This window comes from Clostridium grantii DSM 8605, from assembly GCF_900129965.1.
GTDB classification, from domain to species: domain Bacteria; phylum Bacillota; class Clostridia; order Clostridiales; family Clostridiaceae; genus Clostridium_AF; species Clostridium_AF grantii.
This window is the reverse complement of the sequence record NZ_FQXM01000021.1, coordinates 1-57671: the sequence shown is the minus strand read 5'-3', so window position 1 is coordinate 57671 and position 57671 is coordinate 1. Positions and strand designations below refer to the sequence as shown.

53 protein-coding genes and 7 pseudogenes (1 of these 60 running past the window's edge) are annotated in these 57671 nt (G+C 30.4%); 15 read left to right on the top strand and 45 right to left on the bottom strand.

Going from position 1 to position 57671, the window contains the following annotated elements; all coding sequences use genetic code 11:
* From BUB83_RS15730 to BUB83_RS15720, 3 genes and pseudogenes are all read right to left on the bottom strand, one after another.
* Nucleotides 1-797 (bottom strand): annotated as a pseudogene (locus BUB83_RS15730) (TOTE conflict system archaeo-eukaryotic primase domain-containing protein) (it extends 349 nt beyond the left edge of the window).
* Between the two features lie 210 nt (nucleotides 798-1007).
* Nucleotides 1008-1904: a hypothetical protein gene (locus tag BUB83_RS15725; RefSeq protein ID WP_073339543.1), complete on the bottom strand. Its 897-nt coding sequence runs from the start codon at nucleotides 1902-1904 to the stop codon at nucleotides 1008-1010.
* A 155-nt stretch (nucleotides 1905-2059) separates the two neighbouring features.
* Nucleotides 2060-2248, bottom strand: a complete 189-nt coding sequence (locus BUB83_RS15720; RefSeq protein WP_143160566.1) for a hypothetical protein — start codon at nucleotides 2246-2248, stop codon at nucleotides 2060-2062.
* Between the two features lie 266 nt (nucleotides 2249-2514).
* On the opposite strand from BUB83_RS15720, the gene BUB83_RS15715 reads away from it, so the two are divergent.
* The 4 genes from BUB83_RS15715 to BUB83_RS15700 are packed head-to-tail and all read left to right on the top strand — an operon-like array spanning nucleotide 2515 to nucleotide 5457.
* Nucleotides 2515-3036 (top strand): RNA polymerase sigma factor, encoded by a 522-nt coding sequence (locus BUB83_RS15715; RefSeq protein WP_073339539.1) that lies wholly within the window; start codon nucleotides 2515-2517, stop codon nucleotides 3034-3036.
* 13 nt (nucleotides 3037-3049) lie between these two features.
* Nucleotides 3050-3319 (top strand): hypothetical protein, encoded by a 270-nt coding sequence (locus tag BUB83_RS15710; protein ID WP_073339538.1) that lies wholly within the window; start codon nucleotides 3050-3052, stop codon nucleotides 3317-3319.
* Nucleotides 3316-4248, top strand: a complete 933-nt coding sequence (locus tag BUB83_RS15705; RefSeq protein WP_073339536.1) for a zinc ribbon domain-containing protein — start codon at nucleotides 3316-3318, stop codon at nucleotides 4246-4248. Before BUB83_RS15710 ends, BUB83_RS15705 begins: the two co-directional genes overlap by 4 nt.
* A 30-nt stretch (nucleotides 4249-4278) precedes the next feature.
* Nucleotides 4279-5457: a COG4705 family protein gene (locus BUB83_RS15700; protein WP_073339535.1), complete on the top strand. Its 1179-nt coding sequence runs from the start codon at nucleotides 4279-4281 to the stop codon at nucleotides 5455-5457.
* Nucleotides 5458-5515: 58 nt separating this feature from the next.
* Here BUB83_RS15700 and BUB83_RS15695 read toward each other — a convergent pair whose 3' ends face one another.
* A complete protein-coding gene (locus tag BUB83_RS15695; protein ID WP_073339533.1) occupies nucleotides 5516-6799 on the bottom strand; it encodes a bifunctional DedA family/phosphatase PAP2 family protein in 1284 nt (427 codons plus the stop codon).
* A 257-nt stretch (nucleotides 6800-7056) separates the two neighbouring features.
* On the opposite strand from BUB83_RS15695, the gene BUB83_RS15690 reads away from it, so the two are divergent.
* From BUB83_RS15690 to BUB83_RS15670, 5 genes are read left to right on the top strand one after another with little or no spacing between them, the layout of a single operon-like run.
* The gene (locus tag BUB83_RS15690) at nucleotides 7057-8007 is read left to right on the top strand and encodes an ABC transporter ATP-binding protein (protein ID WP_073339532.1); all 951 of its coding nucleotides are present in this window, start codon (nucleotides 7057-7059) and stop codon (nucleotides 8005-8007) included.
* Nucleotides 8007-8765: an ABC transporter permease subunit gene (locus BUB83_RS15685; protein WP_073339530.1), complete on the top strand. Its 759-nt coding sequence runs from the start codon at nucleotides 8007-8009 to the stop codon at nucleotides 8763-8765. The genes BUB83_RS15690 and BUB83_RS15685 overlap by 1 nt, the downstream gene beginning before the upstream one ends.
* A gap of 2 nt (nucleotides 8766-8767) precedes the next feature.
* Complete coding sequence (locus BUB83_RS15680) at nucleotides 8768-9313, top strand: hypothetical protein (protein WP_073339529.1); 546 nt, start codon at nucleotides 8768-8770, stop codon at nucleotides 9311-9313.
* Between the two features lie 46 nt (nucleotides 9314-9359).
* On the top strand, nucleotides 9360-10058 hold the full coding sequence (locus BUB83_RS15675) for a response regulator transcription factor (RefSeq protein WP_073339527.1): 699 nt from the start codon (nucleotides 9360-9362) through the stop codon (nucleotides 10056-10058).
* On the top strand, nucleotides 10045-11421 hold the full coding sequence (locus BUB83_RS15670) for a sensor histidine kinase (RefSeq protein ID WP_073339526.1): 1377 nt from the start codon (nucleotides 10045-10047) through the stop codon (nucleotides 11419-11421). Before BUB83_RS15675 ends, BUB83_RS15670 begins: the two co-directional genes overlap by 14 nt.
* A 134-nt stretch (nucleotides 11422-11555) precedes the next feature.
* Here the strand turns inward: BUB83_RS15670 and BUB83_RS15665 are convergent.
* The 4 genes and pseudogenes from BUB83_RS15665 to BUB83_RS21340 form a co-directional block, all read right to left on the bottom strand.
* A pseudogene (locus tag BUB83_RS15665) lies at nucleotides 11556-12287 on the bottom strand (IS256 family transposase); the annotation flags it as partial.
* A gap of 249 nt (nucleotides 12288-12536) precedes the next feature.
* Nucleotides 12537-13052, bottom strand: a complete 516-nt coding sequence (locus BUB83_RS15660) for a phage replisome organizer N-terminal domain-containing protein (protein WP_073339524.1) — start codon at nucleotides 13050-13052, stop codon at nucleotides 12537-12539.
* A 241-nt stretch (nucleotides 13053-13293) separates the two neighbouring features.
* Nucleotides 13294-14571: an FAD-dependent oxidoreductase gene (locus BUB83_RS15655; protein WP_073339523.1), complete on the bottom strand. Its 1278-nt coding sequence runs from the start codon at nucleotides 14569-14571 to the stop codon at nucleotides 13294-13296.
* A pseudogene (locus BUB83_RS21340) lies at nucleotides 14568-15550 on the bottom strand (sulfide/dihydroorotate dehydrogenase-like FAD/NAD-binding protein). The gene BUB83_RS15655 and the pseudogene BUB83_RS21340 overlap by 4 nt, the downstream one beginning before the upstream one ends.
* Before the next feature lie 206 nt (nucleotides 15551-15756).
* On the opposite strand from BUB83_RS21340, the gene BUB83_RS15645 reads away from it, so the two are divergent.
* The 3 genes from BUB83_RS15645 (at nucleotide 15757) to BUB83_RS15635 (ending at nucleotide 20004) form a co-directional block, all read left to right on the top strand.
* Nucleotides 15757-17610: a HAMP domain-containing histidine kinase gene (locus BUB83_RS15645; protein WP_073339521.1), complete on the top strand. Its 1854-nt coding sequence runs from the start codon at nucleotides 15757-15759 to the stop codon at nucleotides 17608-17610.
* A gap of 236 nt (nucleotides 17611-17846) precedes the next feature.
* Nucleotides 17847-18164: a pyrimidine/purine nucleoside phosphorylase gene (gene ppnP, locus BUB83_RS15640; RefSeq protein ID WP_073339519.1), complete on the top strand. Its 318-nt coding sequence runs from the start codon at nucleotides 17847-17849 to the stop codon at nucleotides 18162-18164.
* A 52-nt stretch (nucleotides 18165-18216) separates the two neighbouring features.
* Nucleotides 18217-20004, top strand: a complete 1788-nt coding sequence (locus tag BUB83_RS15635; RefSeq protein ID WP_073339518.1) for a bifunctional homocysteine S-methyltransferase/methylenetetrahydrofolate reductase — start codon at nucleotides 18217-18219, stop codon at nucleotides 20002-20004.
* Nucleotides 20005-20232: 228 nt separating this feature from the next.
* On the opposite strand, the gene BUB83_RS15630 is transcribed toward BUB83_RS15635, so the two are convergent.
* The 11 genes from BUB83_RS15630 to BUB83_RS15580 form a co-directional block, all read right to left on the bottom strand.
* Complete coding sequence (locus BUB83_RS15630) at nucleotides 20233-21288, bottom strand: Ger(x)C family spore germination protein (RefSeq protein ID WP_084133612.1); 1056 nt, start codon at nucleotides 21286-21288, stop codon at nucleotides 20233-20235.
* A gap of 19 nt (nucleotides 21289-21307) precedes the next feature.
* Nucleotides 21308-22384, bottom strand: coding sequence for a GerAB/ArcD/ProY family transporter (locus BUB83_RS15625; RefSeq protein ID WP_073339516.1), 1077 nt, complete (start codon nucleotides 22382-22384; stop codon nucleotides 21308-21310).
* Nucleotides 22377-23861 (bottom strand): spore germination protein, encoded by a 1485-nt coding sequence (locus BUB83_RS15620; RefSeq protein WP_073339515.1) that lies wholly within the window; start codon nucleotides 23859-23861, stop codon nucleotides 22377-22379. Before BUB83_RS15620 ends, BUB83_RS15625 begins: the two co-directional genes overlap by 8 nt.
* A 357-nt stretch (nucleotides 23862-24218) precedes the next feature.
* Nucleotides 24219-25091 (bottom strand): amidohydrolase family protein, encoded by an 873-nt coding sequence (locus tag BUB83_RS15615; protein WP_073339513.1) that lies wholly within the window; start codon nucleotides 25089-25091, stop codon nucleotides 24219-24221.
* A 25-nt stretch (nucleotides 25092-25116) separates the two neighbouring features.
* Entirely contained in the window at nucleotides 25117-25872 is a 756-nt protein-coding gene (locus BUB83_RS15610; RefSeq protein WP_159434104.1) for an ABC transporter ATP-binding protein, read from the bottom strand.
* On the bottom strand, nucleotides 25869-26873 hold the full coding sequence (locus BUB83_RS15605) for a FecCD family ABC transporter permease (protein ID WP_073339510.1): 1005 nt from the start codon (nucleotides 26871-26873) through the stop codon (nucleotides 25869-25871). Before BUB83_RS15605 ends, BUB83_RS15610 begins: the two co-directional genes overlap by 4 nt.
* A gap of 39 nt (nucleotides 26874-26912) precedes the next feature.
* Nucleotides 26913-27260: an ABC transporter substrate-binding protein gene (locus tag BUB83_RS22760; RefSeq protein ID WP_073339509.1), complete on the bottom strand. Its 348-nt coding sequence runs from the start codon at nucleotides 27258-27260 to the stop codon at nucleotides 26913-26915.
* A 2-nt stretch (nucleotides 27261-27262) separates the two neighbouring features.
* Entirely contained in the window at nucleotides 27263-27721 is a 459-nt protein-coding gene (locus BUB83_RS22755) for an ABC transporter substrate-binding protein (protein ID WP_084133611.1), read from the bottom strand.
* 23 nt (nucleotides 27722-27744) lie between these two features.
* On the bottom strand, nucleotides 27745-27933 hold the full coding sequence (locus tag BUB83_RS15590) for a hypothetical protein (RefSeq protein ID WP_073339506.1): 189 nt from the start codon (nucleotides 27931-27933) through the stop codon (nucleotides 27745-27747).
* Nucleotides 27934-28182: 249 nt separating this feature from the next.
* Complete coding sequence (locus tag BUB83_RS15585) at nucleotides 28183-28527, bottom strand: metal-sensing transcriptional repressor (RefSeq protein WP_073339504.1); 345 nt, start codon at nucleotides 28525-28527, stop codon at nucleotides 28183-28185.
* A 596-nt stretch (nucleotides 28528-29123) separates the two neighbouring features.
* The gene (locus BUB83_RS15580; protein WP_073339503.1) at nucleotides 29124-29675 is read right to left on the bottom strand and encodes an AAA family ATPase; all 552 of its coding nucleotides are present in this window, start codon (nucleotides 29673-29675) and stop codon (nucleotides 29124-29126) included.
* A gap of 394 nt (nucleotides 29676-30069) precedes the next feature.
* On the opposite strand from BUB83_RS15580, the gene thpR reads away from it, so the two are divergent.
* Entirely contained in the window at nucleotides 30070-30612 is a 543-nt protein-coding gene (gene thpR / locus BUB83_RS15575) for an RNA 2',3'-cyclic phosphodiesterase (RefSeq protein WP_073339502.1), read from the top strand.
* Nucleotides 30613-30920: 308 nt separating this feature from the next.
* On the opposite strand, the pseudogene BUB83_RS21695 reads toward thpR, so the two are convergent.
* From BUB83_RS21695 to BUB83_RS22030, 10 genes and pseudogenes are all read right to left on the bottom strand, one after another.
* Nucleotides 30921-31019: pseudogene (locus BUB83_RS21695) on the bottom strand (transposase); the annotation flags it as partial.
* A gap of 355 nt (nucleotides 31020-31374) precedes the next feature.
* Nucleotides 31375-31776 (bottom strand): hypothetical protein, encoded by a 402-nt coding sequence (locus tag BUB83_RS15570; RefSeq protein ID WP_073339500.1) that lies wholly within the window; start codon nucleotides 31774-31776, stop codon nucleotides 31375-31377.
* 83 nt (nucleotides 31777-31859) lie between these two features.
* Complete coding sequence (locus BUB83_RS15565; protein ID WP_073339499.1) at nucleotides 31860-33197, bottom strand: NADase-type glycan-binding domain-containing protein; 1338 nt, start codon at nucleotides 33195-33197, stop codon at nucleotides 31860-31862.
* 226 nt (nucleotides 33198-33423) lie between these two features.
* Nucleotides 33424-34245, bottom strand: coding sequence for a GRAM domain-containing protein (locus BUB83_RS15560; RefSeq protein WP_073339497.1), 822 nt, complete (start codon nucleotides 34243-34245; stop codon nucleotides 33424-33426).
* A gap of 13 nt (nucleotides 34246-34258) precedes the next feature.
* Nucleotides 34259-35200 (bottom strand): GRAM domain-containing protein, encoded by a 942-nt coding sequence (locus BUB83_RS15555; protein ID WP_073339496.1) that lies wholly within the window; start codon nucleotides 35198-35200, stop codon nucleotides 34259-34261.
* Nucleotides 35201-35237: 37 nt separating this feature from the next.
* Entirely contained in the window at nucleotides 35238-36530 is a 1293-nt protein-coding gene (locus tag BUB83_RS15550; RefSeq protein ID WP_073339494.1) for a type IV secretory system conjugative DNA transfer family protein, read from the bottom strand.
* Between the two features lie 16 nt (nucleotides 36531-36546).
* Nucleotides 36547-37974, bottom strand: coding sequence for an ADP-ribosyltransferase (locus BUB83_RS15545; RefSeq protein ID WP_159434103.1), 1428 nt, complete (start codon nucleotides 37972-37974; stop codon nucleotides 36547-36549).
* 178 nt (nucleotides 37975-38152) lie between these two features.
* Nucleotides 38153-38314 carry an N-acetylmuramoyl-L-alanine amidase family protein gene (locus BUB83_RS22985; protein WP_423231148.1) on the bottom strand — a complete coding sequence of 54 codons (162 nt, stop codon included), beginning with the start codon at nucleotides 38312-38314 and terminating at the stop codon, nucleotides 38153-38155.
* 44 nt (nucleotides 38315-38358) lie between these two features.
* Nucleotides 38359-38616 (bottom strand): annotated as a pseudogene (locus BUB83_RS22980) (N-acetylmuramoyl-L-alanine amidase); the annotation flags it as partial.
* Nucleotides 38617-38659: 43 nt separating this feature from the next.
* Complete coding sequence (locus tag BUB83_RS22030) at nucleotides 38660-38821, bottom strand: hypothetical protein (protein WP_207649343.1); 162 nt, start codon at nucleotides 38819-38821, stop codon at nucleotides 38660-38662.
* Between the two features lie 208 nt (nucleotides 38822-39029).
* Between BUB83_RS22030 and BUB83_RS15530 the strand changes: the two genes are divergently transcribed.
* The gene (locus BUB83_RS15530; RefSeq protein WP_073339490.1) at nucleotides 39030-40502 is read left to right on the top strand and encodes a helix-turn-helix domain-containing protein; all 1473 of its coding nucleotides are present in this window, start codon (nucleotides 39030-39032) and stop codon (nucleotides 40500-40502) included.
* A 159-nt stretch (nucleotides 40503-40661) separates the two neighbouring features.
* Here BUB83_RS15530 and BUB83_RS15525 read toward each other — a convergent pair whose 3' ends face one another.
* From BUB83_RS15525 to BUB83_RS15455, 16 genes and pseudogenes are all read right to left on the bottom strand, one after another.
* Nucleotides 40662-41756, bottom strand: a complete 1095-nt coding sequence (locus BUB83_RS15525; RefSeq protein ID WP_073339488.1) for a GerAB/ArcD/ProY family transporter — start codon at nucleotides 41754-41756, stop codon at nucleotides 40662-40664.
* 240 nt (nucleotides 41757-41996) lie between these two features.
* Nucleotides 41997-42091: pseudogene (locus tag BUB83_RS23080) on the bottom strand (alpha-amylase family glycosyl hydrolase); the annotation flags it as partial.
* A 12-nt stretch (nucleotides 42092-42103) separates the two neighbouring features.
* Nucleotides 42104-42430 (bottom strand): carbohydrate ABC transporter permease, encoded by a 327-nt coding sequence (locus BUB83_RS15520; protein ID WP_278336939.1) that lies wholly within the window; start codon nucleotides 42428-42430, stop codon nucleotides 42104-42106.
* Between the two features lie 90 nt (nucleotides 42431-42520).
* On the bottom strand, nucleotides 42521-43870 hold the full coding sequence (gene ltrA / locus BUB83_RS15515) for a group II intron reverse transcriptase/maturase (RefSeq protein WP_073339487.1): 1350 nt from the start codon (nucleotides 43868-43870) through the stop codon (nucleotides 42521-42523).
* A gap of 176 nt (nucleotides 43871-44046) precedes the next feature.
* On the bottom strand, nucleotides 44047-45510 hold the full coding sequence (gene ltrA, locus BUB83_RS15510; protein WP_073339485.1) for a group II intron reverse transcriptase/maturase: 1464 nt from the start codon (nucleotides 45508-45510) through the stop codon (nucleotides 44047-44049).
* A 1717-nt stretch (nucleotides 45511-47227) separates the two neighbouring features.
* Nucleotides 47228-48238 (bottom strand): Rpn family recombination-promoting nuclease/putative transposase, encoded by a 1011-nt coding sequence (locus tag BUB83_RS15505; protein ID WP_073339484.1) that lies wholly within the window; start codon nucleotides 48236-48238, stop codon nucleotides 47228-47230.
* A 453-nt stretch (nucleotides 48239-48691) separates the two neighbouring features.
* The gene (locus BUB83_RS15500) at nucleotides 48692-49075 is read right to left on the bottom strand and encodes a HEPN domain-containing protein (protein WP_073339482.1); all 384 of its coding nucleotides are present in this window, start codon (nucleotides 49073-49075) and stop codon (nucleotides 48692-48694) included.
* Nucleotides 49068-49391 (bottom strand): nucleotidyltransferase domain-containing protein, encoded by a 324-nt coding sequence (locus BUB83_RS15495; protein ID WP_073339568.1) that lies wholly within the window; start codon nucleotides 49389-49391, stop codon nucleotides 49068-49070. Before BUB83_RS15495 ends, BUB83_RS15500 begins: the two co-directional genes overlap by 8 nt.
* Before the next feature lie 947 nt (nucleotides 49392-50338).
* Nucleotides 50339-51178, bottom strand: a complete 840-nt coding sequence (locus BUB83_RS15490; protein WP_242950695.1) for a phosphorylase family protein — start codon at nucleotides 51176-51178, stop codon at nucleotides 50339-50341.
* Nucleotides 51179-51466: 288 nt separating this feature from the next.
* On the bottom strand, nucleotides 51467-52021 hold the full coding sequence (locus BUB83_RS15485; RefSeq protein WP_073339480.1) for a transposase: 555 nt from the start codon (nucleotides 52019-52021) through the stop codon (nucleotides 51467-51469).
* A 119-nt stretch (nucleotides 52022-52140) separates the two neighbouring features.
* A complete protein-coding gene (locus tag BUB83_RS15480) occupies nucleotides 52141-52371 on the bottom strand; it encodes a hypothetical protein (RefSeq protein ID WP_073339478.1) in 231 nt (76 codons plus the stop codon).
* A 30-nt stretch (nucleotides 52372-52401) separates the two neighbouring features.
* Nucleotides 52402-52836 carry a DUF3990 domain-containing protein gene (locus BUB83_RS15475; protein WP_242950697.1) on the bottom strand — a complete coding sequence of 145 codons (435 nt, stop codon included), beginning with the start codon at nucleotides 52834-52836 and terminating at the stop codon, nucleotides 52402-52404.
* Nucleotides 52837-52841: 5 nt separating this feature from the next.
* The gene (locus tag BUB83_RS15470) at nucleotides 52842-53096 is read right to left on the bottom strand and encodes a DUF3791 domain-containing protein (RefSeq protein WP_073339475.1); all 255 of its coding nucleotides are present in this window, start codon (nucleotides 53094-53096) and stop codon (nucleotides 52842-52844) included.
* Between the two features lie 359 nt (nucleotides 53097-53455).
* The gene (locus BUB83_RS15465) at nucleotides 53456-54745 is read right to left on the bottom strand and encodes a hypothetical protein (protein ID WP_073339473.1); all 1290 of its coding nucleotides are present in this window, start codon (nucleotides 54743-54745) and stop codon (nucleotides 53456-53458) included.
* 199 nt (nucleotides 54746-54944) lie between these two features.
* The gene (locus tag BUB83_RS15460) at nucleotides 54945-55460 is read right to left on the bottom strand and encodes a hypothetical protein (RefSeq protein ID WP_073339471.1); all 516 of its coding nucleotides are present in this window, start codon (nucleotides 55458-55460) and stop codon (nucleotides 54945-54947) included.
* Nucleotides 55461-55469: 9 nt separating this feature from the next.
* Nucleotides 55470-56513: an AAA family ATPase gene (locus tag BUB83_RS15455; RefSeq protein WP_073339470.1), complete on the bottom strand. Its 1044-nt coding sequence runs from the start codon at nucleotides 56511-56513 to the stop codon at nucleotides 55470-55472.
* Nucleotides 56514-57218: 705 nt separating this feature from the next.
* On the opposite strand from BUB83_RS15455, the pseudogene BUB83_RS15445 reads away from it, so the two are divergent.
* A pseudogene (locus tag BUB83_RS15445) lies at nucleotides 57219-57671 on the top strand (ATP-binding protein); the annotation flags it as partial.

The following is a 57671-nucleotide window of genomic DNA, read 5'->3' as shown; positions in this document are numbered from 1 at the left end:
TGAGCCCCATTTCCTTATCTAGATTTTTCTACTGCTAAAGGTATCCCATTTTCAACAACTGTTTCTCTAAAAGCTTTTGCATCCTCCATCCAGCTCTTTTTATCAAAATCCACCGCTAGAAAGTTGCAAGTTTCATCTTTTAGTAAAGCATATATACCTACTACTTTGTTACCTGATAAATGTTTTTCAACCATATCTTCATCATATTTCGTTAAATTCCTATTTAAACATTCAGAGCATTTTATTTTGGGTTTATTACAAACCCCTTTTTTCCACTCATTGCTATAAGCTGGGCTATATCCACTTTTCCCATTTTCACCTTCCCACCTCAAAGCAAAAACATCTTCCCTACCTTTGAATATATTTAGAAATAGCTTTATTTTTTCTTTAGGAGAAGAATAATTATTAATACCATTAGTTATTACTTTATTTTCATCTATGTTTAAAATATCCCTATATGGACTTGTGTTACTTTTTGGTATTAACCCTAATTTCTTTTTAAGTTCTATATTTTCATTTTTGTATGCAGTAAAGCAGTCATAATATCTACGTCTATCTGCAAATTTTACATTAATTGCAGGATACCCGGCTTTCATAAGTTCTAAATTTAACAATAATCTCCCTGTTTGTCCATTTCCATCAATAAAGGGATGAATACTCTCAAACTTCAAATGAAACAAAGCTGCTTGCCGAACTGGATGCATTGTTCTTTTCATTTCATCATACTCAAATATTAATTCCTTCATTTCTGGTTCCACCATGTATGGCTGCGGTGATTTATAATTATATATCACCATTCCCATATATACCATTATTTCAGTTATTATAGGTATCCCAGTTCAACTATTAATTTATACATGCCCCAAAACTCCCAAAAGCCGGAGCTTTTGGAACAAGTATAAATTAAGTTTCACATTGTGATCCCTATATAATAAACCTTTTATTTTATATCATAATTATACACTAAATAAAAATGTCTATTCAATTTTTCTATATAAATCCATATTTTATTTAACTAACATTATATATAAATTGTACATAATTGCAATTATAAAACCAATCTCAAGTACAGCAATAAATTGTGCAAAAATCAAAAGGCCTTCCTCATCCCATCTATTCCATGTTACCAACATCTTTGATGGAATAAAGAAAAGCAAACATACTCCTCCAGCAATTAAAGCTGCGAATCCCACATTATTGGGTGATATCAACTCTCCCGTATTAAAACCATAGTATACAAAATAAGCAATACTTATTGGATAAAATAATAAAGATACAATTAAGAAAATTTTATACCTATAAACCTCTCCAATTTTGTATGATAATATAAGCATTCCAATTAAGCAAATAAAAAATGCTATGTAAAATAAAATACTCTTAAATGGAAAACCAATCTTTTTTATAGGAGTTTTCATATCATCGTCAAGCAACTCTAAATAAATACCTCTTTTACTATTAGTTAGATATCCAATTTTATAATTCTTACCTTCAATCAAGTTTCCTTCAAAAAAAAATTTTATCTCTCTCCCATTAACATTAATACGATGATATAGATCTTTATCCCTTTTTTCTACTGAGTAAACACGCCATTTTGTATACTCAATATTTCCCGTAACTAATTGTGGAATGTCTTTTACGTATGGAATTGCAAAATATATAAAAAACGCTGCAAAACCGTATGCAACTATCTTATTAGCAATTTTTACCCCTAGTTCCCCTTTAGTCTTTTGATAAGAATATTTACTATCATCAAAAATGTAATTATTAAAGTTCTTTTTTGGAGTTCCAACCCTACTTTCAAGCCATTTTTCAAGAAAATCATCACTGTTCAATATTAATATTAGTGCTATGCCTAAAAGAAAGGTTACTTCTACTATAAAAGAAATAACCTGAAATAAGTACAAATTTATCAGCTCCTTTTTGTTTAATCATTAGTATCATTCATTTATTAAATCTAAATCTTTAATAAAAGCACTATGAAATATTCATGCTTTCTATACTAAAATTAAAAGTTATCACATCCTTTTGGAAAATACCACTTTATATTATTATATCAAATTTAAATACAATATAAAGTCGTTGATTCTAGATTTATAGCATGATTATCTATCCAAATATTTAAATAATCCTTAACTAATGTTTTTTCTGGTGCTATAAAATTATCACTATAGCAATCATTTTCAACCTTGCTCAAAGACTTTTTTGCTTGAGTAATAGAAAATATTGCATTATTATTCCCATTTGCCACGGAATTTTTCACGGTAATATTTTTCTATGATATTCACTCCCAAATAAGCAAATTAATCATTTAATGCTAAAAAATAAATTATGACGTTAAATTTGATATTTTTAAAATGCACATTGACACTATATTAACAAAAGGTTAGAATTGAATGAAATTTCCCAAGTAATTAAATTATTTTTGAATTTATATCAACTTTTTTAAACTTCCTACGTGTAATAGTTAGAGAGTAATTTTTTGAAAAATTCCAAGATAAAAGACGAGGTGGACATTTGAATGATATTTTATTAATTTTAGCAAGTCAAAAAGGAGACAAACAAGCTTTTAACGACTTAATCTCATATTATTATCCCTTTGTTTCAAAATTCTTAAGGAAGCTGACTGAAAATGAAATACTTAGTGATGACCTCACTCAAGAAACTTTTTTGAAAATGATAAAGTCCATTGATACTTATAGTGTATATGGTACAGCAACCTTTTCAACTTATCTCTTGACAATAGCCAAACGATGTTACATTGATTCTTTAAGAAAAAATAGCGTTGAGTTTGTGGATATTGAAAGTGTTGTAATTTCCGTCGATGACTATACCTTTGATTATTTTCAATCCCTTGATTTTGAAGAAATACTAGCGAGAGTATCAGACCTTCCACACGTACAAGCTGAAGCTATCAAACTCAAGTATTTGGAAGGATTAACGTTGGCGGAAATTGCCGAAAAACAAAAAACGCAAATAAAAACAATAAAAAGCAGAATTCACAGCGGTATGGTTACATTAAGAAAAATTTTTAAGTAAAGGAGATTCTAACATGGATAAAAAAGACCAACTTATTTTAAATCTACAAGGTGAAATTCAAAGAAAATGTGTAGAAATAAGTGAAAAAAAATCTGAGGAAATGTGGACCAAATTCTTTATACTCGGTTGTATATTGTTTATTACTTTACCCATTATCACGATTTTTATAGGCATAAACCTACTCCTTTTAGCTTCACCTGTTATTATTTATTTCGCTTTCTGTCTGTTAGTCCTCATCCCTATCATGTTAAACAATAAAAAACTTGGAGGAAGAGCAATATGAACTTTTTTAACAACCTGATTCTGAAAATTAATTTCAAGAAATTAATAGTATTTTATGCATTTTCTGCACTCATTGCCAGCATTGCATGCACGTCATACTTATGCTATGTCTTTCGTGACAAAATATCCTTTGCATATGCCTATAACACTATAAGCGAAAGAATCGAAAAGGATGAAGCATCTACGAAAGAGCTTAAGGATGAACTAACAACTTTCGTACAGAAAAACCCTACTATCTTAGATGTGCTCATCCTAGATAATAAGAATAACGTCACATTTTCAGCACAAAATTCAGAATTTGCTACAAAAGGAACTTTTACCCTAATGCCTGACAAAGCTGAAAAAAGTAAAGCATTTATTTTAAAAGAAAATCCAAACCTAAGTTTTAGTCTAGTTAACATTGAAACTATAGCTCTATCAGATATTTCACAAGATTACGAACATCTCATGCAACGAGAGCACAATGATGAAATTTTTTTTCAACAGAATTCTCAAGATAAATTTCGTTATTTTTTAAGCTACATTAGTTGCCAAAATACAGGGGAACGCATTTATTTTATTAAAAGCAATGAACTTATCCATGGTGATACTTTGAGTCTAAAAATCACAGCCGCAATAGCCACATTTTTCTTTATGCTCTATTGGGTTATCGTTGCCATCTGGGTTTATGCAAATGCAAATAAAGCAAAACTGAATGCAGTTTTATGGGGTATTATAGTATTATTTACAAATCTTGCTGGTGTTTTTGTGTTCTTGATTTATAAACAATCCGGTGTTAGTTGCCGCTCATGTGGTCTCATGCAAAACAAAAACAACCAATATTGCACAACTTGTGGTGATAAGCTCTACGACACTTGCATCCACTGTAACGCTACTGTAAATAAAAACGATTATTTCTGCTCTCAATGCGGAAATAAAACAAACAAGTAAAATAAATAACTTCACAGGAGGCTTTAATTTATGAACAAACAAACTACTATGAAAAAAATGCTTAACAAAGTTCCTCAAATCACTATCTTTTTTTGGATTATCAAAGTATTATGTACCACCGTGGGAGAAACGTTCTCAGACTTTTTAAGCGTTAATATGGGCTTCGGATTAGTAGGAACAGCTGTGGCAATGGGTGTGGTATTAGCCATAGTTCTTTACTTTCAATTCAAAAAAACAAAGTATGTTCCAAGTGTTTACTGGCTATCTGTTGTCCTAATCAGTGTTTTTGGTACACTAGTCACAGACTATTTTACTGACGAAATCGGTGTGCCACTTGAATTTAGTACAATTTTCTTTAGTATCGCTTTAGTTATAACCTTTGCCGTATGGTACCGTTCCGAAAAAACACTATCCATTCATTCCATTTTCACTACAAAACGAGAATCCTTCTATTGGCTTAGTATCTTCTTCACTTTTGCACTAGGTACGGCTTCAGGAGACTTAATGGCAGAAGCATTGGGGTTAGGTTATCTCGTAACCGGACTTATTATCTGTGGCGTCATTATTTCAGTGTCCATAGCTTGGAAATTCGGGCTTAATTCGATTTTATCCTTCTGGATTATTTATATTATGACCCGACCACTAGGTGCCTCTATTGGAGATTTGCTATCTCAAACTCATGAAAATGGTGGTTTAGGCTTTGGCGCAACAATTACTAGTATTATCTTCTTACTGGCCATTGTTGTAACTATCATATTTTTGACTTTAACTAAAAAGGACTTAATTGTTAAACCGATTGTTGAAACAAACAGCAAAGGTAATACCTTCGTGCAAGTAGCAATTGTACTAAGTTTATTTCTAGTCGTTTCCGTTGCCGGCTACATAATGAGAACATCCACCCTTGCTGAAGAAGCCCGTGCTTCAGCACCCATGGGTCTAACTTCCCAAGAACTGATGGATTTTGTTGCTATTGAACAAGATACCTTAGCTTATGTTGTTAACAATGATATGCCTTCAGCCAAAGAAAGAGCCAAAGATCTTGAAACTAAGTGGGATCAATCAGCCGCACGACTTAAGGCTATTGATTCTAACAAATGGACCACAATTGATGACTCCATCGATGTTGTGCTTTCTGATGTACGAACAAAAAATCCAGATGCTTCAACCTGCCAAACTGATATCAACGAATCATTGGATTTAATGAAATAGAGTTATATAAAAAGAGGCAAAGCTGCCTCTTTTTATTATACGAGGAATTTATAAATTTTTAATTTTTGTTAAATTTCAATTTAGGTAAAATTCGATAAACTTCTAAAAGAATAATGTTCAAACTAAGCCAAACCCCACCAAATGCATATCCTGCTACAACATCACTTGGATATTCAAAATTAAAATATATCATACTCAATCCTGAAAGAATACAAATTGCCAGTGAGGCTCCAATAATAATTGTATTAATCCAAGCTTTTGAGGAATATCGTGGTATGATATACGCTATAAACCCATAAACTACAATTACCGTTAAACTTTCGCTACTTGGGAAAGTGTATCCTATTTGAGTTGGACCTAATCTATGAAAAATAACTTTCAACACATAGTTTAATATCTCAGTTCCAAATAACAGAATCCCCAAGAATTTTAGTTCATGAATTTTATTACATCCTTTTACTAAAATCCAAATCACTATAATTGACACTACTAATATTAACGTATTTGAATTTGATGCATTTCCAAATATCTGCATTGCTTTAGCCCATTTTTCAGTAAAAATACTTGATACCAAAAATCTAACTATCTCATCAAAGTCATTAAATTCAGCTGCTAAGTAATCTTGAATAATTCCTACCACCATTAATGAAAAACCTAAAAAAGCTACAGCTATACCTGCAATTATAATTTTGATTTTACCAAGAGAATGAAATAGCACTAAACCTTTATCAAGTAATTCAAATGTAGATTCATAAATTTTCACTTTATAAGCTTTATAAATCCAAATAAACATGAGAATAAATGTAATTATCAAGCTACCTATAATTAAATATTTTTTTATTAAGTTATGATATTTTTCCCAATTAGAACCAAGAATTTTTCCTAATGATATGAATGTACCGGTCCATAATATGGCACCAACATAAGAATGTACAGCAAATTTTTTATATGAAATTTTGGTTATACCTGAAAAGTAGCCAGTAATATGTCTTACTCCTGGAATAAAATACGCTATGACTAGTAATTTATTACCATATTTATCAAACCAATTGGATATCTTCTCTAATCTTTTTTTATTCAAATGAACATAATGACCATATTTTTCAAAGAAAGATAAACCTAATAAACTCCCTAAATAATATGACAAAGTTATGCCAATTATGGTTCCAGTTGCTGCAACCAAAATGCTTACCGGCCAATTCATTTTATGTTGATAAATTATATACCCACAATAAGTCATCAAGGCTTCTCCTGGCAATGGCAAGGCTATTAGTTCTAACATTAATGCTACTAACAATACTATATATCCATAATCATTTAATAATTGTATTATGTAATTCATTTATTTGCCTCCAATTTTAGACTTTATTGAATATTATATCAAATAACTAAGCATTTTATCAAAATTTTAACATGGCTTTAACATGAGCATATTAGTAAAATGTTTAAATTTAAAATGAGGGGATATATTCACATTACATTAGTACATCTTTTAAAAAACATTAGAAATAATAAATCTGAGAATTTTCTCAGATTCAACTTATAGTTAATTAAGAAACCTGTTGTATACTCAGTTATATACTACGAGGAGGCGGAAATATGATTCAAGCAAAAAAATTAACTAAAATTTATAAGAACGGATTTAAAGCCGTGGATAATTTGAATCTTACGATAGAAGAAGGAGATATTTATGGATTCTTAGGACCAAATGGTGCTGGTAAAACTACAACCATTAGAATGTTAACTGGATTATTAAATCCAAGTGAAGGTGAAGTTATTATAAACGGCATGAAAGTAAGAGAAAATAATTTAGAAATTAAAAAGGTGATTGGCGTTTTACCAGAATCCCATGGATATTATGATTGGATGACAGCATATGAATATTTAATATATTTTTACAAGTTGTTTGACTCTAAAAACTCTAATGCTCACCAACATGTCACCTATTTACTTGATAAAGTTGGATTAAGCAAGAGAAGTCACACACTTATTGGCCAATTTTCGCGGGGAATGAAACAGCGATTAGGCCTTGCAAAAACATTAATAAATCAACCAAAAGTAGTTTTTTTAGATGAACCAACTTTAGGTTTAGATCCTACAGGACAAAGAGATATTCATGAATTGATAAAAGAATTGAATAGAAGTATGAATATTACAGTATTTATTACATCACATCTATTAAAAGATATTGAGGTTCTTTGTAATAAAGTTGCTATTGTGAAGAATGGGAAACTCATAGAAGAAGACACTATATTAAACCTCCAACAAAAGCACTCCCCTAAAGAAATCATCCACATAAGAACATCAAAGGATGAAAAGGCTAAAATGATTATTGAAAAAATGAACTTAGCTGAAAATGTTAAAATTACTGAAGAAGGGATAAGGATTATTTTGCAAAAGGATGCCTTAAGTGACCAAATAAAACAAGAAATAGTTCAAAGTCTATTCTTAGAAAAGTTAGATATTTATGAAATCACAAAATATAAAACAACTGTTGAAGATATATTCTTAAAACTTGTTACAGACTCAAATGAAAAGGTGGTGAAATAATGAACTGGAATATCGTTAAAAAAGAGATCAAAGAAAACTTTTTCGCAATGAAAGGTGTATTATGGTTATTTGTTGTTGCAGTGCTATTTAGTGGTATGACTTACAGCTTTATTACTGTGAAAGAATTGAGTTTATTGGCTCAGACAGAAGTAATGATTACCATGGGGAAAATGATCTTGGGTGTTTCACTATTGATATCAATCATCTTAGCATCTGTTAGTTTTTCAAATGAAAAAGAGCAAAGTACAATAGAAAGCTTAATGTTAACACCAATTTCTGGCATCCAGTTGGCAAATGGAAAACTTATAGGAACAATGTTCATGTGGTTAATGATTTTTCTTGTGTCTTTACCATATATGATGACATTGAGTTCTGGTACAGGTATTGGTTATCTGGTAATTTTATTTATCTTAATTACTGGAACAGCTATGATTTTCATATATTCCAATATTTCTATTAGTCTGTCCATTATCATGGGATCCTCAAAAAATGCCATGATTACATCTATCCTAGTATTTTTAATAACAGCAATACCTTCTTTTTTATCAACAACAATGAAGAAAGCTGGTTTTGGTATGATTTTAGATGGTATAAGTCCACTTTCTAATACAATTAATTTGATGAAAGGTGTAATTATTAATAGACAAGGTTTGTTATCCTTATCACAGTACATCATCCCAATTATACTTTATGTAATTTTAAGTTATTTTTTATTAGTTGTTGCTGTGAAAAAATTTAACTTTGAAGGAGGAGAATAAAAATGAAAAAATTTAGCGTAATATTGCTTGCAATTATTCTAGCTTTTAATTTAACCACAGTGTTTGTTTTTGCTAGTGAAACAAAAAATGATTTTACAGTTGAATTACTTTCTCCCCATGGCATAAAAGACTATCCTGGCAGAGAAGAAACCGTTAAAGTTAAAATCACCAATAATAGCAGTAAGGATATAAATGAAGTTTTAGCCTATATTACCATGGCGGATATAAAGAAGAATATGACCGTTAACTTAGAAGATTATAGCGCAGACAAACCTTTTTATATTAAGTCCATAAAAGCAGGAGAAGCTCAAATGGTTGATTTGCCCATAAGGTTTGTATATACTAGTACTTATTACCTTTATGTTACTGTAGTCACAAAAGAAAATAATATGATAACTTCAAGTAATGCTATACCAATAGAAATTATAGGAAATACTAAAATCAATAAGCCTCTGACTATGTCAGTTGCAGTTGCCGAACCCCTTCTCCTGTTAGGTATAGTAGGCGTAATATACGGAATAAGAAAAAGAAAATACAAAGTGAAGTAGAGCTGTTTATAGCTCTTTTCCTCATTTATAGATATGGAGGAATAATATGACAACAAAAGATTTATTGATAGTTGAAGATGATAAGGCAATTCTAAGAATTCTAGAACTAGAATTTGAGTATGAAGGTTATACTTTTGATACAGCTTCAGATGGGAGAAAAGCTTTAGAGTTATTTGAAAAGAATAATTATGCTTTGATTTTACTTGATTTGATGCTTCCCCATATTAATGGAATGGAGGTATGTCGAAAAATTAGAAAACATTCTCCCGTGCCTATAATTATGGTAACTGCCAAAAGGGACCTTACTGATCGTGTCATTGGTTTAGATATGGGAGCAGATGATTATATTACTAAACCTTTTGAAATGGAGGAACTTTTAGCTAGAGTTCGTTCATCTCTAAGAAGATCCAAAATGGATAATGTTGATCTTGCTAAAATTAAAATCAAAGATTTGTCCATTAATATTTTAACAAGGGAAGTATCAAAACAGGGAGAGTCTATCGAACTTACAAAGAAAGAATACGAGTTGTTAGAATATCTTGCTAATAATAAAGGAATTGTACTAACTAGAGATCAAATAATAAATAAAGTCTGGGGCTATAATTTCGTTGGGGATACAAATATACTAGATGTGTATATAAAATATCTTAGAAACAAAATTGACTATCCATACAATACAAAATTGATTCAAACTGTTAGAGGTGTGGGCTATACCATTAAGGAGCGAAAAGATGAAATGGGTTAAAATCAATATGCAAAAGATAACCTTTCGATTGACAATGAAATATACACTTTTCTTTTTTATAACCTTGATTTGCATGAGTGCTATCATTTTGTTTAGCACAAAGTATTATTTATATAATCAATCTTATCAAGAGATAGAAAATGTTAGTCAAACTATTCAGCATAAATTGAATTCTAGTAAAGATTTAAACAATGAGGATTTGAATGATATTTCTCAAATGAATGAAAATGTAGATTTAAATCTGCGTAAAAATAATGAAGTGATATTTAGCACCGGGGAAATTTATGATTTGAAAATTCCTATGGATAAAACATTAAAACCTAATTCATTAGAACTAGGGGAAAGCAACTTAATATATCTCAATAATGAATTTATAAATTCTAAGAATGAAGTTCTCTATATACAAGTTATTAAAGATATGGATAATGAAAGAGAATTCATCGTAGTTCTCTTTTGGATACTTATTATCATTAATATAGTAGCTTTTGGTGTTTCAATTATTCTTGGATTTTTAATGAGTAAGAAAGCACTTCAGCCAATTGAGAAGATTACAAATCAAGCAAAAGAAATAAGTGTAAGCGATCTTACTAAGAGAATTAATATAGATGGACCTGATGATGAACTTAAAAGACTAGCAGATACCTTCAATACTATGATTAGTAGTATTGAATACGGCTATGAAAAACAGAATCGTTTTGCATTAGATGCTTCTCATGAACTGGCAACACCTCTTGCCGTAATAAAAGGTTACATTGATATTATAAGCAGATGGGGAAAAAATAACCCTAAGGTCTTGGAAGAAGGAATTGATTCCATCAAAAAAGAAATTTCAAACATGACGAAACTTTTAGATACATTACTCTTCCTAGCAAAAAATGATAATGATATTATGAAACTTGAAAAAAACACATTTTGGCTAAATGAACTTATTATTGAAATAGTGAAAGAAAATAAGATTATTCATAAAGAAATTGATATCAATTATGATATAAATGAAGCGGCATTGCTTTATTCAGATCGAAGACTTATTAAGCAAATGATGAGAGCCATTATAGATAATAGTATAAAGTATTCAAAGAAAGACTGTCGAATTAGAATTAATAGTAAATGTTATGGTGATAAAGTAGAAATTAAAATAAAAGATAATGGTATAGGTATTTCTCCAGAAGACTTACCTAACATATTTGATCGCTTTTACAGAGTAGATAAAGCTCGAACTAGAGATTTGGGTGGTTCAGGCCTTGGATTATCAATTGTTAAATGGATTGTAGATACCCATGGTGGAAATATTAAAGCTCACAGTAATGAAGGTGAAGGGGCATGCTTTTTTATCACAATTCCAACTGAAAACTTGAGGGTGTAAATATTTTTGTGTATTCTAATTTTCTTCTTAGAAATAATTATAACTTTTAGGATCAGGTAAAGCTCTGATTGTGTCTAGTTTTGTAAATTGTTGGCGTTTAAATTATTTACCCTATAGGTATATTATCTCCAAGTAATGGAAATTTTGAATCCTGCTAACCCGTCAACACAGAATATAAGCACATCTTCAACGCCTCTGTTCTTAAGATCATTTAGTACAGATAGCCAGAATTTGCTACTTTCATTAGCTCCAATCCATACGCCTAAGACTTCTTTTTCACCATCTAAATTCACACCTATCACAACATATGCTGCCTTAATAACAACCTGTTTATCTTCTCGTACTTTGTAGTGTATAGCATCCATAAAAACAAATGAATAGGCCCTTTCTAATGGCCTGTTTTGCCAATCTGATACTAATGGTAATATTCTATTTGTTATATTTGATACGGTTTCTGCACTTACGTCTACGCTGTATAATCCTTTTATCTGTTCAGATATATCTCTAGTTGTCATTCCAGTTGCATAGAGTGCTAGGATTTTATCATCTATGCCATCAACAGTTCTTTGGTGTTTAGGCACTATCTTAGGCTCAAAATCGCCATTTCTATCCCTTGGTATATTGATACCAATAGGGCCAAGCTCAGTTTTAATAGTTTTCTTTGAGTGACCATTTCTACTATTAGGACTAGTTTTTTCAGTACTATCGTATTTTCCATATCCTAAGGCTTCATCCATTTCAGCTTCTAGAGATTCTTGCAAAACATCTCTAAACATATCCTTTAATGCATCTAATATATCTGTTGAGCTAGTGAATTTTTGTTCTTGGATATATTCTCTTAATAATTCTTTCGACAAATTTGACATATAAAAAACTCCTTCTTGTAATATATTGTTATCTCAATTATTGCCAAGAAGAAGTTGTTTTTATTCAGTTTACACAAAATTTTTTACAGGGTCAATAATTCAAGAGAAAAATCATTAAACCACATTGAATTATTTTCTTCTTTTATTTTTTCTCTTTCTTTATCTATATCTTTTTCTACATCTTTACCTATATCTTTTTCTTTATCTATATCTTTTTCTCTCTCTTCTTCTTTTCTTTTCTCTTCTTCTTTATCTATATCTTCTTTCTTCTTTCTTCTCTCTTCTCTCTTCTCTCTTCTCTCTAGGAGCGTTATTTAACGTTTCAGTAACGTTACTTGTAACGTTACAACAAGTTTCCTCTTTTGCGGGAGCTTCTATTTCATTTTTCTTTTGTCTATGTTTAGCAACTCTTTTCCTTGTTTGCTCCTTGATTTTTTGCATACCTTCAAGGTTCTGATATTTACTCCAATTACATAACTGTATCCCTTTTACATCAACGCTAATCATATTTAACCTTTGAAAAGTTTCTAGTGCCAATTTAACAATGTTAGTTTGTTTTCTAAATTTAAAAGCTAAAGTGTCCTCTGTATAAGGAATTTCTTCGGTAAGATAGATGTATCCATCATCATTACATTTACCAGCTAAAACAAGTAATCTAACCCAAATAACAAGTATTGAATCTCCTTCGGGCAAGCTTTGTATAAAATCAATCTTTTCATCATCAAACAATTCTATAGAAAGTTTAATCCATTTAACTGTAGCCATTCATTTCCCCCTCTTTCTCGAATTTAATTTTAATAATTTATATTTTACAATTAAATCCTCACAAAATGTATTACATTGTATATACAAGTTATAAACTCTTTTTTGAAAAAATATTTCAATTTTTTTTGATTATTAATAATTAAATATTAATTTAAACACAACAAAAAAAGATGAGTGGATTAATCTCACCTTTTTTGATTGAGTATACCTATTGTGATAACAGATGTTAGCATTTTCTCTTCTAAATCAATTGTTCCTCAAAAACTCCGCTCAAATTCCATTTATCTATTTTCTTAGCAATTTCATCACTATCTATAGTATATAAATTTAATTTCTTCATTCTATTAAAATACTCTGATCCTGCAAAAGTATATCTAGTTCTTCTGCCTTCTGGAGTCATCATTTTATAATTTGCATAAGCAATTATATCTCCAATAGCTATAGCTTTAGGTAGTACTAATAAAGGCATTCCTAAATTATATCTTACCGCATTATGCCCCGCTAAAGCGCCTGTACAAATTGCCTCTGTATGCCCTACAAACAAACCAGATTTCTCTCCCGCGCAAAACATATTTTTAACACCTTTTACCTTCATATCATCAGTTCTAGGCGCTACAGAAAGATATCTAATAGAGTTACCTTTCCCCCCTGCATAAGGGTCAATATATTTTGCTCTTTCGAAGCCTTTAATGGTTCTTAATTTTTCTAAAGGATAATAAGTAGTCATCAACTTAACATGACCAGTATCAAGTAAAATAAGATTCTCTGCAAATTCTTTCAAAGCATACTGTTGACAAACTTTTCCTTTTAGTTTCTCTAAATTAACATCCTCTGGTGGGAGTTTTGCTATATAAACTCCTGTTTTTTCTAATTCCTCAACAATAAATTTATCTAAACTGTCTTTGCAAAGCTTACAACTTCCACTAATTGCCCCTAAACTATCTTTGTCCCTTTCTGCTTGAAGATCCATTACTCCTGCCCTAGAACTTAAACTCACTCTAGGTCCAAAAGCTGGACATCTCAAAACACACATTGAACAACCGTTGCCATATCTCAAACAATTCCCCATAGGTCCAGTGGAACCAGTGGTTTCTATTATCGAATCACATTCAACATACTCTCCTTCTGCAAAATAAACACCTTTGATATTTCCATTTTCATTTTTTATATCTATTGCTCTTTTCATAAAATGCATTTCAATCCCTAGGGACTTCAAATGATTTCTAACTTCTGCTTCTATAATATTTACATCGTAAAGCCAAGCATGTTCATGTCCCGGAAATGCAATATTTTTATGTCTAGAGTTTTCATCTGTTATATTAATTAAATCCCCTGCCCCAAGCTCTATAAGTTCTTCTGCAGCAGTATATCTTCCGTTATTCCTCATTATGCCGCCTACATTTCCAAGCCCTAGAAGCATATCAGTTTTTTCATATAATGCAACATCTGCACCCGCTTTTTTAGCTGAAATAGCCGCTGCACAACCTGCCCAACCTGCTCCAATAATAACAACTTTCATATAAATCTTCTCCCTTCAAATATAAATTCAGGATCAGTTTGAAGTTTACAAAGTCTTTTTACTTTATGCCCTTTAAATCTGGCAGTACATGCACCGCAAATCCCTTCACCACAACTCATTTTTGCATTATTTGAACAACTAAGCGGAACTCTTCCTGCTATATAATCCATGGTCTTAACAATTAAAATATCTGCTGCTGATACATGGATGAGATTAATATCGTACTCTTGGATCTTTGCATCTATTATATTTTTTAACTCTTCACTTATTTCTCCATTTTGAAAAGTGTTACACAAAATAACTTCTGCATTACACTCATTAAGATATTTTTCTACAAATACTTCATCATAATTTGCTTTATCAATCACCACTATAATTTTATTTCCATTAGAATAAAGCTTTTTCATTACAGGAATCATAGGTGCTTGCCCAATTGCTCTTGCTATTATAACGAGGTTCCTTCTTTTTTTTCAATAATATGTTTTAATCCAAAATCACCATTCCAAAATGGTGCTTTTACCATAATATTTTCACCTTCTACTAGCTCATCTATTTTCTTAGTTTTTACTCCTTTTATTTCAATAGCTACCGTTATAGTATTTTCTGTGATATCTGATTCCATTATTGAAATTGGTACATTGTGTAAAATATCACAACTCGGATTTCTTAAAAACACAAAACTACCTGGTGGCAGTAGATCTCTTACAATATTATGCGGAAGAAGAATTGTTAATAATATAACATCTTTGAATAAAAGCTTTTTCTTGATTATATTACATCGATAGGTTTTTCTGCCTTCTTTTGCTTTTTCACCATTCCAAAAATACTCTTGATAAATACAAGTTCCCTTCCAATTTGTGCAATCACAAAAACACTTACCTGAAAGTTGAGAACAAAGAATACAATCTCCAGTTTCTGCTAGTTTGCAAGGTCAATATTCTGTACCAGAGTCTATACAATCTATAATTTCATATTTCATTATTTACCTCCTGTAGCACTCTAATATTAAGATATTTTACAAAAGCTAATTTTGTTACACCAAAAACATTTTTTTAGCCCAAAGGTAGTTATTCGCCTTTAGATTCAGCTTGTTAATATATTAAAATAAAGTTTACATAAGAAATAAGTGGCTGTATAATATGAAAGGAATCTAATCTTATTTATATAGAACTGAGTGGTGACATTATGAAGAGTTTAAAAAAGAAAATTATATTTCCAGTAATTTTTCTTACATCATTGGGCGTGTTTTGCTTTTCCGTAATTACTTTTAATTATTTTGAAAGATTAATCATTAGTCACTATCAAAAGTTATCAGAAGAAAAAATTGATAAACTAGTTATTGAAATAGACTGCGATTTTGAAAGATGGAAAGAAACAATGAATTTGCTTTCATCTTTGGACTCAGTAAGTAATTTAGATTATGAAAAACTAAAGGAATACGTGTCCTCTAACGCAAAATTCTTTTCAGAGTTTGAATCAATTTTATTGAGCGACTTAGATGGTAATTTCTTAACTACAGGCGGGGTTTCTGGAAATATTGCAGATAGAGACTATTTTAAAGAAACCATGAAAGGTAATACCACAGTGTCTCATCCAATACTATCTAAATCTAGCAATAATCCGATTATAGTGATTTCTGCTCCTATAAAGGATGAAAATGGTGAAGTAAAAGGGTTAATAGGCGGTACAGTAAAACTTTCTTACATAACAGATTTAATAAATGAAGAAAAATACGCAAATAACGGATATGCATATATGATGGATTCTACGGGATTAATGATAGCTCACCCTGACAAGAAGATTCTATACACATATGACTATGTACTTAATCAAGATCCTACATTAGTTAATTTTGTTGCTAAAATGAAACAAGGTGAAGAAGGTACAGAATATTATTTATACAAAAACGAGAAAAAGTTTGTATCCTACAAGCCGTTAAAAACAGTAGACTTCAGTTTGGCAATTTCTGTTATTTATAGTGATATGACATTATCTTTGTTAAAATTAAAAGAAATAATCATCATAGCATCAATTGTTTTTATACTTATTATAACCCTATTATTATACTATCATATAAATTTAATAATAAAACCTATTAATAAATTAAAAGATTATATTGAAATTGCAACAGAAGGAGATTTATCTGTGCAATCCGATATTGATACAAACGATGAAATATCTTTGCTATCAAATAGTTTTAACACATTAATTAGAGAAAATAAAGGAATGTTAGAAGCATCTGTTGAACGAGATAAGGAAAAGTCTATTTTTTTCTCAAATATATCTCACGAACTAAAAACACCTTTGAATCTAATATTCTCAACCACACAATTAATGGAATTACACAATAATAACAACTCTCTAAACAATGCCAAAGTAGACAAATACATAAAGATTTTTAAACAAAATAGTTATAGACTTTTAAGATTAGTAAATAATATAATTGACATTACTAAAATTGATTCAGGTTTTATAGATTTAAATTTTCAAAATAGAAATATTGTAGAAGTAGTCGAGAATATAACTTTATCGACTGTAAATTACATAGAAAGTCAATCAAAAGAAATTATTTTCGATACAGAAATAGAAGAGAAAATAATGGCCTTTGATCCCGATGCTATGGAGAGAATCATTCTAAATCTTATATCTAATGCAATAAAATTTACAAATGCCAATGATATAATTCAAGTTAGTATTTTTGATAAAAATCAAAGTATTGTTATATCAGTAAAAGATACTGGTATCGGTATACCAGAAGATAAACAAAAAATCATCTTTGAAAGATTTGCTCAAGTTGATTCCTTATTAACCAGAAAAAAGGAAGGTAGTGGAATCGGTCTTACTTTAGTTAAATCTTTAGTAGAAATGCATGGTGGTTCTATACACTTAATAAGTGGTAGTAATGAAGGTTCTGAATTCATTGTTGAAATTCCTGTAAATTTAGTAGCGTCTGAAGAAAGCTCTCATAAGTATCGGGAGATAGATAGTGAACTATATGTGGAGAAAATCAATATTGAGTTTTCGGACATTTATTATTAGAGACATACCACTTCAACTATAAATTAAGTTTCACAGTGGGATCCCTATAGACAAACCACTTCAACTATAAATTTATACTTGTCCAAAATTCCTTGAAACGTGGAGATTTTTGACATGAATAAATTAAGTTTACGTATGGTTTGTCTATAGTATCTATTTTTGCAATAGATTTTATTGAATATTCCCCCATTAATATGTATAATTATAATATTAATCATCAATAGGGAGGAAATAAAATGGGGAATTTTGAAAATGTATCGATTGTAAAGAAAGCGAATATTTACTTTGAGGGCAAAGTTACAAGCAGAGTAGTTTTATTCCATAATGGAGAAAAGAAAACTTTAGGAATTATGTTACCTGGAGAATATGAATTTGGTACAGAACTTAAAGAATTAATGGAGATTACTGCTGGGAATTTAGATGTGAAATTGCCTGGAAATGATGAGTGGGTGAATTTCACTGGGGGTAGTGAATTTGAAGTACCTGCAAATTCTAGTTTTAAATTAATAGTTAAAGAAACTACAGATTATTGTTGTTCATACATAAAAGAGTAATAATTTTCAAAACAAATTTTGGGGAGTTTATTTTGAAAGGAGACAGAAAACTATGCTTAAGGAATATTTAAAAAATAATGTTTTAATTACCGATGGAGCCATGGGTACTTATTATTCAGAATTAACTAAAGATTATTCGTCTTTATGCGAATTTGCTAATATTAACAACCCAGAAATCATAGAAAAAATACACCAAGATTATATAAAAGCAGGTGCTAAATTAATTAGAACCAATACTTTTTCTGCTAACTCTGTTTCCTTAGAAGTTTCAAGAGAAAAGGTATCCGAAGTTATTGAAAAAGGTTATAAAATTGCTGAAGTTGCTACTAAAAACACTTCTGTTTTTATAGGTGCTAGTATTGGCCCTATTCCTAAAAATCAGGTTGAAGATTCTGATCTAGATATTTTAAATGAATATAAATTTATAGTGGATACTTTTCTAAATCTAGGTGCTAAGATTTTTGTGTTTGAAACTTTTAGCAGTTTAGAATATTTGAAGGAAATTTCAGAGTATATAAAAGAAAAAGATTCTACTGTTTTTATACTAACTCAATTTGCGATCAGATTAAATGGTCTTTCAAGAAAAGGAATTAGCATAAACACTTTTGTGGAAGAAGTAAAATCAATAACTTATATAGATGCTTACGGATTTAATTGTGGTTCTGGTCCCACTCATTTATACAAACATCTAAAGAAATTAAATATATTCAGTGATATTGTTTCTGTACTGCCTAATGCTGGTTATCCTGAATTAGTTAATGAAAGAACTATTTATGTTAACAATCCAGAATATTTTAGTGAGATAATGTTTGATGTAAAAAAGTTGGGTGCTAAAATTATAGGAGGTTGTTGTGGTACAACGCCCTCTCATATAAAAAAGTTATCGGAATCCTTGAATAAAAATACTGCTGATGATTCTCATTTTTTTCATGATGATTCAATAAAAACTTCATTAATTACTAAAAAAGATAATGCTTTCTTAAATAAATTAGAAAAAAATGAATTTGTTATTGCAGTGGAACTTGATCCTCCTTATGATACTTCTATAGAAAAGATTATGCATGGAGCACAGGTTTGTAAAGATAATAATGTGGATTTGGTAACTGTTGCAGATTCTCCTAGAGCTATTGCAAGAGTAGATTCTCTTATGATTGCTGCAAAAATCAAAAGAGAAATCGGAATAGATACTATGCCCCATATTTGTTGTAGAGATAAAAATATAAATGCTCTTCGCTCCGGATTGCTGGCTACTCATATAGAGGGAATCAGAAATATCTTGGCGGTTACTGGTGACCCTGTGGCCGACGTAGATAAACACTCCACAAAAAGTGTTTTTAATTTAAACTCTATTAAATTAATGGAGCTTATTTCTGAAATGAATAAAGGTACTTTTGAAAAAGATGAAATAACTTCATGTGGTGCTCTTAATTTAAATGTGATAAACAAAGATGCTGAAGTATCTAGAATGATAAAGAAAATAGATAAAGGTGCTACCTTTTTTCTTACTCAACCTCTTTATGATGATGCATCAATTGAATATCTTATAAAGCTAAAAAAAGAGCATGATGTAAAAATTCTAGCAGGCATAATGCCTATTGTTACATATAAAAATGCTCAATTTTTGAATAACGAAGTTCCTGGAATTTCTATACCAGATGTTTATCTAGATAGATTCCATATAAATATGACTAAAGAAGAAGCCGAAGCTGTTGGGGTAAATTTAGCTGTGGAAATAGCTAATAAAATAAAACCTCATGTGGATGGTCTTTATTTTATAACACCTTTTAATAGATTTGAGATGGTAATGAAAATTGTAAATGAAAGTAACAAGTCTATATAGTTTCACCATTGCAACAGCTTCATCGCCATTTCTTAATGAAAAAAAGTAGGTGGATTTTATATAAATCCATCTACTTTTTACTATATCATGCATATAAAACCTTTGATACTTGCAATGTAGTCACGGCTATCCTGCTTTATATTTCTTAATATTCTCCTCTTCCCATATTCTCCACTTTAATGTCAACATTAACGATTATGTCAGAATTAGAAACTACTTCGTCCCAATTCACTTCTGATGTCTTCCATATTTGGCTGCAGCTACTCTTCCTAATGCAAGACAGTCAACATTATATTCTTTTTGCATTTCTGTTATAAAATCCAAACATTGTTTTTCTACTTTTTCTTTCATTTTAGTTTGAAATAGTTTCATGGTTTCAGAATTCTCATGTATATCACTATACAACTCATTTTCAATAATATTTCCACATAACAATAAGTCTATATAAAAAATAAATTTATCTTCTTTCTTTTCACACCTAACTTTTCTCTTTGTTTTTACTTTAAAACTTATATATTCTTTAGGAGTTTCTTGTACTGCAAGTATACCCTTAACCTTATGTTCTCTAAGCAAATTCATAATTCTTGCTTCAGCTATATCTATTTTTCTAATCATTTTATCTTCTTTAAATAATGCCATTCCAGTAATTTTTAATCTTTTATCTTTAACTTCAATATAAGGTAGTACAACATTCCTTCCCTCTGCCTCCATTCTCACAAAAACATCCATCATTTTATAATTATTTGAAAAGAAGTTATCTTCAATAGACCGTTTCAACATTCCTTCTATATAGTCAGCAGCACTAGGATATTCAGACACCTGATACTTTAAAATATCTTCAGCCTTACCATTACACACTGCCAACAGAGCTGTATCATTTATATTGGAATTTTTAAATTCTGTATCTATCAAATTTTTTATACCAAATTGTGAATATGCTTCACTAAATATATATACTCTTTCAAGTCCTAATATCATTGATTTATTTGTTATCAGTTGTCTTGACTCTCTACTTCCAGTCAAATAACTACTTACACCTGTATTTATTATGCTACCAATTCGCTGATTTTCACCATAATTATAATAAGAAATAGGTACACTATATTCTTTATTACCTCCTATTATATCTACTCCTATACCCGTAGGAATATCAAGATTCTCAACAGGCAAATAATCTACTCCACTACGAAAATAAATGTAAATTAATATAACTAAAATAGAAATAAATATATGTTTTTCTTTGTTCAGCAAATTATAAAATATATTAATATTTTTTTTATACATATGTTTCCTCCAACTTTAACTAACATTTATACTTAATTGATATTAGTAGCCCGGTTACTGTAAAAAATATTAAATTGAAAATTATAAAAGGCACCATTGCAAAGTCAAATATTTTTACTCTCAATATTCTATCTGTAAGTTTTAAAGACAAGTAAAGAATAACTGGATAAATAAGTATACATATTTTTTTTATATCTATTTTTGTGAAATTGCTTAAATTGAAAGCAAAAGCAAAATAGTAGTTAGCCATAAGTCTTAATGCTAACATAATCCATACGAACATAAATATATATCTAAAGTTATTAATTATAGGTATATTTATACTTTCAAAAACCATTATAAAAGACCAATAACTTTTAGGGATTATATCTATACCCAGATAAAATATAGTGATAAAAACAATCCACACATATACTGCTCCACATAATGCTACAGCTTTTAGCGCAGCTTTTTTTATAGACTTAGTATCTTCTACAAATGGATGGAATAAAAGTAATGCTTCCCAACCATAGTAAGAATAAGCAGTTGTTTTGGTTGTTTTTAAAATATTCATTAAACCAGAACCAAAAACAGGCTGTATATTCAGTATGCTACCATATTGTAGAGCTGATATTGCGAGTAATAATATACCTATAAATATATAAGAAATCAATGCACTTGTTTTTGCCAACACCTTTAATCCTTTGTGAGCTGCATAAGCCGCTAAAGAAACTGCAACAATACCAATTTTTAATGGCGTCAAAAAATCCACGATATAGGTTTTCATTAGAATAATAAAGTCCGAAATAATTGCAACAGTCAAAAGCAAAAATTGCAACATAAAAACAAAATTCAATAAACTCCCTAATAAACTACCAAAATATTTTTTAGTTAAACTAAGTATATTTTCTTTTGGATGTTTATTAATAATATAGCTGGCTATAAAAACAACATATATTGGATATACCAGTGCTATTATAACAGAAATCCATGCATCCTGACCTGCTGTTTCTACAAGAACATTAGGTAGTTTTACAACTCCAGATCCAATGACAAAACTAAATAATAAAAAAGTTAGTTCATTTGAAGTTAAAAGATTTCTTTTTTGTTTATCCATTTTTATTCCTCCTGAACTGCTTCCTAAAATCACTCTGTCTTATTGGGTTATTATTAGGAATTGATTCTGGTCTTTTATTCATCTTCCATGATGTAGATCGTATAAAAATATCTTTCATGTCACTCTTTTTAAAGCAAATATAAGGTACCCCAAAGCTTTCTAAAGAGAAAAGATGGATTATCAAAAAAAACACACCCGCTGTTAGACCTAAGAACCCCATAGCACTTGTAATTATCAGCATAGGAAATCTTATAAACCTTATACTAAGGGACATTTCATAACTAGGTATTAAAAAAGTAGCTATAACACTTATTCCAACTACAAGTAAAGTAGTAGGGCTCACTATTTTAGACTCAATTGCAGTATTTCCTATGATAATACCTCCTACTATACTTAGTGTTGAAGCTATTCTAGGAGGTAACCTAAGCCCTCCTTCTCTTAAAAATTCTACTACTATTTCCATTGCTAATACTTCAAAAAGAGGTGTTAAAGCTATCCCTCTCCTAGACTGCACAATAGGATTTATAAATTTCACCGGTATAAGTTCAGCATTGTATTGTATTAGTGCTAAATATATAGAGGGCAATGTTATTATTATAAAAATTGCTATAATTCGTAGAAATCTTGAAAAGGATGAAATTATCATTCTCTCATTATAATCTTCAACCGCTTGAAAGAATTCTACAAAAATGCCAGGTACTGTGAGAACATAAGGAGTTCCACCTAATATGATAGCTATTCGCCCTTCCATTAAATTTGCATTTATTATATCAGGTCTTTCAGTACCATAAATTTGTGGGAATATAGAGTAACTACTATCTTCTATATATTGTTCCAAAACCCCAGTGTCATCTACTAAATCAACATCAATAGTCATTATTCTATTACGAACTTCATTTAAAACATCTTTATCTACTATATCTTCAATGTATATTAGTGCTAAATCTGTTTGAGAGCGTCTTCCTAGCTTAAATGTTTCTATCTCTAAATTTTTATCTTTAATTCTTCTTCTTATCATACTAATATTTACTTCAATGTTTTCCACGAACCCTTCTCTCGGACCTCTAATTGCCGATTCTGAAGGTGAATCAGTTATGGAACGACGTTCTCCACCCACAGTATCAGCAACTATGAAGCTTTCCACTCCATCTATCAATATGGCCGTCTTTCCTGATTTTATGGACTCTATAACCTTATTGATATCTGTTTCTACGATGGTCCCGGACATGGGTATATATCTTTTACAAATATATTCTGCAGTACTTTCTTTTAAAATTAACTCTTCATTTACTTTAAACATCAATGGTGTCAATACATCTCTATCTATACTATCATTATTTACTAATCCACTTACAAATATAATGGCAGCATTGATATCCTTATTTTTTCCCATTAAAATTTTTTTTATATTTACAATACTTTTAGCTCCTATTTCATTAATGATTAAATCGATATTTTTATCAAAATTTGTTTTCATTATTTTTATCACCTACATTCAAAAGCATATATACAAATTAATCCTTTTACTCCTTAACTATACGTTTTGCATTTCTTTGTACCTTTATACATAAGCATAATTAATACTGATTATTTTAAACATTTTTGTGCTCCCACTGCAAAAGGTTCAAATCTTTCGATTAGTTAGATTTTATCTAAGAATTTTACACAAAGGTAAGGTTTCATATGATTAATAAATTTTTATTTTTTCTTCTCAAATAAAACAAAAAGCATATAAAAAAACTCTCACCCCCAAGACTTTTAATCTTGAGGGCGAGAGCTATTAATTTTAACTTCGTGGTACAATACCTGTTTGTTTCTATGTAACTAAATCAATTTATCCTTCAAGTTCTTCAACTCCATAAATTCTAGCAGCATTTAAATACATTATATTATCAATTTCATTATCGCAAAGTCCATATCTAGAAAGCTCTTCCTCCCATATTTTCACATCATCATAGACTCTTTCAGGTAAACCATCTGAAGCGTATAATAATTTATAAGAAGAAATTTCTTTACCAATAAGCCTTCTTTCAGTGATATGTCTTCTGATTACATCTCCACCGGATAAATCAAAAAATACATTTCTTCTAAATCTTGCAATTGCACAAGATATATCATACATTCCATATCCCAAATGAGCACCAATAATCTTAAGTTCTGGAAATTTTAATGCTATATTATCCAAGTATATAGGTAACATAAAACGAGAAGAAGAGTTAAATCTTTTTATTTTGCTCTCAAATTCCCTTGAAGGTTCAATGAGTCTCTTGTCAAAAGGAGAGTCTACTAGGTAATCTACTGCATTGCCAATTACTCCAGTATGAAATAATACTACCATATTCAACTTTTCAGCCAGCTCATAAAAGGGATAATATTTTTCTTCGTCATAATTGCTATTAGGACAAATTATTTTTATACCCTTAAACCCACAATCCTTATAATAATTTAATATTTGAGGGTTATCCTTATCAATATCGATATAAGCTAATCCAATAAATAATTCTGGATATCTTTTCATTGCCTCCTTCACCATTTCATTTACTTTTCCTCGTCCTCCAAGCAATGATGCCTTAACTACATTTGCTTTAACTAGGTTTTCAACAAGATGATCTATAAGTCGTAAAGTTTCAGCATCAATCTTTTTAGTAAATTCTGCCTCATACATATCAATTGGAAAGTGTATATGAGATTCAAAAACTCTCTTCATTACTATCCCCCCTTTGATTAATTTATTAATATTCAGGTATCACATATTTTCTATTAGCGATGTTCACTATCTCTGCTTTAACTCCATAAACATCGAAAATGCTTTTAGAATTAATTATGTTATCAATGGTACCTGTTTCAACAGCTCCATTATTAAAAAGCACAATCTTATCTGAATACATAAGTGCATGATTAGGATCGTGAAGTGTCATAATACATGTAACATTTTTTAGTGAATTAATTTCCTTTACTATTCGCAACACTTTAAGTTGATTCTTTAAATCCAAATATGAGGTAGGCTCATCCAGTAAAATAACCTCTGTATCTTGGGCAATCGCCCGTGCTATCATAACGAGCTGTTTTTCTCCACCACTTAGTTTATTAAATTCTTTATTCTTTATATGCTGGATACCTATATGATAAATTGCTTCTTCAACTTTTTCAGTATCCTCTGCTTTAGGCATATATCCTATATGTGGAGCTCTTCCCAATAGAACCATATCAAAAACAGAAAAATTGAAATTGAAATTATACAGTTGTGGAACAGTAGCAACAATTTTTGCAAGACTCTTTGTTTTTAACTTTGATATGTCTCTTCCATCTATAAATATGCTTCCCTCTGCCGGCTTTATTGTTCCATTAATGGATGACATCAGTGATGTTTTTCCACTTCCATTGGGCCCTAGAAAAGTAGTTATAATCCCTTTTTCTATATTTAGGTTCACTTTTTCAAGTACAGTTTGTTTTTGATATGCAATTGTAACATCTTCAATCTTTATCACTGCCACCCACCTGCTTTCATTTTTCTAATGAGAACTATAAAATATGGAGCCCCTATAATGGTTGTTAAAATTCCAATAGGAATTTCAAAGGAGCACAGATTTCTAGAAAAACAGTCTATAATTGCCAGATAAGACGCTCCTAAACAAAAGGACATGGGAATCATTTTGCGATTATCAGGACCAAAAAGCATTCTTAAAATGTGGGGAATCATCAATCCCACTAAGCTAATAATTCCAGAAACAGATACAGCTGAGGAAGCCAGAAGTGTAGATGCAAAAATAAAAATAATCTTGTATTTTTGGGGATTTACTCCTAAAATTGTAGAATCTTTTTCTCCAAGTGCTAGTATATTTAGCTTCCACCTAAAAATAAATGTCAATATGAATCCTAGAAGCATATAAGGAAGCACTGAATAAATTTTCTCCCAACTAGAAGTGTGAAGACTTCCCATTATCCAATATATCAAACCTTGAAGCTTCATGGGATCTATCATTATTTGCAAAACTGATAGAAAAGCTGTAAATGATGAAGATATAACAACACCTGATAAAATAAGAGATACCACAGATGTTTCTCCATCTTTGGTAGCAACCAAGTAGCAAATAGCAACACTAATAAAAGCAAAAAAGAAAGCACTGATTTGAACAGGTATATTTAGAAAAGACAATGCAAGGGCAGCTCCAAAAGCTGCCCCAGAGGATAATCCAAGAGTATAAGGCTCAGCAAGAGGATTCTTTAGTACTGCTTGAAACGAGGTCCCTGCAACAGAGAGACTTGCCCCAACCAGCATGGAGAGAATAACCCTAGGAAGCCTTATGTCAAATAATACACTTAAACTATTCATATCAATTATACTATTAAAAATTGTATAGCCACTTATCTTATAAAGTATTAAGTCTACTACTTTTGAAACAGGTATATAATAAGAACCTATGCATAAAGTAATTAGAAAAACAGGAATAGGTAAAAGCATTACAACCTTTTGTGATATTTTATTCATATAATCCGTCCTTAATTAGCAAGCTAACATCACTTACTTTTATTTAAAATCAATATTGTATAATTTTTTCAACATATAAGTTTTATATTTTTCAAGATCAGTATCCTCAAATAAATCTGGATAAAGTGTTTTCGCTATAAAATTAACTGAATAAACATACTTCACTGTCCAAAGGTCACAATAGAAAGCATCAGGTAGTTCAACAACTTTTTTGTCTACTACTGCCTTTATATTTTTCCATTGAGAATCCTTAAGGTAGTCTTCCGGATTTAAATCATTCATATTCCACATCAAAATAGCTTCGGGATTCCTCTTTACAACATCTTCCATCTTAATAACTATATGTTCATCATTTATGTCTTCAGCTATATTCTTAGCTCCACTCATTTTTATAATACTATCACCTGTACTATTACTCCCTGCGATATCCAGCTTTGTAGGTCCCCAAACATAGCAGAAGGTTTTTTTATTGGGTCTATGTTCTTCAATTTATTATTAATATTTTCAAGTTCTTTTTTAGTATAATTGATTATTTCATCTGCTCTTTTTTCTTTGCCTGAGATTTTACCCAATATATCCATTTTGGTATAAACTTGTTCAAAATTGTCTACTTGTATTCCTATTACTTTTACGCCCTTATCTTCAAGGGTTTTTATATCATCCTTCTGACCTGCCCACATTACTACTACATCCGGTTTCATTCCAACAATATCTTCGATATTTTTATCAATTGCAGGAAGAGTTTTATTTTTTACTCTTTCATCAATTTGTAAAGTAAATTCATAAACTTTTTTATTGTCATAAGTCCACTTATCAATAGCTATTACTTGGTCTTTTGCGCCTAGCATGTACAAATCATTAACCCCACTATTTAAAAGACATACAATTTTTTTGCTGGATAGTTTACTTCAACTTCTTTTCCTCTAGAATCAATAACCTTAACAGTTTGTCCTTCTGTGCCCTGTGAATTCTCAACCTTTCCCTTTTGGCAACCTACTGCCAACATAGCCAAAATACATATTGTAGTAATTAGTGTAATAATTCTTCTAATTTTATTCATTTTTCACCCCTATATAATTTTATAAAAAATTCGACTAACAAAAGTCACTTCTATATAAAAAAAGTATAGTATATTTTTCTTAAAGAACAAGCCATCAAGGGGGATATAAAATGCGCATTTTTGAATTTCTTCAAGAATGCGCATTTTCATGACTATTCAGGTAAATAGTATGCCTAGAATTTATTTATTTTCCCACAACATATACCCCGGATAGGGATACATAATTTAATAAAATATGAATTATTATCATTATTTGATAAAACTATCTATAGCTTTATTCAACTTTTCAATTGCTGTTTGATCTCCTGATTCTACCGCATCCACAATGCAATGTTCCATATGCTCCTTTAAAATTACCTTCCCAGTATTATTAAGCGCTGATATGACTGCTGACAACTGAATCAGCACCTCACTACAGTCCTTTCCAGCTTCCACCATCCTCTTTACCGATTCCAAATGTCCGCTTGCACGAGAAATCCGATTTAGTACCGCTTTTGTATTCTTATGAACATGTTTACGACCCTGGTTGTGAATATGTAAATGTTCTGTTTCAGAAAATCCCTTATGGATATAAGCTTGTTCGTTTTCTTCCATAATCAACTTTTCTCCTAATTTAGAACCCTTCATTACTTTGCTTAAGTTCTTTGAATTTGATTTTATATAGTTATTTATAAAATTATTCATAAATAACTATATATCTTATATTATCTAAAAGTATCTAGATTAGCAACACATACTTAGTTCACTTAGTTTCATTATGTAGGGGTACTAAACTTGTATATGCTATTCTCCCACATGGATAAAACGATGGATATGGTCAAAACTATGGCTATATGAAATTCTGAATATCCTCCAGTTTTTCAAGAATATCATACTCACAACTGCAAAGCCCCTTCCCAGTATTCTACTAGCTTTTCTTTCTCATAAATTAGCAACAATTACTGTAGGAGCTTCCATTGTAAAAGAAACCAGAGGAAATAGGATATTTACCTATTGATAAACAAGTGGCAACCTTCTTATTCCAACTAATAATTAAGCTTGTTCAACTGTTCCACACCAGCTAATCAGATATAATTCGCCCATCATCATTGTTATGTTCCTTCATTTATGCTATATGTGGTATCTCCCCTTTTAATCTATCAAAAAAAGTCAATGATGTAGTCAATGTGATGCTTACTTTGTTTATAAAATCATAAATTAAAGCGTTCTTTTATTGTTTTTGCAACAAATTCTGCCGAAAGATTGGAATTGTCAATTTTAATATAGTTGTCAAACTGTATTTCACCCTGGTTGCTAACACAACGATAATTCTTATCATCATCGATAAGTCTTTGATTAGAGATTTCAATATCTCGCTTTGAAGCCTTATGCCTTAAGCGATTTTCGGTATTATTCCTTTGTAATCTTATTGCTTGATGTGCAACAAGTTCCACATAATAAACATCAGCACCTTTTTTTCTAAAGATATTAGTTACATTTTCTACATAATCCCAATCGGATTTTTGGTCAAAAGCCCACATATATGTAAATATTAATCCATAATTATCTGATGCCGCAAATTCTTCAAACACAATCTTTCTTATTTTATTTATTGATTGTCCATGAAAATAACCGAATATTTCAATAACTGGTTCAATGCTCATATGATTATGAAATAAGCGTAATTCTGTGATTTTCATAAGTTCTTGTCCCACTGTCATTTTTCCAACAGACGCATCTCCAATTAAAAATACCAACTTCAAAAAAATCCCCCCTATGTGAAATATAAATATTATTTAAGCAATCACATCAGCAAAGCCTCCTAGCTAGGTGGTTCCCTCTGCTGACAAATGATTTGTACCAACTTGAAGCCTATGGCGCTTATTAGATTAACTCATTTTTACTTAAAGTATCTCTTTAGTCCACTTTGCTTTTTTAAGTTTATAATCAAATTCTAATGAACCGTCTCCTATTATTTGTTAAATTATATCATATGACTATAAGTATGTATATATATGCAACTATATCAATATTTCTATTTGCTAACCTGTTCAGAATACATAAATATCTTGGTATGAACTTAAAGCATTTAGCTAATTTTTATTTGCCTAAATGGTTAAACTATTATAAAATATTCTAACATTGGAGGAATTACTTTTGAGAGTCTTTATTTCAATTGAATTATCTAAGAAAATAAAAAAATATTTATATGAAATTCAGGTGGGTATACATGATAACGTAGAAAAAGGTAATTTTAGTGATATTGAAAACTTTCATATTACCTTGAAATATATAGGCGAACAAACCCAAGATGAAGTTTTATCTTTAAAAAAAGCTATTAAAAAAACTGCAACTAAATTAGTTCCTTTTAAAATTCAAACGGATACTTTGGGATTTTTCCTAAGAGGAAATAAAAAAATAATTTGGATGGGCCTCACTGAAAAGGAATGTTTACTAGATGAACTATTCATGAATCTAGAAGAAGAACTTGAGAAAATAGGAATAAAAAAAGAAGTGAGATCCTTCACTCCACATATAACATTATTGAGGGATGCAATTTTAAAGGGAAATTTTAATATACTACAGAATAATATAAATTCAAAAGAAAATATTAATGTTGAAGCTATTTCCTTAATGGAGAGTATAAAGATTAATGGTAAATTAACTTATATACCTATCTACGAATGCAGACTGATTTAATTAACACTTTAAGGCTAAAGTTATCCAGACAACAATAGATAAATTTTCCCTTTCCAATCTCATCAGCATTTCCTCCTGGCCAACGTGTCACACTCTACTCCTTTTTTTATGGACAACTTCTCAACTTTCTACAAAAGTGGGGTGAGGTCCCCCCTGCGAGAGAACTTGAGACCCAACTTGCTGTGATTATCATATTTTACTGATAATCATTATCACAATTTATAATAAGACAAGCTTCTCCAAATCATGGTGGTATTCATTTATTCTTTCTTGGGCTTTCTTTTTCATTACTTCAAGTTTATTTCTACTTTGCTGCTTTCATTAGCTCCAATCCATACTCCTAAGACTTCTTTTTCACCATCTAAATTTACGCCTATCACTGCATATGCTGCCTTAACAACTACCTGTTATCTTCTCGTACTTAGTAGCGCGTAGCATCCATAAAATTTAATGCATCTAATATATCTGTTGGTAAGTGAATTTCTGTTCTTGAATATACACTTTTAATAATTCTTTCGACAAATTGACATATAAAAAAACTCCTTCTTGTAATATATTATTATCTCAATTATTGCCAAGAAGAAGTTGTTTTTATTGAGTTTACACAAAATTTTTTACAGGGTTATTTAGAGTTAGGGGAGCTGCCCCTTTATACCATAGATTTTTGGAAAATTCAATTTCAGTTCATTAAAAACAAAAACTAAATTATCATCAATAAACTCTTTATTATATTTCACACAAATAATTGAAATTACTGCCATGTTATTCATTTATTTTTTCCCATTTTGCGCCATTATTCTCAGCTGCTACAATTTTATTATCTTTTATTATAAAAGAACTATTCAATTTCCCACTGCTATAATATAAGTAAATGTCCTCATCCTTTAATTCAAAATAACCATTTGCAATAACGTTAGAGATAGTATCTTCATATATAGTGCTCCTAGATGTATTGTCTAAACAGTACCAGCTAAAATCAGGATTTAAAGTTATTGTTTCTGACATCACTCCTTCAATCCTCCGATATTTCCCATAAATATTATCAGAAATATTAATTTTTTTGCTTGAAACTTCTGCTAAATTATTATGTGTTTCTGATTTCGAACAACCTATGAGTGATATTAGAAATGCAGAAATAATAACAAATAAAATTTGTTTTTTCATCTTTAATACCTCCACTTCTTAAATAATTTGCAATTATTAATGTTGTAATTATTTAAATATTGATATATTTTTATTTCATTTCTTCAATACGATCTTATTTCAGAAATACAAGTGTCCTCATATTTACTTCCCTTATAAACCTCTTCAAGTGTTATTCTAATGAATTCTGTTTTGATTGGATTGAACTCTACGAATTGGTAACTATTATAATCATCATTTAGATTTACAACCATATCCTCACCATTAGAAAATTCAATTCTAATTTTCTTTGGCCTATTATTTTTATAATATATATCACTGGATTTTTGATAACCATTTTCAATTTCAATCCTTTGTACTATTACTTCCCCCTCAAACTCCACTTCTACCCATTCTCCAATTCCATCACCTGAAACACCCTCAACCCATGCAGTGGAGGTATCCATATCAACCACATTTTTTGCATAATAGGTGAGATTATTGTTTGGCTCTAAATAAGAAGACGTGCTTACTGAAACTGGGCGTTTAAATGATAATTCCACTTCTTCTTGCTGATAATTGTCATTTGAAATTTCATTATCAAATTCTGTGAGCCATTTATTTTCCATCTTATATGACGTAAATAAGCCTTGAGAACCATAAGGAACCTCAATGATATAGTTATCTGTCAATCTAGCATATTCTTGCCCTTCTATATATCCTATGCACTGAAAGTTTTCTTCAAAATCTGGATCATTACCACTTCCAAATATTTTAAATATTGTCATTCCCAATGATATAGATGCATCTCCATAGGCAACTATAAGCTCATATCTATCATCCCCATCAATGTCCACAATAGATAATTGCATTATCCATCCATCTATTAGGTTATCCTCATCTGCTATTTCTATAGGAACTGGTGTGTTAGGCACTAAATCATATGCGTAACCACCCATAAATATTATAGCCTTTATACCATTTGTGCTATCATAACTCATTTTAATACTTTCATTTATCCCATCATTATTGATATCAATGTCATCCTCAATATATGTAATTCCTTGGGATGTTTTCCATATATATGTGTATCCCTTATTTTCAGTAAGGAATAATAAATCATTCTCATCATAATTATGATTTTGAATTATAGGACTGTCCTCTGCTGTTGAATTTTTTGAAGGAATTTCCTCATTTAATAGATTTTGGGGCTCATTCTTAATATTTGATATATTATCTGTTATAGTTTTTTCTATAAAATCATATTTTGTAAAGATACCCAGTAAAATCACTATGGCTATAATAATCAATGCAATAATAAGTTTTACTTTTTTATCAATTTTCTTATTATCCCTTTCCTTTGCATCTTCTTTATTATTAATATCTTCTTTATTATTAATATTTTCTTCATACTCGCCATTTAATGTGCTAATCTCAATTTCATAATGCTTTTTTGTTTCCATATCGAATTCATATCCACATTGTGAACAAAAACTAGTATTTTTATCCCTTTCTTTCCCACACCTTGTACAATAAATTTAAATCCCTCCTCAATAATTTCCTATTAATCTTATTTTATTTAATAAAAAGTACCATTTAAAATAACACAGCTAATGTTGCTGCAACTTTACTAACCCTATGCAATTCAGCCTACTATTGTCATACTAATCATATATCAAACAAACAATTCTACTTTATCCACTTCTCTACTCCTAATTCACCAAATTTATTTATATCCATAATTAATGCACCTAGTTCTTTTATCAGTATTTCTGCATCCCTAGCTGGACCAGCCTCTAATGTATCCATAGCTGTTGTTTCTTTAATTGTAATTAATTTACCTGGCAGATACATTCCTGTGCCTTTACTTGTCTTTGAAAACAATGTAAACGAAAAAACTTGCTTACGTCCTAATGTAAAAAAAATAATAATTGCCATCATACATAACTTTAAAATTAGCATATCCCTAATAAAATAGTTTACTAAAATAAATATACCAATAAAAAAAGCTCCTTTCATAATAATAGTGTTATTATTACTTATTACTTGCCTAAAAACACCATTTTCATTGAAGGCCTTTAAATTACTGGCAAGATTATTTTTAGCACTTTCACTCAGTAAATCGGCTGATACAATACATGAAAGAACAAAAGGAACCATAATAATTATTCCAAAAAACCAATGTGAAATAAAATCTGGTAGTATCATAAAAATAGGTGTCGACAGCAATTGTATAAATATACTTAAGATTATTATTTTGACTATACCTATATCTGTTCCCATATAGAATTTCATACCAGATACGTCTTCAATTGGCATCTCATTCAAGTATATACTCTTACCTCTTATTGATTTTCCTTCACTTCCATAAATCACTCGTTTATTAGTAACGTATAATTCACCCTTTGACTTTCCCCCTATTATCTTTCTTAACAATGTACACTCATATATCCTAACTATTTTTTCTTGTTCATCTGACAACTTAAATAATAATTCTTTTTTATTCGCCATATACTATCGCCCCTTAATGTAATTTATTCCCACATTTAATGCAATACTTAGAACTATGTGAATTATTAGTATTACATTTAGCGCAGGTATTAAGTTCTGAAGGCTCCTCATTATCTGTAGACATATCAGATTTACACCACTTCTCACAAGCCAATTCGCCCAACTTTTGAATATCCATAATAACTGCCCCTAATTCCTTAATTAATTTTTCAGCATCCCTACCCGGATCAGCTTCTAACGCTTTAGATGCTGCTTGGTTTGAAAAGCCTAGACTTCGTATGCCTGATATATGGATAGGAGAACCTCCACCACTCTTTGAATTAATAGACATAGACATTGTTTGCCTTTTGGAGTACGACAGAATACTAACTAAATAATATATGCCCAACACAACAGCAATTAATAGAATTACTCCTCGTTCGCTACTACTGTTATTCCCATAACTAGAACTGTAACCACCAAATATAATACTACTCAGGCTTGATACCCCACCAAGTATTGTAAATGAAGATGCAGAAATCCCCAAACAAATGCATCTCCAAACCTTTTCTGCTCTTATGAAAAAACTAGCCCCCAGTAATCCTATTCCAGTAATCCATAGTAGAATTGTGGAAACTTCATAATCATAAATTAAAAGAGCTACAGCGCTAGATGTGAAAAAACTTATAAAGAACAAAGTACTCACTGCCACAAATAATAAATGCATTAAACTGAAATAAGTTCCCTTATAAAATCCTATTCCTGAAATATCTTCAATTGGTACTTCACTTTGAATAATACTTTTGCCCGCTCTAGACTTACCTGTTGCATTAAAAATCACCCTCTTATTCGTTACCGCTAAATTACCTTCAGTTTTTACTCCAAGTAATTTAGAATGCAAACTTGTACAATTATATTGTCTCACCAATTTTTCGTCTTCACACTTAGTAACTAACTTTGGTATAATATTTATCATTAATATTCGCCTCCAATAATTTTCACTATAACTAAAATTAATACTTCTCAAACTTAAATTTTGTAGGTTGCATTTTCCCAATTGAGATAATTGCTTCACCCACCCCTAAACTACTTATATCCCAATCCTCAACAACATTCGATAATATCACCTCTTCTCGAATAGGCTGCGTACTTACTAAAGAATTATAAGCTATTTTCTTTCTATTTTGGCCATATATACTTTTCACAAATTCCCTAGTAGCATAATCATTAACCCTAAATGATACATTAGTATTAAATCCCGATAAGATACTATTTGCTATCTCATATCCATAACTAGACCTTATCTGTTCAACATTTTGCATAGCTACAATAAATTTAGCACCTAAACTCCTACCAAAATTCAACCCATTTTCTATATGATAGAGATTTGGTAACAACATAAACTCATCAATAATGTAATAAACATTACCTTCACTTTTATTTCTCGATAATGACTCCTTAATTGCTAAATCTATCATTAAACGATATATTGGGGTCAATACTTTACCAATTCCTAAATCATACTCAATAAAGAGAGTTCGTCCGCCTTTATTTCTTACAAAATCTCGTATTGACAAACCACCTTCTTTCCTAAAGTTTCCTACTAATAATTCTCGCCTTACTTGTTGCAACTCTGAATATACCCCTTGTGTCTGAGGTGACTCCGGATTTGATATATAGTTAACAATACTCTTTAAATCCTTATGCAATTCTAATCTTTCAATTACTTGCTTGATAGATGCTTGATTTAAGAATAAATTTAACTCCTTGTTATGCATAGCTTTTCCGCGCCTTATTAAATATGTTAATATTCCATAAAAGACATCTTTTGCTGCTAATGGGAAAAAGGGATTCTGAGATTTTGATATCTTCTCTTGAAACAAGGTAGTACATATTTCTAGCAAATTCTCTTCTAAATGAGCATCTCCATCAACCATTGCTTCTTTCATTAAATTCCAATAGTCAATGTTACATACTCCAGTTGCTTTATCATCGTTACTAATAACAGCATCTATGCCTTTACGATAAAATTGATTATAAAAATCACCCTTTGTATCAAATATAATCATCACATCATTTTTATTCATATTTTTCTGTATCTGTTCAATTGACTGTAGCATTGCATTTGTTTTTCCTGTCCCAATACCTCCAATGAAAAGAATATGCTTGCTTAGTAATTCCTCATCGAGTCCTATACTAGCCTCATTACCTATAAATAATACTTTACTATTAGGCAGATATAATGATTTATTTTCCTCTAAGAACTTTCCTTCTAAATAATCTACTCTTTTTAGTGAACTATTCATTTATACCTCCGCTCTATTACATATAATAATTATTATCATTGCTATTTCCATTTTCATTGTTCTTATCATCTGTATTTTTTTCAATACTTTCTGGTAAATCTACTTTCTCTGATAACGCTTCTGACTCTTCATTTTCATTAAATATACTGCTAGAATCTTTTCCTGCCTCCATTTCCATTTGATACTCATCCTGTTGTGAATTTGAATTTTTGATTTTATCAGCGGCCTCATACATTTCATTTTCATCAACCGCCCTAAATATATCTTCTGCACTTTCATCCTCTTGTTGTGATTCTAATCCTTCTGTTATTGTTTCACTCTCTTTTTCTGATTCATGCTTTTCCTCTTGTAAATCTATATTTTTTACTAATAATTCACTTTCCTCTTCTGTTTTTAAGTTTATTTCTTGTAACTCTACTCCTTTAGATAACGCTTCGCATTCTTCTGTTTTTGATTCAACTTCTTGTGACTCTACACCCATAACTAGTGATTCACTTTGATCCTCTGTCTTTGACTCACCGCCTATAATTTTTGATGAATTATCATATTCCTCTTTTGATTTATCCATATATTTATCTTCTTCTTTGTTCTCTATTTTTTTTATCATTTCTTGAAATTGTTCTTCTTCCTTTGACTTTTCTTTTTTTAAATCCACACTATATGGCTCTTTTTCTAATATGATTTCATGACTATCATTTAATTTGAGGTTATCTTCTTTTTCTTCGACACCTTCTTTATCTTCAACTCTATGAATAGCATCACTCCCTGATTTTAATTCCTTATTAATACCTTTGTTATCTTTTGTTGAACTATCTTTTAGATTCCCAACTCCACTCTTTATAAGTCTCATTTCAATGACCCTCTTCTTGCTTCCATTATTAGTATCCTCATATCTAACATTTTCAATCTCTAACAAACTCATTTTATCGAATAAGACTTCATCTTCAGTATTACTAAATGGAGAAATATCCCTTATATATGCTCCCGATGACCCTTTAGGTACTTTTATCTCATAAATCATATCGCTTTTAAATTCTTTACCTTTACGCAAACTTGTACTCATGAAGCCCATTTCCACTTTTTTCTTGCCAATAAGTTCGTAATCTTGTAAATTTGCAAGATGCCCTAGGGCGTCATTCCCTACCCCTCTATACACAGTTATATCATCTGGTACCATCGACTTTCTTACTGCCGTTGATAAGAGCTCAGATCTATCTAAATTATTTCCCTTAAATTTGGTATCTACTATTCTATTTACATTATTAATATTCTCATAGATTTTGTCTCCTTCAACTTCATCATCACTAGAATATTCCATAATAACCTTTTTTTCTTCTTCACTAAGCATACTCATCCATAATTCTCGTTCTTCTTCCATATTATTGTATTTAGTATCATTATTTCTATAATCCTTTTTTCTTCCATTGGCTTCTACTATTTTCAACGCTCTATCTCCTTTTTTCTGCCTTAGATCTTCCTTTATTAAAATCAACCCCATCTATCTCTATTCCTATTACATCTAACTTTCTTCTGGACGATATGTAACATGTTTTATCAATGCTATATTACTTTATTCCTATTTAAAATAGTACTTCTAAAATTTCATGCCGCTTAATTAATTTCTAATTTTGCTTTCTCAGTGCTTCATCAATCCCTTTAAATAATGCCTCAGCCAGTTTCTCTTGGTAATCCTCTGTTGCTAACAACTTATCTTCTTGTGAATTTGACATAAATCCCATTTCACCCAAAATGACAGGGACTTTAGACCAGTTAAATCCTCTAATATTTTTTTTTCCACAATACCTCTGTTTTTCATCCCCACTTCGTCTGTCATGGCATCTAAAATACTTCTTCCATATTGTTCACTTACTTCACATATATCATCTGCATAACCCACATCACCAGGAACTAGCATAGATGCTCCATTTATAGATTGGTTATTTGATCCATATGCATGTATTCTTACAACTAGGTCAGCATCATTCTCATTACCTATCTCGGCTCTTTCAATATTAGAAAAAGTTTCGCTGTTGCTTCTACGAGTTAAAATCACTTTATATCCTGCATCAATTAAATACTTTTCCAATTTTTAATCAACCTCTAGATTCACAACAGACTCCGGTGTTTTGCTAATAATATAGCGCTTCTACTATATTTTCTTTAATAAAATCATAGTTAATTATTATTCCAGTTGAAACAATGAATACTACAATTATCATAATTAACGGAGTACTCATTTTTTTCTTGTCTTTCATCAAACCTTGATGGTATTTTTCTTCCACATTATTCAAATTTACTACCATTATAGATGTAAAAACAATTATCTATATATACATCTATATTTTTTATATAGGAATTTTATCAGTATAAAGTGGTCTGTTTTTTATTCTTATCTACATTTTATGCCACATAACCCTAGTGTCTTATTCTTGTGTCATATTAACATATACTATTTCATATTCCTTATTATGGTGTATTTTAAATGAAGGATGTGATACTATGGACATACAATTGCTTACTTTTGGAGAATATTTAAGTGTAATTTTAAAAAAGAAAAATATTTCTATTACTAAACTGGCTAATTTAACCAATACCAAAAGTAGAAACACAATACATAGATTACTTAAAGACGAGAGTAGCATAGATGTTATTGAAAGTTTTAAATCAAAACTTATTAGACTTGACCCCCTTTCTCTTTCTGCGTCGGAGCGTAAACAACTTAATAAATCTGTAGAAGTAAGCAAAGTTGGTAAAGATAAATATTATGCAAGGAACGTTTTACTTCAAATCTCGAAAAGCAAGAAGTCAGAACCTATATATTTCCATAAAATATTCGGTAAAACAAAAAATAACCTTTCAACACTAATGAACCTATTTCATTCATACTTAGAATGTTCTACAGTTAATATAATAATTTTTGATTTACCAATTCCTAAACTTGCTGAAATTCTAATATCCCTTATACACACAGCTACTAATACTAAAATTTCAATAGAACATATCATATTTATGGATGATTCTCATAGCAAAAATGCAGATACATTTTCCTCCATATACAAATTAATAAATTTTAAAAACTATAACGGATACTATACTACCTCTCTTAAGCATAACAGTCTATTAAATGATACTACTTCTATTTTTTCAAATTTTATTGTTGTCAATAAGGTTCCTATTAATGGAGATAGCAGTACTGATTTAATATGCTTTAATAATAAAACTAATTTTTCTATACTATCAAATAACCCTGGTGATTTTCTTTACACTTTTTATTTGAACTATTACAACACGATAAAATTTGATTGCCAAAGTATACGAAGATATGATGAAAATAATACTCATATAGAAAAACTAATTGATTTATGTGATTATTTACTTCATTTAGAAAAAAACACTTCTGAATATCTAATTAAGCAAAACTTATGTTTTCAAATGATTCCTTCAGATATTCTATATAATATGCTTGAAGATGCTAACTTCTTAGGCTTATCAGAGAATCATCCCCAAATCCGGGAACTAATTAAAATTAATTTGGAAAGGTTCAAAAACTATTTTACTGTTAATAAGATGAAAATAACCTTATTTACTAAACGAGGTTTACGAGATTTTGTGAATACCAGAATGTTAACGGATCACTTCTATTGCTTTAGGGAATTCACAAAAGATGAGGTTATATTTACTCTAAAGTTCATATTAAAACAAATAAAAGAAAATAATTTTTTTAAGCTTTATCTACTTAAAGATAATTATTATATCGGAAATATTGAATTTAGTTACTATGAAAATCATGTTATTTATATTGTTGATTCATGTTGTGGTTATGGTGAAGATTTTGATGAAGGTATTATCACCGCCAACCCAATTGTCCATCTTTTTGATGATTTTATAAAAAACGAATTGATTCCACATCATACTTTACCCGAATCGGAAGGTATTGAATTTTTAGAGCATTTAATTTCTACAATTATATAATAATTGTATTATTGATCTTTATTTTGAGTTTTTTTGCATAAAAATAAAATAGCAACCCTCGCTGGTAAATATCAGTACATTCTAAACAAAAACTTATTCACCTTATTAATAATTTGATTTTGCTATTTGTCCATGAAAAATAAGTTGAAATTTCATATTCTATTTACATTGTTTTGACAATATTTTTCTTTTATTTTCAGCAGTAACCCATATAATAATAGGTAAAATAACCTGGAAGGGAAAATTATAGTATGGCCATATTTGTCTAGCAAATTCAAATAAATACATTACACTATCATATTGAAAATGTGATAGTGTAATTGTAAGTAAAGTAACTGGAGTTATAATACTTCTGTAATCTTTAATGCCAAATATTTTACTAATTCCTTTACAAGCACATATCAATAATATAGATATTTTAATAAAGCCACCTAAGATAAATGTAATATCTATAACAACTTCCATTCTTTGTATAATGCCACCAACACTTATCCTTGCTGCAGTTTCATGTGAAGAAAAATAATAATCTGTTACTCTATTTACTCCTAGCACTAGTACATTAGTAGTAGAAAGTATAGCTAAATATGTTGCTCCTATTAATAAACCTATAATATAAACTTTATAAGAAGATTTATTTACATTAAAATGTGAAAAAGCCATTGTAAATACCACTAGTTGAACTAAAGGAAATGTAAACACGGAAAAAGTTCCTTGTAAAACCGGTTTAATCCCTCCACTCAATACAGGTTGTAAATTATTTATTTGCATAGATGGACGCAATAACATTATTATTATAACTAAAGAAACTATAGGTACCATAATAAAAAATTCACTAAATCTGCCTAGGACCTGAATTCCTTTTTTTACTCCAAAAATACATAGTATGCCAATAGATATTTTTACAACAATTTTAGGTGTATCAGGTAAACCAACTAAATTAATAAATTCACCATAAGTAGAAAATATGTCGCTAGCAAAAAAATATACATACCAAATATATAATATTATAATTATCTTTCCTACAAGCTTTCCAAAACAAATTTCAATAATATCAAATAAATCTTTACATGGGAAAATATTATGTAGTCTAGCAAATATAAATACCATAGGCAATACCAAAAGTATTGCTAAAATAAAAGATAACCATAAATCTTGTTTTGCCTCTAGTCCTTGTGCAAATATTGAAGATGAGCCTGTTATAAATAAGCTTATAATCGCTACTCCTTGCTTATCAGAAATACTTGCTTTATTCATAATATTCACCCCCAATCTTACAGCTTATCACTAGTCTAATTACACATAATGTTAGTTTATCCAAAAAAAAAATAATGTATTTACTGAATCTTCTAAGCAACCACTATCCATCTATTTTCTATCTTTTTCTCCTATACAATAAAAAAACTGTAAATAAATTTTTTCAAATCTATTTACAGTCTCAACAATGAATTTTCTAATTAATATTATACACTCTAGCTTCGTATGTTTTTAATACAAAATTCTCAGCTCTTTTAAATAATCTACTTTTTGATTACCCCTTTAATGTCTCCAATTCCATCTCCATTACTAACATAAAAACTTTTAGAGTAAATTTGATATACTACTCATTCTTTCACCACTGTGGAATTATAAGGTGCACCTGCAGTCAGAGCAACATTTTGGTCAAATATTTTAAAAGAATTGGAAAGAGTTAAAAACATACTTACTGTGAAAGCTGGTGCAATTAAAGGAAAAATAATATATCTAAACCTTTCAAAGCTATTAGCCCCGTCGATTTCTGAAGCTTCTACTAAAGAACGTGGTATTCCCTGAATATATGCAATATATATTATCATAATATATCCCGACATCTGCCAAGTCATAAGTATAATCAATCCCCAAAAGCCAGTTCCTGTAGTTGAAAGCCAACCATTGAGAGCAACAAAAACTATTCCAGTTTTTGTAAGGGTCGAGTAGATAGGGAAGTCACCTTCCCGTACCCCTAACAGAACCGGACTTGCAGATTTCCCGCATCCGGCTCTTCATATTACCATTTGCATAATATAGCTAATTTCTTTTCTTAACTCAAATATATTTACATATATTTTATAGTTCTGAGTCTTATGGATTCTCTTAAAAAGTGTGTATTTATCCCAATTTAAACTTTTAACCTGACTTCTTCTATTTAGAATTTTATATAGTATTCTTTGCACACAGTCTCTAAATTTATTTAAACTTATAGAATTATCTGTGACACCATAATACCTAAAATATCCTAATAGTTTTCTATTTAGATTCTTCATCAATATCTCTATAGAAGTATGCATATTTAATCTTATCCAATCTTTTACTTTCTTTAAACTAGCTCGAAATTTCTTGCTACTAGTTTTCCGTTTAACTCTAAAACTCCCGTTTTGTCTGCAACTACAATAATGAGTAAATCCCAGAAAATCAAAGGTTTTCGGCTGATGATTCTTTTGTATTCTCCCAAATTTTCTGTCAAAGTATGCTTTCTTTCCGAAATATACAATCTTAGTTTTATCTTCAGCTATTTCTAAATTGAACTTAGCTAATCTTTTCTTTAGCGTTCTATAAAATGCTTGCGCATCACTTTCATATTGAAAACAGCAAACAAAATCGTCCGCGTAGCGTACGATGTAGGCTTCGCCTTTACACCATTTCCTCACTACTTTCTCAAACCATAAATCCAATACATAGTGAAGATATATATTCCCAAGAGTTGGTGAGACAAGCCCACCTTGAGGAGTTCCATTGTATGCTTTGTAAAATTTACCATCTTCTAATACTCCAGCATTAAGAAATCTTCCTATATATCTAAGTAAGTTCTTATCTTTTATTCTATGTTGAAGAAATTTCATCATCCATTTATGGTCAACATTATCAAAGAATCCTTTAATATCTGCATCCACAACAAAGTTGATATTTCTTCTACTTAAATATACATCTAAAATCTTAATTGCATCATGAGCACTTCTGTTAGCTCTAAATCCAAATGAGCTATCCAAAAAGTCTTGTTCATAGATTGAACTTATAACCTTATTTATAGCTAATTGAACAATTTTATCCTCATAAGACGGAATCCCTAATGGTCTTTTCTTGTTAGAACCTACCTTGGGTATATATGTCCTCCTAACTGGCTTTGGTTTGTATTTAAGTGTTTTCATTCGCTCTAAAAGATTTTCAATATTCCTATCTAGATTGTTTTCATATTCTGCTTTAGTTACTTCATCAATACCTGCAGCCTTTTTCGGCTTAAGTTCTTTATGACAATTTAACAGCATTTCTTTATCGATAAGATGCATTAATGAAGTAAATTGCATGTTGGGATTTTCTTTAGCTATTTCTGCTATCCTATTGAGTTTTGTATACACTATTATTCCTCCTCTGTGTGAAGTAGTGTTTCCCTTTTCTAGGGTGATAATATGCTACATCCTTCCCTCCGCAGACATTACTCTGTTTCATTAGTGTCGGGTAAGGAGTATTCCTTACGGTCTACCCCTCCCCAAAGAACGGAACGTGCGACTTTCACCGCATTCCGCTCACGTATCTATAACACATAGTATCCTATTTGTGCAGCTCGATTGGAATAAATGGCTTTTTTTCGATTATATCTATTCTTTTTTGCACGTTCTTCAAAATAACCTTTATCTAAGAATGGATTTTTATTCAGTGAAATCTGATTGATTCTAACTATAGGCATATCACACATTAGAAAAAGTATATTTTCATCCGTTCTAAAGCACCATTTTCTGCCTTTGTGTTCTTTCCAATATTTTTCTTTAATCCAGTGCTTACTTTTATTCGGATGCCTTCTCTTCGCCCATCTCCACAACATTTCCCATATCCTATTGTCCATGAGTGCAAATGTGCTTTTTGAACATACTGAGTGATGATAGTTGGCCCACCCTTTAGTTATCTCATTAATCCTATATATTAGTTGTTCCTGTGGAACAGTTTTACTGTTACGGATTAACTCACTTATAGTTCTAGTTACTTTATTGATGGATTTAGTTGATGGTTTGATAATCAGTTTCCCATTGAACTTGCGGAAGTTCCAGCCTAAGAAGTCGAATCCATCATTGATATGCGTTATGACTGTCTTTTCCGCAGAAAGTTCTAATCCTCGGTGTCCAAGAAATTCAATAATCATATCTTTGATATCTTCAAGCGCTTCTTTACTATTTGCCGTTACCACAAAGTCATCAGCAAAACGCACTACGTGCACTTTATGACTATTGTGTCTTACATTGATGACTCCTTTTTTGTTAGCCCAATATTTAGCCAATATCATCGGTTCCAATCCGTCCAATGTCATATTCGCAAAAGTTGGTGAGATGACCCCACCTTGCGGCGAACCTTCATTGGTAGGAAATAATTGTCTATCATATACATATCCACACTTCATGAATTCTTTCAATATTCTTTTATCAGTTGGAATGTTTTCCATCATCCATTCATGGCTGATTTTGTCAAAACAACTTTTTATGTCACCTTCTAATATCCATTGTGGGGAATGCTTCCAACTGAGTATTCTAAATCCATACTCTCGTGCTTCCACTGGACTCCTGTACCGACGAAAACCAAAGGATATCCGATCAGCTGTAGTTTCAGCCACTGGTTCTAAAGCCACTAGCTGTAGTGCTTGCATAGCCCTATCTTTGATATTTGGTATACCAAGTGGTCGTTTTTCTTTCTTTCCAAACTTCTCAATATATATTCTTTTAAGAGGGCTTGCATGGTACGAACTTACCTCAAGTTTTTGTATTGCTGCTATCTTCTCCCCATCAGTTTTCCATAATACACCATCAATTCCTGGTGTGTTCTTTCCTTTGTTTGTCACCACTCTTTTTACAGCTATTGCTTTTGCGTAGAATGAGTGAGTCAATAAATACTGAAGTCTTTTAATCAATCTCCATTTATTCTCCAATGTTGCCTTTACAATCCTGATTTGTAGTCTATTAATGTATTCTTCTGCTTGATTCCAGTCTATTTGACTCCATCTAATTTCCATACGTCTACATTGTCCTCACTTTCGTGTCTTTGAACCTGATGTATTCATAGATTCCTTATCTTTCATGTAATTGATACGCACTGGAAGTCTGCCCTCTTTCAAGTGAGACAAATTTTGAATCCCTATCCTCAGCATTACACTAAGACTTTCGCTTTTTCCAGTATCCTCTACCTTCTGTGCATTGTGCATCTCTTGCGATTTGCCTACCTGCTCAGGAGCACATAAGGTTTACCTTGTTCCGCAATTAAAATAATTATGATGTGTTTAGGTTCTGCCTATAAACCGGAGGTTCTCTGTCCTTCCCAACACAGTACCATACTAATTACTGTGTCCCTGACCTCGTACCATTTTGGTTAAGGTGTATCATTCACATTTCACCTTTTATTACTGACGGCTCTTACGGCAATTCACATTTGTTAACCATGCACATCTTTTCCTAGCAATAGAATAGTTGTGAATACTATTGTTTTCGCATTGTTCCGATTGCTTTGCACCATTCATTACTTACTAGGCACTTATCGGTAGGAATACCACGGGATGGATGTGGTAGTACTCATGTACAATTCTAATTGCAACTTTCAAGTCGCACAATATGATGTAGTCCGACTACTCAACTATCTTTTGAATTCCTCGAATTTTAAACTTGTCCTTCATACTCATTTTCATGAGAATAGTTGAGTTCTCCCAAGTTAACACAATGTAACAATATCATGCGTGCCATGCCCCACGACTCCGGATAAGCTAAACCATTCTCACCATGTTGAATAATTTAGTACTGTCTTCTATACAGACCAACATATCGACCTTATCGTTTGGGATTTCGGAGCTTTCAGCTTCAACCTCATTCGGCTTATGGCCCACATGTTTACTATCTACGCTTAGCCCTTTGGGTCGCCCCAACCAACTCAAGACTCGCTAATGGCTGCTGGTTAAGCTTTACCATACGGGATTCCCACCCGTTATACATTGTGCCCTATCTTGGCGCACGGTCAGACCTATTACAAAAATTGTAAATAAAATGAGCAATTTTTGTTGCTATTACGAGGCTACATATATGTTCATTCTCATTACAGCCTTCTAAGTTGCTCACCTGGCTTACCCAGATTTTTGTCGATAGGCTTAGACATTTCAATTTCTTTCCATGCCTCCATCCTAGCTAAGTAAGTACTACCTTTTCTTACTACCGGTCCTACCCCGGTTAGTTATGAGTGCTTTATTCTAGGCACACGATTATTGCCACAATACGCAAACATATTACAAGATAATAATTCTCCTGGAGTTCCAACTATTCCATCAGCATTAATAGCAACAAAAACTGTTCCAGTTTTTGTAAGGTAGCTGTGACCTTACAGAGATTGGTATTGATACGAACAATCTCTGCTGCTAAAAACTCCTTTAATTATTTGAATTATAACGAATAATTAAAGGAGTTTTTTTGTTTTACTGGAGCGTAAATGTATTTTTTTATTATTCATTGGTTAGTTAAAATTCACATAAGATTTTCTTGATGTAGATGTCTTAGGAATCATTTAAAAATCAAGTGTACGAAATTTATTTTAATACCATTTTTTAACAAGTCACAGTTACTCTAGTGAGGAGGGTTGCCGACGAACTTGCTAAAATAGCTTGTTCCTGGAAAATATTACATCCCTGTGGTCCTGGCTAAACCTGGAATATTTTGCATGCTAACTCCCACTTTTGCTGGATTCTAGTGAAACTATTTTATTTTATCTATAAAGTCCTGTAAATTCTCTGCTACTATAGAAACTTTTAACCACTTTCTTAAAGTTTCAATATCACTCTCTTCATTTACCATTTTAATTATGTCATCATTAACCCGGCCTATCTCATTTAAGTTCTCTAAAATATCTTCTCTTCTTGCTAAAATTGCCCCCTCTTCTCTACCTTCTTCTCTACCTTCTTCTCTACCTTTTTGCTCATAGTGTATTTTCCTTATATCATCAATTGTCAACTTAAATACACCCCCATTTAATTTTTTATATTCTTCATATTTACTTTCTAAATCTGGATCTTCAATTAAAAATAAGTACTCTAAGAAATCTACCAACGCTCTTATTTGTTCATTGTTTTTTACTTTATGATAATTTTTTAATTCTTCTGCTAGCTCTATTTTAGTTTTATATTTTTCTTCATCAGTAACGCCTATTTCAAGTAATCTTTGAGCCATTTTGAATACTAATTTTAACGGATTATCATCATTTATATTTTCAAGTTTGATTTTTTCTACGTCAATAGTTTTAAAATTATACACAAGTATATCTCTTTCTATCTCTGGCAATCTATATATATATCGTTTGTCTTTTCCACGTTCCCCTTTATATGTGTATATAGCCGCTGCTACTATTTCTGATGTATCTTCGTATTTATATCTGAACTTATCCCAAATCCTATAGAAATACCTAAACATTCTCTCTCCGAAAATTTTGTATCCACTACTATAACTTTGCACTTCCACATGTATAAATAGTATTTTACTCCCTTTATCCTTTAGCCTAACCTTTATAATTTTATCTGATATTATTCTTTCACTACTATCCTTATCAAAAATTTCCTTTTGAATTTCTTGTAATTCTTTATCTAAGGATTCTGTGCCTAGTTCCCAATTTATCTCATCAAATAATTCTGGAAAAAGTAATTCTACTATTTCTACTTCAAAAGCTTCTAATATGGTTTTCCAGGCTGCGTCGAAGTCGTGCTTTTTAGCCAAAAGTGCTCACATCCTTTTGTAAGTTTTTCACTTTATATTATACCAAATTTAAATACAATTACACAATTCTTTTTAATAACCTGAGAGCAAAACAAAATTGTAATAAAACCACAATTTTGTTTTGCTAGATACGAACAATCTCCGCTGCTAAAAACTCCTTTAATTATTTGAATTATAACGAATAATTAAAGGAGTTTTTTTGTTTTACTGGAGCGTAAATGTATTTTTTTATTATTCATTGGTTAGTTAAAATTGACATAAGATTTTCTTGATGTAGATGTCTTAGGAATCATTTAAAAATCAAGTGTACGAAATTTATTTTAATACCATTTTTTAACAAGTCACAGTTACTCTAGTGAGGAGGGTTGCCGACGAACTTGCTAAATACCCACAATCAATCCTTCCTTTCTAGGTGCCCGTAAAACAAACAAAATTAAAGGTAGTCATAGTTGACTACCTCAATATTTTTTGTATAAATTTTTCTATTCTTTCTGCACTACTAATAGCACTATTCACATCATCTTCATTTACTTCCAACTGATATGGATATCTAACTTGCACTCCATATGGAACAAGCTCAATGCAATCATCTTCAATCTCATTAAAACTACAGTTTATATCTCTACATTTAGAATTAAGCAATACTAAATCATGAGTCTTTTCAACTTTGTTTCCAATTGCAATAAGATACCCTTTTATATATTTCTCAGCACTTTGTTCACAATGATAGCATATAATTTCTAATGGCTTTGGATACATACTCATTAAAAACTTAGCTGACTCTAAATCTCTTTTTGCAAATTCAAACCATTCTTTAGCTATCTCTTTTTTATCCATAAAGTTTAACTCCCTGAAGTAAAATTTCATGTTCCATAGTGCACTCCGATTTAGCTCTTTCATTAAATTCATCACTATAATAAACTAATAAATCAACTGGCATTGTTGCCACTTTAGATATTGATTTTCTTATTAATTTCATGATTTCAATTTTTCTTTTGCTTTTGTCATCGGTTACTACACATATATCTAAATCACTATCTTCATTAGGATCTCCATACGCATAAGATCCAAACAGATAAATAGAATTTACATCGTAAATTTGATTTATTTCTTTTAATAAATTATCTAACTCAATCTTCACATTATATGGCATAAATTTCACCTACCAATCTCCACTATATTCCTTTACTTATATTATACACTATAATCAAGACTAATAATCACTCTATTTTTATTTGGATTCTCCTCATAAACCTTTAACCAAACACCCTCCCCCACGTAACAACCCCCCACACCCTCATCAACCACAATCCCAACATCCCGCTGAAATTCACTAACCTCTTTCTCAGTTTATTTAATGCATTTTTTTAATTTCATAAGCTATATATTGGTCCTCCACTGTAAAAGGATAATTTCCTTCTGAGTTATTAATCTCTGTTGAATCTTGAATTTCTCTATTATGCTTTATTTTACTTTTTAATAGATTTATATTACTCCGGTTAACTGTGGTAGCTAAAAATGAGCTAAAGGAATTTGTATTGCAACGCAAAAATACCGTAAAATTCAGTTATGAATAATACGGTATTTTAAATGATTTTTCGGTTTTATATAGTTGAGTCGTTATTTAAGATTATCATGAAGTTTCTTATGCTTATTTAATGTGTTTCCATTTCTCCATAGCTATCTACAGATAAAGCGAGACTGTGTGCCTGTAAAGGTAGCAAATTTAATCTTTCAGTTTCTAATTTTACCACGTTGTTCATCCTAAATATCTTTATGTTCTACAATGAATTTTATCTATTGATTATTGAATAATATCCTACTGTTACGTCGTTACTTAAGAAAATTTGGTGTTAATAATTAAAACTTCTTTCCAAGTCTTTTATTAAGTTCCCAAAGTGCTATCTTATAGGGAATCCAATGTGAAACTTAATTTATACTTGTTCCAAAATCTCAGGTATTAAGGAGTTATGGGACATGTATAAATTAATAGTTGAACTGAAATCCCTATATTTCCATCCCATTTTAAACATGAAATATCATCATTATAAATCATCCACTTAGATTCTGTGTGTTCATGTGAAAGTTTCAATTACCTCTCTATTCCAATGCTTCTAAAATAATTTTGGGGAAAATATTTTTTCGCACTTTTTTTCTATATTTAATATCATCCAATGTTCTTCCACTATATAATGATTTATTCAACATTGTGTTATCTGAAACACTGAATAAAGCACCTAATGAAATATTTGAAATAGTAGCCGCCCTAAAAGCGGAAGCAGTTTCCATCTCAATAGTATTACAACCCATTTGAACAATTTCATCTATGTATGCAAATTGAGCGAAAATAGTATCTATACTAAAGTTTCTTCCAATATGCCATCTAATATTATTTTGTTCACAAAATTTTTGAGTTATACTTTTTAGTGCATGAAACATCTGGGCTTCTGGATAAGTCTTTTCTCCAAAGACATCATTTTTATTTAGTACCCCACCTTTTAAATAACGACTTACTCCATCACCACATACTGAAAATTCTGGAATCACAATGTCTCCTATACCGATTTTAGAATCTAATGCCCCAACAGAACCTATAAATAAAACTCTTTTACAGGCAGTTAAGCCTAACGCTAATAAAACATCAGTCAGTACTGGTGCACCTATTCCAGTTTTAATATACGTAACTTCAAAATTATCAGTCTTAATATTCCATACTTTAACGGCTGAATCATAGGAATCACTTAAAAATATTATTTCATTTCCCAAATTTATAAAAACATCAGGTTCCCACCATGGTGCAATAATCACACGTTCCTTTATTTTATCTATCGTTATACCAATTGCTTGTTGACACATATCTTCTGGTGTTGATCCAAAACGCTCTATACCTGCTAATAACTCTCGGTATTCCATTGAATATCCTTTTTTTGTATACTCCATAATATCTCTCCATATCTACCCTTATCCTAATTCACTTAGTCTTACAATTTCGAATCAACTCATATGTAAATTATAACAGAGTTCTCATATTTATACATAATTTTTTTCTACAATAGCTACAAAAACTGTCCCAGTTTTTGTAAGGTAACTGTGACTTTACAGTGATTGGTAAAGCGAACAATCTCTGTTGCTCCTCACTCTCAAGAAACAGACTCTTTTATTATTGTACTTGCTTTTTTTACCAAGTCACGGTTACCCTTGCGAGAATGCTCCTCCGACGAGCTTGTTTTAGGTTGAGCTTGATATTGAACTTTCAATATATTTTTTATACAACTCTCTATCTTTATTTTTAAAATATGATAATATATACTCGCTATTCACTAATTTTTCTTTTTCCTTACCAATATACATATTATAACTACTCCATTTATACTCCTGAGGATTACTAACCATATTAGCTCTCACCGGATTTAAATGAATGTATTTGCTAGCTTCTAAAACATAGCTATCTTCTTCTATTAATTCAGCATTATACCTTGACTGAAAAAGATGACCAACATAGTTATACTTATTATTAAAATTTCTAGCGTAACTTTTATTGACTCTACTTATTAAGTACCATAGATGCTTATCATTAGTTTTTATTTGTATATGAACATGATTAGTCATAAGACAATAACTAATTATTTTATAATTATTATCATAATATTTTACTGCTTCCTTTATGTTATCTAAATAAACTATATAATCTTGCTCTTCTTTAAATATATCATTTCTTCTATTACCTCTACTTGTCACATGATACATTGCACCTGGATACCAAATTAATTTCTTTTTAGGCATATCTTCACTTCTCCACTCTAGTTATTTATTATTAACTATGAGTTTTGACTAATTTTAAAACTTATATACCATTTTTGCCCAAGTCACAGTTACCCTTGCGAGAAAGCTTTGGTTGCAAACTATTGTTCTTTTTGAATGATAACACCATCATGTAATTCATCCTTCAATAATTCATATACATAACTTGGACTTTCAATATATAATCCTGTTTCAACATCTGATAACTTAACAAATATTTGAGAATTATATACGATATCCATTGATTTTTCTATATCATAGTCCTTATCTTCACATAGAAATTTTATTATTTCTTGGATTATACCTTCAATTAGTTCTTTTTTTATATCCATATTATTTACCTCCAACTAATTTAAGATATTTCAATGATTCTCAGTGTGAAATGAGTATTGACTTGAAACTTTTTTATATTTCATTTCTTTAACTAATATGTCAATATCGATTAATCCTCTTTTAAATGTTCTAAATAGTAAAGCTAAATCATCATCAGCAACAGGGCCAACGACTAAATCATATTTATTATCATTATTACAATTTAAGCTACTAGTATTTGAGAATTTTCTATCTCTGTTATTTAATACAAAAGTTGCCCATTCTTTTGTAGGACTTTCAAATATTTTTACATTTAAATCATTGGATTTATAACTACTCTCATTAAAATCAAATTCATTTATATATGGATCTCCACCATAAATTCTAGCAACCCTTTTATCCATTAAATAAGCTTGCTCTTTTATGCCGGTACAATAAAATCCTTTCCCAAAATCTTTGTATGGTCTACATTTTTCTAAATCTATATTCTTTATGATTGTATTAGAGCCATGGTATAACTTCTTATTAAATGTCCTCCATTTTTCTCTGCAATCATCATAATATCATCTATTGCATCATCTATACTTAATGTATGTTCTATTTCATAATTCTCATCAAGAAATTTTATTGCATTATATTTGTGTAAATAATTGAAAGCATCTTTATAATTCAAAAAAAATCTATCTGCAAATTCATTAACACAGACTACCATATAATCTATTTTATTTTGTTCTTCTTTGCTCATTAAATCACCTTCTAAAAAAGTATTTTATAGGGAATTCAATGTGAAACTTAATTTATACTTGTTCAAAATCTAGATGTAACAACTAGTTTTGGATATGTATAAATTAATAGTTGAACTAAAATCCCTTTATCATTAAATTATATCATTCTTAATAAAAAAAGAGAATTAATTTTATCTTTATACTATATAGAAAAGAATAATGTTTCTTTCAAATAGGGTATACTCCAAGGTTCTATATCCTTAATTTGAATAAACGTACAAATTCTTCTCTAAGAAATTAATGGTTTCATTTATATATAAAAAAACAAAATTATGAATGATGCGAATGATTTGTTTTGCTCGTTTATGAGCAAAACAAACTATTCCAGTTTTTGTAAGAGGTCAGGCCCCTTACAAAAATTGTAAATGAAATGAGCAATTTTTGTTGCTATATTGATCCCTAGCTTGCTTACATAATCACTTGGATAATTTTTGTCTCTTTCCTCTTGTAAATCTTTTAATTTCTTATTTTCTTCAAATGGCCTGCCAAAGGACGTGTATAAAAAATTACTGAATAAATGTGTATTCCAATCTTTTATCTCATGTCTAGAGGCCTTCCATTGAAGAAGCTTACATTGTTTATCAATGGTATCCTCTTCTGAATTCATATCAATTCCAAGCTTCATCATAAAATACTCCAAATGATCATCTGCAAATATACACAGATAATCTTCTGGAAAGTATATAGACAAAATCTTACCTCTAAATAATGGTGGTAAAGCAGATGATCTAATTGCATTAAGGTCCTTATTTTGTCCTGCTATTAATAGCATAACAATTTCTTCTTTAATCTTCTCAAATGCCTGCTGCGGATCTTCTCCATATTTCTTAGTGTTACGATACTTTTCCTCAGTATCTTCACCACTTTTCCCATAGTATAATCCAAACTTAGCAGAAGTCGCACCATGGATATTACCAAGCCCCTGTAACTCATTTTCAATTCTATAACAAAAGGTATCTTTGCGTCCAAGACCAACAACGTAATCTTCCTTTTTCATATTAATAATATTTTGTATCTTATAATCCTCAACAAATTTGACCCTTAATGCCTCTAATTTCTGCTCATTTGATTGTACCTTTGGTATGTTTTGAATAAACTGCTTAATCAAAACATCTATAACCTCATCTAACTGTCCTGATAACAAAATTTCTATCTCAGAATCTTCAGGTACAGGGCTAACGGTTGGATTTACTTTTCTTATCTTGGAGCTTCCTATACTTTCTGTAGATGCCAAAATATAAGCAGCCAATTCTTCATTCACTCTTGATGGCCCTTGAACTTTCTTAAGCCCATTTTCCATTAGCATATCCCTATTTAGGAGTGGATTTTTATAAGTTTCAATTAACTTAAGTTCCATGTAACGTCCATATTCTACATAATTAGATCCATCGATAACAAATTCTAAATCTACTATTTCTGTCTCTTCTAAATTAAGCTTAGTGGCTAAACACTTATATCTAATAGCCTGGACAGGAGCGCCAACATAGATATAAACTGTATCCCCTATTTCTATATTAGTGCTCTGCTTCCAGTTCAGCTTGTCTAACTTTTTAAATGCACCATCTACATCATATTTATTTATATTACAAGTAATAATCCAATCTGCCATGTCGACCTCCTGACCCAACTATGTTTTAGTAATACTGGTATATTACAACTTCATTCCATCTAAACTCCTCTAAAGCAGAACCACCACGAAGCAAGTTCGTCAGTTGCACCTCCTCACTAGCAGCACCGGTGCACTAGTAAGGAGGCTTTGCCGACGAACTTGCTAACATTTATCCTATGGTGGTAAATTTCTTTATACACTATGGCTGCTGTTCAACCACCGGTGTAATAACAATATTAGGTATATTATTTTTAAACTCCTCTAAATCATATACTTCAAGTGATGAAATGAATTTTTTTGTATCATCTTTATTCTCTAACTTAAATGGTAATCTATTCATTAAATTAAGTTTTATTCTTCTTCTAAAATCTGCATCAATTAGTGGTCCTTCCACTAAGAAAATATACCTTATAGGTAATTCACTTTTATTATGAAAAGCCCAAAACACTAATAAACTATCATAATATTTTTTCACAAGTTGATTCATTCTTTTATCACTTTTCAAACCTTCATATAACTCATTAGGTTTACTTGCATCTTTAATATTAGCATTTTTATATTCTATAAATAATATTTCTTTGCCTGTTTTAGCAATAAAATCCACATCACTTAAATTAATTTTATTACTAATCTCATGCATTTCCCATACCGACTCTACTTTGGAAAAATCAAACCAATACTGTTTATTTTCATCTATCAATAATCTATTTATCATAAAATTCTCCTAAAAGGTCTTTTCTATAACTTCATCAAACAATTTAGCATCTGCTACAATTATTGGATTATTGGTTATTTTTCCGAAATACTCACTACTTTGGGCTTTAACACCTTTATTTTCAAAAGAAGCTAATATCTTTTCTTCATCATTATCTTTTCTTTGTAAAGTTGTTTTCTCTCTATATAAATTATGAAATAATACACTGTCTTTTTCTGTTCTTTTTATTTCAAAATATTTTGCAAGATTATAACTATGAGTAGCAATAAATATTTGAATACCGTTTCTTTGTAGTTCTAATAACACATCAATTAATACTGGCATTAATTCCGGATTAATATTTGCCTCTGGTTCATCCCAAAATAGTATTGTATCTTCTTCTATTAAACCATTTCTAATTAATTTCCATAAAAGTCCAAATTTTCTTAACCCTTCTGCTTCAAAAGAAAACTCTACCTTCATGCCATTATTCTTTACTACATAAAAAGTATCATTTTCATAGATAACTTCTCCATCAATTACTTTTGAAATCAAATCTAATAATTTTTGATTTAACTCTGATACCTCTCTTGTTTCTGGAAGCTCTGCATTTACTATAATATCAATCTGTGTGGCATCAAATGGCATTGAATATTTTTGATTCATAGCTAAAAACCCTTTAGAATGTGATAACATCTCAGTTGTAGGTATAAAAATTGATTTTATACCTAACTCAAGCCATTTATCTAATTGAAATATACCATCATTTGATAAACTAAGTTCAAATTTAGTATTTTCACTTATCACTTCCAAAACTGAATAATCATCTTTTCTCTCATAACTTTTTAATAAATTTATATCTTTTTTTCCATAATTAAAATAGTTAAAAATATTTTTAGCTTTGTTTTTATCTGTAGTTTCATTACTCCACTCGCAGGCAGCATATATCATCTTTAGTAAAGTTGTTTTACCCGTTCCGTTTTCTCCTATAATAACATTAATGCCTTTAGAAAAATCCATTTTTAACTCTTCAAAAACTGTAATATTTTTTAGGCGTATATTATCAATACCCATTTATAAACACCTCCATTTATTTACTATGATTATTTTTCATTTATATAATCAATTCTTCTCCATCAATACTTCCTTCAACAACTCCAAAGCACTTTCTTCCTCAGGGTCATTAGTCCCCAATTCCCCACGAAAGGCTCTAGCAAGAATAGCTTTTTTCATTAAATCTATTTTTTCTATAACATTACAAAGTTCTTTTGCTTGTTAGGAGCAAAAACTGTTCATTTTATTTGCAATTTTTGTAAGTTACCTGACCCCTTACAAAAACTGGAACAGTTTTTGTTGCTATAACTTTTATCGTGAATGTTATTAATTTCCTTCTTCATTAATTATTGCTCCTTAACTTTTTTAAAATGATGATATTTATAATATATTGTTATATATAATTATAGCCTATTTTCTTAATATAAACCATATTTTTAGGTATGGTCTCAATGAAATCCGTTTTTAATTTTTTTATGTCAGCAAGTGAGCCTCAAAGGCTCACTACTTCTCCTGAGTACTAGAGAAGCCTTTCTGTTGAGCTTTCTATCAAGGTAAAGTTGTGAGAAACTAAAGAAAATATTATAAATCAATTAGTACTAAAAAGGAGCCATTGGCTCCTTCCATTTAAATATTCAATTACATTCTATAATAATTAATAATTCAGTACATTTCGTTTTATTGGTATATTTACCCAAGGGTCAGGTGTCATAACGAAAGAAGGCTCGCCTGAGTGAGTTTGCTAAAAATGCCCGTTTCAATGACCTTAAGACAATGGATGATTTTGATTTTAGCTATCCAGACAATATAAACCAGGGTAAAGTTCAAGATTTGGCTACCTTAAGTTTCATGGATAAAAAAGAAAATATTATTTTTATTGGACCGCCAGGTGTTGGTAAAAGTCATCTTGTCCAAGCGTTAGGACTTAAAGCTTGTGAACATGGCAAAACAGTACTCTTTGTAAATGCAATTGATCTCATGGATGATTTGCATAATGCTAGAGTCGAAGGCACCTTAAAGCAAAGGTTAATTAAATTATCTAAAGTAAATTTATTGATAATTGACGAACTAGGTTATTTAAAAATGGACAAAGAGAAAGAGAGCATATTTTTTCAATTAATCCGACAAAGATATGAAAAAAGCTCCCTTATCATAACAACTAACTTAACTTTTAACAGA

Excerpts from the sequence above, each read along its gene's own strand:
- BUB83_RS15455 (WP_073339470.1), bottom strand. The coding sequence starts at position 56,513 with ATGGGTATTGATAATATACGCCTAAAAAATATTACAGTTTTTGAAGAG.
- BUB83_RS15710 (WP_073339538.1), top strand. The coding sequence starts at position 3,050 with ATGGATAAAAAAGACCAACTTATTTTAAATCTACAAGGTGAAATTCAA.
- BUB83_RS15620 (WP_073339515.1), bottom strand. The coding sequence starts at position 23,861 with ATGAAAACAAATTTTGATAAAAATATCGATTTAATCATTAATGAAATA.
- BUB83_RS15605 (WP_073339510.1), bottom strand. The coding sequence starts at position 26,873 with ATGAATAAAATATCACAAAAGGTTGTAATGCTTTTACCTATTCCTGTT.
- BUB83_RS15690 (WP_073339532.1), top strand. The coding sequence starts at position 7,057 with ATGATTCAAGCAAAAAAATTAACTAAAATTTATAAGAACGGATTTAAA.
- ppnP (WP_073339519.1), top strand. The coding sequence starts at position 17,847 with ATGGGGAATTTTGAAAATGTATCGATTGTAAAGAAAGCGAATATTTAC.
- BUB83_RS15670 (WP_073339526.1), top strand. The coding sequence starts at position 10,045 with ATGAAATGGGTTAAAATCAATATGCAAAAGATAACCTTTCGATTGACA.
- BUB83_RS15500 (WP_073339482.1), bottom strand. The coding sequence starts at position 49,075 with ATGGATAAAAAAGAGATAGCTAAAGAATGGTTTGAATTTGCAAAAAGA.
- BUB83_RS15615 (WP_073339513.1), bottom strand. The coding sequence starts at position 25,091 with ATGAAGAGAGTTTTTGAATCTCATATACACTTTCCAATTGATATGTAT.
- BUB83_RS15700 (WP_073339535.1), top strand. The coding sequence starts at position 4,279 with ATGAACAAACAAACTACTATGAAAAAAATGCTTAACAAAGTTCCTCAA.
- BUB83_RS15685 (WP_073339530.1), top strand. The coding sequence starts at position 8,007 with ATGAACTGGAATATCGTTAAAAAAGAGATCAAAGAAAACTTTTTCGCA.
- BUB83_RS15485 (WP_073339480.1), bottom strand. The coding sequence starts at position 52,021 with ATGCCTAAAAAGAAATTAATTTGGTATCCAGGTGCAATGTATCATGTG.
- BUB83_RS15660 (WP_073339524.1), bottom strand. The coding sequence starts at position 13,052 with ATGGCTACAGTTAAATGGATTAAACTTTCTATAGAATTGTTTGATGAT.
- BUB83_RS15635 (WP_073339518.1), top strand. The coding sequence starts at position 18,217 with ATGCTTAAGGAATATTTAAAAAATAATGTTTTAATTACCGATGGAGCC.
- BUB83_RS15555 (WP_073339496.1), bottom strand. The coding sequence starts at position 35,200 with ATGATAAATATTATACCAAAGTTAGTTACTAAGTGTGAAGACGAAAAA.
- BUB83_RS15570 (WP_073339500.1), bottom strand. The coding sequence starts at position 31,776 with ATGAAAAAACAAATTTTATTTGTTATTATTTCTGCATTTCTAATATCA.
- BUB83_RS22755 (WP_084133611.1), bottom strand. The coding sequence starts at position 27,721 with ATGCTAGGCGCAAAAGACCAAGTAATAGCTATTGATAAGTGGACTTAT.
- BUB83_RS15675 (WP_073339527.1), top strand. The coding sequence starts at position 9,360 with ATGACAACAAAAGATTTATTGATAGTTGAAGATGATAAGGCAATTCTA.
- BUB83_RS15625 (WP_073339516.1), bottom strand. The coding sequence starts at position 22,384 with ATGGATAAACAAAAAAGAAATCTTTTAACTTCAAATGAACTAACTTTT.
- BUB83_RS15470 (WP_073339475.1), bottom strand. The coding sequence starts at position 53,096 with ATGAGCAAAGAAGAACAAAATAAAATAGATTATATGGTAGTCTGTGTT.
- ltrA (WP_073339485.1), bottom strand. The coding sequence starts at position 45,510 with ATGGAAATTAGATGGAGTCAAATAGACTGGAATCAAGCAGAAGAATAC.
- BUB83_RS15530 (WP_073339490.1), top strand. The coding sequence starts at position 39,030 with ATGGACATACAATTGCTTACTTTTGGAGAATATTTAAGTGTAATTTTA.
- BUB83_RS15585 (WP_073339504.1), bottom strand. The coding sequence starts at position 28,527 with ATGGAAGAAAACGAACAAGCTTATATCCATAAGGGATTTTCTGAAACA.
- BUB83_RS15705 (WP_073339536.1), top strand. The coding sequence starts at position 3,316 with ATGAACTTTTTTAACAACCTGATTCTGAAAATTAATTTCAAGAAATTA.
- BUB83_RS15525 (WP_073339488.1), bottom strand. The coding sequence starts at position 41,756 with ATGAATAAAGCAAGTATTTCTGATAAGCAAGGAGTAGCGATTATAAGC.
- BUB83_RS15495 (WP_073339568.1), bottom strand. The coding sequence starts at position 49,391 with ATGCCATATAATGTGAAGATTGAGTTAGATAATTTATTAAAAGAAATA.
- BUB83_RS15695 (WP_073339533.1), bottom strand. The coding sequence starts at position 6,799 with ATGAATTACATAATACAATTATTAAATGATTATGGATATATAGTATTG.
- BUB83_RS15460 (WP_073339471.1), bottom strand. The coding sequence starts at position 55,460 with ATGATAAATAGATTATTGATAGATGAAAATAAACAGTATTGGTTTGAT.
- BUB83_RS15560 (WP_073339497.1), bottom strand. The coding sequence starts at position 34,245 with ATGGCGAATAAAAAAGAATTATTATTTAAGTTGTCAGATGAACAAGAA.
- BUB83_RS15680 (WP_073339529.1), top strand. The coding sequence starts at position 8,768 with ATGAAAAAATTTAGCGTAATATTGCTTGCAATTATTCTAGCTTTTAAT.
- BUB83_RS15480 (WP_073339478.1), bottom strand. The coding sequence starts at position 52,371 with ATGGATATAAAAAAAGAACTAATTGAAGGTATAATCCAAGAAATAATA.
- BUB83_RS15565 (WP_073339499.1), bottom strand. The coding sequence starts at position 33,197 with ATGGAAACAAAAAAGCATTATGAAATTGAGATTAGCACATTAAATGGC.
- BUB83_RS15645 (WP_073339521.1), top strand. The coding sequence starts at position 15,757 with ATGAAGAGTTTAAAAAAGAAAATTATATTTCCAGTAATTTTTCTTACA.
- BUB83_RS22760 (WP_073339509.1), bottom strand. The coding sequence starts at position 27,260 with ATGAGTGGAGCTAAGAATATAGCTGAAGACATAAATGATGAACATATA.
- BUB83_RS15465 (WP_073339473.1), bottom strand. The coding sequence starts at position 54,745 with ATGGCAGATTGGATTATTACTTGTAATATAAATAAATATGATGTAGAT.
- BUB83_RS15550 (WP_073339494.1), bottom strand. The coding sequence starts at position 36,530 with ATGAATAGTTCACTAAAAAGAGTAGATTATTTAGAAGGAAAGTTCTTA.
- BUB83_RS15630 (WP_084133612.1), bottom strand. The coding sequence starts at position 21,288 with ATGTATAAAAAAAATATTAATATATTTTATAATTTGCTGAACAAAGAA.
- BUB83_RS15490 (WP_242950695.1), bottom strand. The coding sequence starts at position 51,178 with ATGGAGTATACAAAAAAAGGATATTCAATGGAATACCGAGAGTTATTA.
- BUB83_RS15590 (WP_073339506.1), bottom strand. The coding sequence starts at position 27,933 with ATGAATAAAATTAGAAGAATTATTACACTAATTACTACAATATGTATT.
- BUB83_RS15655 (WP_073339523.1), bottom strand. The coding sequence starts at position 14,571 with ATGAAAGTTGTTATTATTGGAGCAGGTTGGGCAGGTTGTGCAGCGGCT.